General features: G+C 46.6%; 58 protein-coding genes and 1 other annotated feature (1 of these 59 cut by a window edge). Of the genes, 52 read left to right on the forward strand and 6 right to left on the reverse strand.

Features of this window, described 5'->3' with window-relative positions:
- Window positions 1-122 precede the first annotated feature (122 nt).
- Window positions 123-575: a spore coat protein gene (locus tag SPSYN_RS03500; RefSeq protein WP_161821408.1), complete on the forward strand. Its 453-nt coding sequence runs from the start codon at window positions 123-125 to the stop codon at window positions 573-575.
- Between the two features lie 148 nt (window positions 576-723).
- The gene (locus tag SPSYN_RS03505) at window positions 724-1,929 is read left to right on the forward strand and encodes an NADP-dependent isocitrate dehydrogenase (RefSeq protein WP_161821119.1); all 1,206 of its coding nucleotides are present in this window, start codon (window positions 724-726) and stop codon (window positions 1,927-1,929) included.
- A gap of 238 nt (window positions 1,930-2,167) precedes the next feature.
- Here SPSYN_RS03505 and SPSYN_RS03510 read toward each other — a convergent pair whose 3' ends face one another.
- Window positions 2,168-2,392: a M3 family metallopeptidase gene (locus SPSYN_RS03510; protein WP_161821120.1), complete on the reverse strand. Its 225-nt coding sequence runs from the start codon at window positions 2,390-2,392 to the stop codon at window positions 2,168-2,170.
- A gap of 340 nt (window positions 2,393-2,732) precedes the next feature.
- Between SPSYN_RS03510 and SPSYN_RS03515 the strand changes: the two genes are divergently transcribed.
- The gene (locus tag SPSYN_RS03515; RefSeq protein WP_161821121.1) at window positions 2,733-4,424 is read left to right on the forward strand and encodes a glutamine--tRNA ligase/YqeY domain fusion protein; all 1,692 of its coding nucleotides are present in this window, start codon (window positions 2,733-2,735) and stop codon (window positions 4,422-4,424) included.
- Between the two features lie 139 nt (window positions 4,425-4,563).
- Here SPSYN_RS03515 and hflX read toward each other — a convergent pair whose 3' ends face one another.
- On the reverse strand, window positions 4,564-6,375 hold the full coding sequence (gene hflX / locus SPSYN_RS03520) for a GTPase HflX (protein ID WP_161821122.1): 1,812 nt from the start codon (window positions 6,373-6,375) through the stop codon (window positions 4,564-4,566).
- Window positions 6,376-6,639: 264 nt separating this feature from the next.
- Here hflX and dsrA point away from each other — a divergent pair, with 264 nt between their 5' ends.
- The 4 genes from dsrA to SPSYN_RS03540 are packed head-to-tail and all read left to right on the forward strand — an operon-like array spanning window position 6,640 to window position 10,133.
- On the forward strand, window positions 6,640-8,058 hold the full coding sequence (gene dsrA, locus SPSYN_RS03525) for a dissimilatory-type sulfite reductase subunit alpha (RefSeq protein ID WP_161821123.1): 1,419 nt from the start codon (window positions 6,640-6,642) through the stop codon (window positions 8,056-8,058).
- Between the two features lie 11 nt (window positions 8,059-8,069).
- The gene (gene dsrB / locus SPSYN_RS03530; protein ID WP_161821124.1) at window positions 8,070-9,257 is read left to right on the forward strand and encodes a dissimilatory-type sulfite reductase subunit beta; all 1,188 of its coding nucleotides are present in this window, start codon (window positions 8,070-8,072) and stop codon (window positions 9,255-9,257) included.
- A 16-nt stretch (window positions 9,258-9,273) separates the two neighbouring features.
- Complete coding sequence (locus SPSYN_RS03535; RefSeq protein WP_161821125.1) at window positions 9,274-9,510, forward strand: dissimilatory sulfite reductase D family protein; 237 nt, start codon at window positions 9,274-9,276, stop codon at window positions 9,508-9,510.
- Window positions 9,507-10,133 carry a tetratricopeptide repeat protein gene (locus SPSYN_RS03540; protein ID WP_161821126.1) on the forward strand — a complete coding sequence of 209 codons (627 nt, stop codon included), beginning with the start codon at window positions 9,507-9,509 and terminating at the stop codon, window positions 10,131-10,133. Before SPSYN_RS03535 ends, SPSYN_RS03540 begins: the two co-directional genes overlap by 4 nt.
- A 328-nt stretch (window positions 10,134-10,461) precedes the next feature.
- On the opposite strand, the gene SPSYN_RS03545 is transcribed toward SPSYN_RS03540, so the two are convergent.
- Together SPSYN_RS03545 and SPSYN_RS03550 are read right to left on the reverse strand one after the other, a co-directional pair.
- Window positions 10,462-11,625: a DVU0298 family protein gene (locus SPSYN_RS03545; protein ID WP_243152892.1), complete on the reverse strand. Its 1,164-nt coding sequence runs from the start codon at window positions 11,623-11,625 to the stop codon at window positions 10,462-10,464.
- Window positions 11,626-11,638: 13 nt separating this feature from the next.
- Window positions 11,639-11,881 (reverse strand): FmdB family zinc ribbon protein, encoded by a 243-nt coding sequence (locus SPSYN_RS03550; RefSeq protein WP_161821127.1) that lies wholly within the window; start codon window positions 11,879-11,881, stop codon window positions 11,639-11,641.
- 227 nt (window positions 11,882-12,108) lie between these two features.
- Between SPSYN_RS03550 and SPSYN_RS03555 the strand changes: the two genes are divergently transcribed.
- The 4 genes from SPSYN_RS03555 to SPSYN_RS03570 all read left to right on the forward strand — a co-directional run bounded on the left by SPSYN_RS03555 (window position 12,109) and on the right by SPSYN_RS03570 (window position 17,097).
- Window positions 12,109-12,951, forward strand: a complete 843-nt coding sequence (locus SPSYN_RS03555) for an Mrp/NBP35 family ATP-binding protein (RefSeq protein WP_161821128.1) — start codon at window positions 12,109-12,111, stop codon at window positions 12,949-12,951.
- A 368-nt stretch (window positions 12,952-13,319) separates the two neighbouring features.
- Window positions 13,320-14,150 carry a respiratory nitrate reductase subunit gamma gene (locus SPSYN_RS03560; RefSeq protein ID WP_243152893.1) on the forward strand — a complete coding sequence of 277 codons (831 nt, stop codon included), beginning with the start codon at window positions 13,320-13,322 and terminating at the stop codon, window positions 14,148-14,150.
- Between the two features lie 2 nt (window positions 14,151-14,152).
- Window positions 14,153-15,535 (forward strand): (Fe-S)-binding protein, encoded by a 1,383-nt coding sequence (locus tag SPSYN_RS03565; protein ID WP_202623716.1) that lies wholly within the window; start codon window positions 14,153-14,155, stop codon window positions 15,533-15,535.
- Between the two features lie 131 nt (window positions 15,536-15,666).
- Window positions 15,667-17,097: a cobyrinic acid a,c-diamide synthase CobB gene (locus SPSYN_RS03570; protein WP_161821130.1), complete on the forward strand. Its 1,431-nt coding sequence runs from the start codon at window positions 15,667-15,669 to the stop codon at window positions 17,095-17,097.
- A gap of 52 nt (window positions 17,098-17,149) precedes the next feature.
- On the opposite strand, the gene SPSYN_RS03575 is transcribed toward SPSYN_RS03570, so the two are convergent.
- On the reverse strand, window positions 17,150-17,407 hold the full coding sequence (locus tag SPSYN_RS03575) for a hypothetical protein (RefSeq protein ID WP_341478847.1): 258 nt from the start codon (window positions 17,405-17,407) through the stop codon (window positions 17,150-17,152).
- 261 nt (window positions 17,408-17,668) lie between these two features.
- On the opposite strand from SPSYN_RS03575, the gene sleB reads away from it, so the two are divergent.
- From sleB to SPSYN_RS03745, 34 genes are all read left to right on the forward strand, one after another.
- The gene (gene sleB, locus SPSYN_RS03580; RefSeq protein WP_243152895.1) at window positions 17,669-18,400 is read left to right on the forward strand and encodes a spore cortex-lytic enzyme; all 732 of its coding nucleotides are present in this window, start codon (window positions 17,669-17,671) and stop codon (window positions 18,398-18,400) included.
- Between the two features lie 207 nt (window positions 18,401-18,607).
- Window positions 18,608-19,975: a germination protein YpeB gene (gene ypeB, locus SPSYN_RS03585; RefSeq protein ID WP_161821131.1), complete on the forward strand. Its 1,368-nt coding sequence runs from the start codon at window positions 18,608-18,610 to the stop codon at window positions 19,973-19,975.
- Between the two features lie 106 nt (window positions 19,976-20,081).
- Window positions 20,082-20,304 (forward strand) — a binding site (T-box leader).
- Window positions 20,305-20,390: 86 nt separating this feature from the next.
- Window positions 20,391-20,882: an Lrp/AsnC family transcriptional regulator gene (locus SPSYN_RS03590; protein ID WP_161821132.1), complete on the forward strand. Its 492-nt coding sequence runs from the start codon at window positions 20,391-20,393 to the stop codon at window positions 20,880-20,882.
- Window positions 20,879-22,108, forward strand: coding sequence for an aminotransferase class I/II-fold pyridoxal phosphate-dependent enzyme (locus tag SPSYN_RS03595; RefSeq protein WP_161821133.1), 1,230 nt, complete (start codon window positions 20,879-20,881; stop codon window positions 22,106-22,108). Before SPSYN_RS03590 ends, SPSYN_RS03595 begins: the two co-directional genes overlap by 4 nt.
- Window positions 22,109-22,221: 113 nt before the next feature.
- Window positions 22,222-23,979: an indolepyruvate ferredoxin oxidoreductase subunit alpha gene (gene iorA / locus SPSYN_RS03600; RefSeq protein WP_161821134.1), complete on the forward strand. Its 1,758-nt coding sequence runs from the start codon at window positions 22,222-22,224 to the stop codon at window positions 23,977-23,979.
- Window positions 23,972-24,562 carry an indolepyruvate oxidoreductase subunit beta gene (locus tag SPSYN_RS03605; RefSeq protein ID WP_161821135.1) on the forward strand — a complete coding sequence of 197 codons (591 nt, stop codon included), beginning with the start codon at window positions 23,972-23,974 and terminating at the stop codon, window positions 24,560-24,562. The genes iorA and SPSYN_RS03605 overlap by 8 nt, the downstream gene beginning before the upstream one ends.
- A 415-nt stretch (window positions 24,563-24,977) precedes the next feature.
- A complete protein-coding gene (argS, locus tag SPSYN_RS03610; RefSeq protein WP_161821413.1) occupies window positions 24,978-26,642 on the forward strand; it encodes an arginine--tRNA ligase in 1,665 nt (554 codons plus the stop codon).
- Window positions 26,643-26,735: 93 nt separating this feature from the next.
- A complete protein-coding gene (locus tag SPSYN_RS03615) occupies window positions 26,736-28,343 on the forward strand; it encodes a CTP synthase (RefSeq protein ID WP_161821136.1) in 1,608 nt (535 codons plus the stop codon).
- Window positions 28,344-28,649: 306 nt separating this feature from the next.
- Complete coding sequence (sppA, locus tag SPSYN_RS03620) at window positions 28,650-29,567, forward strand: signal peptide peptidase SppA (protein ID WP_161821137.1); 918 nt, start codon at window positions 28,650-28,652, stop codon at window positions 29,565-29,567.
- 67 nt (window positions 29,568-29,634) lie between these two features.
- Complete coding sequence (locus tag SPSYN_RS03625) at window positions 29,635-30,414, forward strand: Yip1 family protein (protein WP_161821138.1); 780 nt, start codon at window positions 29,635-29,637, stop codon at window positions 30,412-30,414.
- A gap of 49 nt (window positions 30,415-30,463) precedes the next feature.
- A complete protein-coding gene (locus SPSYN_RS03630) occupies window positions 30,464-30,853 on the forward strand; it encodes a response regulator (protein ID WP_161821139.1) in 390 nt (129 codons plus the stop codon).
- A 92-nt stretch (window positions 30,854-30,945) separates the two neighbouring features.
- A complete protein-coding gene (locus tag SPSYN_RS03635) occupies window positions 30,946-31,626 on the forward strand; it encodes a hypothetical protein (RefSeq protein ID WP_161821140.1) in 681 nt (226 codons plus the stop codon).
- A 162-nt stretch (window positions 31,627-31,788) separates the two neighbouring features.
- Window positions 31,789-32,643 carry a class II fructose-1,6-bisphosphate aldolase gene (locus SPSYN_RS03640; RefSeq protein ID WP_161821141.1) on the forward strand — a complete coding sequence of 285 codons (855 nt, stop codon included), beginning with the start codon at window positions 31,789-31,791 and terminating at the stop codon, window positions 32,641-32,643.
- Window positions 32,644-32,739: 96 nt separating this feature from the next.
- Window positions 32,740-33,387, forward strand: coding sequence for a fructose-6-phosphate aldolase (gene fsa, locus SPSYN_RS03645; protein WP_161821414.1), 648 nt, complete (start codon window positions 32,740-32,742; stop codon window positions 33,385-33,387).
- 13 nt (window positions 33,388-33,400) lie between these two features.
- On the forward strand, window positions 33,401-33,874 hold the full coding sequence (locus SPSYN_RS03650) for a DUF2062 domain-containing protein (RefSeq protein ID WP_161821142.1): 474 nt from the start codon (window positions 33,401-33,403) through the stop codon (window positions 33,872-33,874).
- Window positions 33,875-33,899: 25 nt separating this feature from the next.
- Entirely contained in the window at window positions 33,900-35,192 is a 1,293-nt protein-coding gene (gene rho, locus SPSYN_RS03655; protein ID WP_161821143.1) for a transcription termination factor Rho, read from the forward strand.
- Window positions 35,193-35,291: 99 nt separating this feature from the next.
- Window positions 35,292-36,194: a M23 family metallopeptidase gene (locus SPSYN_RS03660; RefSeq protein ID WP_161821144.1), complete on the forward strand. Its 903-nt coding sequence runs from the start codon at window positions 35,292-35,294 to the stop codon at window positions 36,192-36,194.
- Window positions 36,195-36,453: 259 nt separating this feature from the next.
- On the forward strand, window positions 36,454-37,695 hold the full coding sequence (locus tag SPSYN_RS03665) for a radical SAM family protein (RefSeq protein WP_161821145.1): 1,242 nt from the start codon (window positions 36,454-36,456) through the stop codon (window positions 37,693-37,695).
- Window positions 37,696-37,832: 137 nt separating this feature from the next.
- Window positions 37,833-38,033, forward strand: coding sequence for a 50S ribosomal protein L31 (rpmE, locus tag SPSYN_RS03670; protein ID WP_161821146.1), 201 nt, complete (start codon window positions 37,833-37,835; stop codon window positions 38,031-38,033).
- Window positions 38,034-38,090: 57 nt separating this feature from the next.
- Entirely contained in the window at window positions 38,091-38,252 is a 162-nt protein-coding gene (locus SPSYN_RS03675) for a hypothetical protein (RefSeq protein WP_161821147.1), read from the forward strand.
- On the forward strand, window positions 38,230-38,403 hold the full coding sequence (locus SPSYN_RS03680) for a DUF1385 domain-containing protein (protein WP_161821148.1): 174 nt from the start codon (window positions 38,230-38,232) through the stop codon (window positions 38,401-38,403). The genes SPSYN_RS03675 and SPSYN_RS03680 overlap by 23 nt, the downstream gene beginning before the upstream one ends.
- Window positions 38,393-39,460 (forward strand): peptide chain release factor 1, encoded by a 1,068-nt coding sequence (prfA, locus tag SPSYN_RS03685; RefSeq protein ID WP_161821149.1) that lies wholly within the window; start codon window positions 38,393-38,395, stop codon window positions 39,458-39,460. Before SPSYN_RS03680 ends, prfA begins: the two co-directional genes overlap by 11 nt.
- Window position 39,461: 1 nt before the next feature.
- Window positions 39,462-40,340: a peptide chain release factor N(5)-glutamine methyltransferase gene (prmC, locus tag SPSYN_RS03690; RefSeq protein WP_161821150.1), complete on the forward strand. Its 879-nt coding sequence runs from the start codon at window positions 39,462-39,464 to the stop codon at window positions 40,338-40,340.
- Between the two features lie 180 nt (window positions 40,341-40,520).
- On the forward strand, window positions 40,521-41,597 hold the full coding sequence (locus tag SPSYN_RS03695; RefSeq protein ID WP_161821151.1) for an L-threonylcarbamoyladenylate synthase: 1,077 nt from the start codon (window positions 40,521-40,523) through the stop codon (window positions 41,595-41,597).
- 83 nt (window positions 41,598-41,680) lie between these two features.
- Complete coding sequence (locus SPSYN_RS03700; RefSeq protein WP_161821152.1) at window positions 41,681-42,226, forward strand: manganese efflux pump MntP; 546 nt, start codon at window positions 41,681-41,683, stop codon at window positions 42,224-42,226.
- A 19-nt stretch (window positions 42,227-42,245) separates the two neighbouring features.
- The gene (locus tag SPSYN_RS03705) at window positions 42,246-42,722 is read left to right on the forward strand and encodes a low molecular weight protein arginine phosphatase (RefSeq protein WP_161821153.1); all 477 of its coding nucleotides are present in this window, start codon (window positions 42,246-42,248) and stop codon (window positions 42,720-42,722) included.
- Window positions 42,723-42,871: 149 nt separating this feature from the next.
- Window positions 42,872-43,324 (forward strand): ribose 5-phosphate isomerase B, encoded by a 453-nt coding sequence (rpiB, locus tag SPSYN_RS03710; RefSeq protein WP_161821154.1) that lies wholly within the window; start codon window positions 42,872-42,874, stop codon window positions 43,322-43,324.
- A 45-nt stretch (window positions 43,325-43,369) separates the two neighbouring features.
- Window positions 43,370-44,647, forward strand: coding sequence for a serine hydroxymethyltransferase (locus SPSYN_RS03715; protein ID WP_161821155.1), 1,278 nt, complete (start codon window positions 43,370-43,372; stop codon window positions 44,645-44,647).
- Window positions 44,625-45,071 (forward strand): deoxycytidylate deaminase, encoded by a 447-nt coding sequence (locus tag SPSYN_RS03720; RefSeq protein ID WP_161821156.1) that lies wholly within the window; start codon window positions 44,625-44,627, stop codon window positions 45,069-45,071. The genes SPSYN_RS03715 and SPSYN_RS03720 overlap by 23 nt, the downstream gene beginning before the upstream one ends.
- 1 nt (window position 45,072) lies before the next feature.
- Entirely contained in the window at window positions 45,073-45,387 is a 315-nt protein-coding gene (locus tag SPSYN_RS03725; RefSeq protein WP_161821157.1) for a MazG-like family protein, read from the forward strand.
- Between the two features lie 79 nt (window positions 45,388-45,466).
- Window positions 45,467-46,639: a non-hydrolyzing UDP-N-acetylglucosamine 2-epimerase gene (wecB, locus tag SPSYN_RS03730; RefSeq protein ID WP_161821158.1), complete on the forward strand. Its 1,173-nt coding sequence runs from the start codon at window positions 45,467-45,469 to the stop codon at window positions 46,637-46,639.
- A 324-nt stretch (window positions 46,640-46,963) separates the two neighbouring features.
- Window positions 46,964-48,121, forward strand: a complete 1,158-nt coding sequence (locus SPSYN_RS03735; protein ID WP_161821159.1) for an acyl-CoA dehydrogenase family protein — start codon at window positions 46,964-46,966, stop codon at window positions 48,119-48,121.
- Between the two features lie 623 nt (window positions 48,122-48,744).
- Window positions 48,745-50,298 carry an acyl-CoA carboxylase subunit beta gene (locus SPSYN_RS03740; protein WP_161821160.1) on the forward strand — a complete coding sequence of 518 codons (1,554 nt, stop codon included), beginning with the start codon at window positions 48,745-48,747 and terminating at the stop codon, window positions 50,296-50,298.
- Window positions 50,299-50,658: 360 nt separating this feature from the next.
- Entirely contained in the window at window positions 50,659-50,871 is a 213-nt protein-coding gene (locus SPSYN_RS03745) for a biotin/lipoyl-containing protein (RefSeq protein WP_161821161.1), read from the forward strand.
- A gap of 280 nt (window positions 50,872-51,151) precedes the next feature.
- Here the strand turns inward: SPSYN_RS03745 and SPSYN_RS03750 are convergent, their stop codons facing one another.
- Window positions 51,152-53,263 (reverse strand): sigma 54-interacting transcriptional regulator, encoded by a 2,112-nt coding sequence (locus tag SPSYN_RS03750; RefSeq protein ID WP_161821162.1) that lies wholly within the window; start codon window positions 53,261-53,263, stop codon window positions 51,152-51,154.
- Window positions 53,264-53,696: 433 nt separating this feature from the next.
- On the opposite strand from SPSYN_RS03750, the gene SPSYN_RS03755 reads away from it, so the two are divergent.
- From SPSYN_RS03755 to atpA, 7 genes are all read left to right on the forward strand, one after another.
- Window positions 53,697-53,921 (forward strand): AtpZ/AtpI family protein, encoded by a 225-nt coding sequence (locus tag SPSYN_RS03755; RefSeq protein ID WP_161821163.1) that lies wholly within the window; start codon window positions 53,697-53,699, stop codon window positions 53,919-53,921.
- Window positions 53,922-53,933: 12 nt separating this feature from the next.
- Window positions 53,934-54,371 (forward strand): ATP synthase subunit I, encoded by a 438-nt coding sequence (locus SPSYN_RS03760; protein WP_161821164.1) that lies wholly within the window; start codon window positions 53,934-53,936, stop codon window positions 54,369-54,371.
- Between the two features lie 34 nt (window positions 54,372-54,405).
- Window positions 54,406-55,158: a F0F1 ATP synthase subunit A gene (gene atpB / locus SPSYN_RS03765; protein WP_161821165.1), complete on the forward strand. Its 753-nt coding sequence runs from the start codon at window positions 54,406-54,408 to the stop codon at window positions 55,156-55,158.
- A 98-nt stretch (window positions 55,159-55,256) separates the two neighbouring features.
- Window positions 55,257-55,487, forward strand: coding sequence for a F0F1 ATP synthase subunit C (atpE, locus tag SPSYN_RS03770; protein WP_161821166.1), 231 nt, complete (start codon window positions 55,257-55,259; stop codon window positions 55,485-55,487).
- 122 nt (window positions 55,488-55,609) lie between these two features.
- The gene (atpF, locus tag SPSYN_RS03775; RefSeq protein ID WP_161821167.1) at window positions 55,610-56,116 is read left to right on the forward strand and encodes a F0F1 ATP synthase subunit B; all 507 of its coding nucleotides are present in this window, start codon (window positions 55,610-55,612) and stop codon (window positions 56,114-56,116) included.
- Window positions 56,110-56,652, forward strand: coding sequence for an ATP synthase F1 subunit delta (gene atpH, locus SPSYN_RS03780; RefSeq protein ID WP_161821168.1), 543 nt, complete (start codon window positions 56,110-56,112; stop codon window positions 56,650-56,652). Before atpF ends, atpH begins: the two co-directional genes overlap by 7 nt.
- A gap of 24 nt (window positions 56,653-56,676) precedes the next feature.
- Window positions 56,677-57,671 carry the 5' portion of a F0F1 ATP synthase subunit alpha gene (gene atpA, locus SPSYN_RS03785; RefSeq protein WP_161821169.1) on the forward strand. The gene runs 514 nt beyond the window's last position, so 995 of the gene's 1,509 nt are visible here — the first part of the coding sequence; its start codon is at window positions 56,677-56,679; its stop codon lies off the right edge, out of view.

Below are 57,671 nucleotides of genomic sequence, written 5' to 3' on the forward strand. Positions count from 1 at the left end.
AGCCAAAACCGCCACTTTTTTTAATTAATGTATAAAAATAATGAGGTAGGTTAAATAATAAAAAGACAAAAACTAATGGAGGTGAATAACAGTTGGCATTTAACCTATCGCAAAAAGAGAGTATGCTGCTGCAAGACCAGCAGAAACACGAAGAGCTGTGCATACAAAAGTATCAAAGCTACGCCCGGCAGGCTCAGGATCCTCAACTCAAACAGCTGTTCAATTCGTTAGCCCAACATGAGCAACAACATCTAAATTCTGTTAATCAGCTGCTAAGCGGTCAGGTTCCTAACCTGCAACAAGGTCAACAAAATCAAAACCAGGGTCAAAGCCAATTTACACAGGCTATGAATCAGAACAATAACCCTGGCCAAGTTAACCAAAATGATGTTGTAATGTGTAACGATATGTTGGCTACCGAAAAATATATTTCCGGTACATACGATACAACAATTTTCGAATGTACCAATACCGATGCCCGTCAGGTATTAAACCACATCCAAAAAGAAGAACAGCAGCATGGTGAAGCTATCTTTAATTATCTACAAAGCCAAGGCATGTATAATGTGCAGTAAGCAATCATTATAACTAAGTCCAGGAATTTTCCTGGACTTAGCTGTTTTTGAGGTTCTGCTCCCCTCCCGCTTGCTCTTTTCTGGAAAACGGAGATGTTGTATAATATATTGATACGAAAAATGGCTACAGAAAGAGGAGTTGATTGTCATGGGAGAAAAAATTCAAATGATCGTTCCATTAGTAGAAATAGACGGCGACGAAATGACCAGGGTTATCTGGCAGGATATCAAAGAGGTTTTATTAACTCCTTACATAGACTTAAAGACAGACTATTATGATCTGCAACTGAAGAAGAGGGATGAAACCGGAGATCGGATTACGGTGGAGGCTGCTGAGGCTACTAAAAAATATGGTGTAGCAGTCAAGTGTGCTACCATTACTCCTAATGCCCAGCGGGTTGAGGAATATAATTTAAAACAAATGTGGCCAAGCCCTAATGGTACTATTCGTGCGATTTTGGACGGCACGGTCTTCCGCACTCCGATAATTGCCAAGAATATCAAACCCTTTATCAAAACCTGGGAAAAGCCCATCACAATTGCTAGGCATGCTTATGGCGATGTTTACAAAGGTGTGGAAATGAAAGTTAAAGGTCAAGGGCAGGCTGAGCTTGTTTTTACAGGGCAAGATGGACAAGTAGAGAGCAAGGTTATTCACAATTATTCCGGTTCCGGTGTTGTTATGGCGATGCATAACCTTGATGAATCCATTGAGAGTTTTGCCAGATCCTGCTTCAACTATGCGCTAGACCAAAAGCAGGACTTGTGGTTTTCTACAAAGGACACCATTTCCAAAATATACGACCATAACTTTAAGGATATATTTCAAGACATCTATGACAGGGAGTATCAGGATAAATTTACCACTGCGGGAATTGAATATTTTTACACTCTGATTGATGACGCCGTAGCCAGGGTGGTCCGCAGCTCAGGCGGTTTCATCTGGGCATGTAAAAACTATGATGGCGATGTGATGTCGGACATGGTTGCCGCTGCTTTCGGCAGCCTGGCTATGATGACCTCGGTTTTAGTATCGCCTGACGGTTGTTTTGAATATGAGGCGGCCCATGGGACGGTAACCAGGCACTATTACCAATATCTCCAAGGGGAAAAAACCTCAACCAATCCAATGGCCACTTTATTTGCCTGGACCGGCGCGTTGAGAAAACGAGGCGAGATGGATAACATACCTGGTTTAGTTCAATTTGCCACCGATCTGGAACAAGCAGCCCTAGACACAATTGAAGATGGAATCATGACCAAGGATTTGGCTTTGCTGGCGGAAGGAGAAAAGAAGACAGTCAATACCCGGGAATTTTTGCATGAAGTTAAAGCCCGCCTGGGACGCGGTTAATTCATGTGAAATCAAAGGCTCAACAGCCACTTATTGTTCAGCAGTTGAGCCTTTTTTCGTAGAGCTTCTTTGTTAAAGAATAATTTTTCTTGGCTGCCTCCAGTCTCAAGTTGGCTATTTCCAGCACTATGGCATTGTTATCATTTTCACCGCGGCTGCCCACGCTGCCGTAAGTTTATACATCTGCTCCCTTAACCCGCGGTTGTCGGCATATCTTATCACAGAAATATAAGTGGGTTCATTCAGAGTAAATACCCAACCTTTCAGGTTCAGTGCCCGGGCTGCCTCCGCAGCTGCATCCACGGTGGCTTAGGGCAGTCCGGTTAATTCGCCGGAGTCTTTCCTTTTCCTCATCCCCCAGCTCGGCGCCGTTTCTGGCGAATTTCCTGTAGGTGTTCTCCAGCAGTGTTTTTTGTTCGGCGGTAAGCTGGTTGCGGTCACAATTTTCGTATACATACTTCACTTTAGCAAAAAGCTTTTCGTTGAGGATGATGTCGTTGAAAAATCGGCCAGGATGGGGGGAACCTTCGCGGCTACCTCCTTATAAATTCTTTTTGGCTGTAGTGGTTTATTACCTTGATGGTTAAATTTATGGTATTTAGTTAAATTATCCTGCTGCAAGGCGATAAATATTCAATAAGTTCTTAGACAGGCCAAAGTATTATATTTAAAGGATTATGGACATAAATGTAGAACACGGAAATGGATATGCACATAATTGGTAATCTTTTTGGGCAATATATGGAAATATGAACCGGTATTGTTTCCGTACAATGCCCTGTTTAAGGAGGAAATTTCAAGATATGACGGCTCTGAACAACGAATTACCCGGCACGAATTTCATCCACAATATTATTAAAGAAGATTTGAAAAATAATAAAAATGATAGTCGGGTACATACCCGGTTTCCACCTGAGCCTAATGGATATCTCCACATTGGACATGCCAAATCCATTTGTTTGAATTTTGGTCTGGCTGAAATTTTCGACGGGTTATGTAACCTGCGCTTTGACGATACCAACCCTACTAAAGAGGAAGTCGAATATGTCGATTCCATTATGACAGATGTTAAGTGGCTTGGTTTTGACTGGGACGATAGGCTTTATTATGCTTCGGGCTATTTTGAGCAACTCTATGAGTACGCCCTTGACTTAATTAAGGCGGGCAAAGCCTATGTTTGTGATTTGAATGCCGAGCAAATCAGGGAATATCGCGGTACGCTGACAGAACCGGGGAAGAACAGTCCCTACCGCGACCGTTCGGTAAAGGAAAACTTGGATTTATTTCAGCGGATGAGAGCGGGTGAATTTTCGGATGGCTCACGGGTGCTGCGGGCAAAAATAGATATGTCGTCCCCTAATATAAATATGCGTGACCCGGTGCTATACCGCATTCAGCGGGCCAGCCATCATCGTACCGGTGATAAATGGTGTATCTATCCCATGTATGACTATGCTCACCCTATATCTGACGCCATTGAGGGAATAACGCATTCCATATGTACCTTGGAGTTTGAAGATCACCGGCCGCTCTATGATTGGGTGCTGGACAATGTTGCTGTTCCCTGCCATCCCCAGCAAATTGAGTTCGCTCGGCTCAACCTCGGCTATACCGTGATGAGCAAACGAAAACTACGGGCACTGGTGGAGCAAGGGATTGTGAATGGCTGGGATGACCCGCGGATGCCTACCATTTCCGGTTTGCGCAGGCGTGGCTATACACCGGAAGCGATCCGGGACTTTTGTGAACGAATCGGGGTAGCAAAAAGTAATAGTTTTGTTGATATAGCTATGCTTGAACACAGCATCCGGGAGGACTTAAATGCCCGGGCACCTCGAGTGATGGCTGTGTTGCGGCCTCTTAAAGTAATCATTGACAACTATCCGGAAGGCCAGGTGGAAATGCTGGAGGCCGAGAATAATGCCGAGCATCCTGAAATGGGTTATCGGCAAGTGCCATTTGGGCGAGAGCTATATATTGAGCAGGATGATTTCATGGAAGACCCGCCAAAGAAATTCTTCCGCCTGGCACCGGGCCGTGAAGTGCGGCTCAAACACGCTTATATAATTAAGTGTGAGCGAGTGGTAAAGGACGAGCAAACCGGTCAAATATTGAAACTGCACTGCACTTATGATCCCGATACACGCAGCGGTATGAGTAGTGAAAAGCGTAAGGTAAAGGGTACACTACATTGGGTTTCGGCCGCGCATGCCGTTAAAGCTGAAGTGCGTATTTATGACCACCTTTTCCTAAAGGAAAACCCGGAGGAGGACGAAGACTTTATAGCCAATTTGAATCCCCGTTCAGAGGAGATATTGACTAATTGTCTGGTGGAACCCAGCCTGGCGGATGTTCAGCCGGGAAACCGGTACCAATTTTTGAGACAGGGCTATTTCTGCGTCGATCAGGATACAACTGCAGGTCAACCGGTGTTTAACCGGATAGTCTCCTTAAAGGATACTTGGGCTAAAATACAAAAGGCAAGCAATAATTAGATTAAAGTGAGTTAATAAGGAGCTTCTCCAGGCAGATTGCCATGAATAGGCTCCTTATTGATTTTTTAATAGTAGGGCTGTTGACAAGTAATTCCTGGCATAGAGACACAGGTACACTAGTATTTGTTCCTTGGTGCATTTATTTGCTTAGTGGAGCGTTTTGATCGATATGCTCAGCTACATTCATCCAATGGCTTGCATCTATTTCAGCCTCTACAAAAATACCCTCCGGGTTGTACTCTTCACGGTAAACTTCCCCATGCCGGTGCAGCAGTGCGATCAGGTCTGTTCTGTCATAAGGCAGCCAGCCTTTGACCAGGTGTCGCTGGTGCAGTGTATTTTGGGAGATTAGTTCTTTTAGCTGTTCAATTCCTATGCCGGTTAGGGCGGATATTTCTACTGCTGGATAGGGGCAGGATAATTTAACTTGCTCCAGCAGTTGGTGGTTGATTGGCCGGTCTACCTTGTTGAATACCATTATGGTTGTCTTCTCTTGCACGCCTAAATTTGTTAAAACGCTTTCCACTGCCGTAATTTGTTCGGTAAGCTCGGTATGGCTGGCATCTACCACATGAAGCAGTATATCTGCTTCAACGACCTCCTCCAATGTGGCGCGAAAGGCTTTGATCAGATGGTGAGGTAAATTACGAATAAACCCCACTGTATCGGTTAACAGCACTTCCCTGTTGCCAGTCAGTTGCAGACGGCGGGTGGTTGGGTCCAGCGTGGCAAACAGCTGGTTGGCAGTAAAGGCCTGTGCCTGGGTTAGAGTGTTTAATAAAGTACTTTTCCCAGCGTTAGTATATCCTATCAGTGCCACTACCGGTATGGCTGACTCCCGGCGGTTTTGCCTTTGCTGGCGTCGGTGCTGACGTACCTGTTCAAGGGCCTTGGTAAGCTCATCAATGCGTCGTCTGATATGACGGCGATCTGTTTCCAATTTGGTTTCACCCGGGCCGCGTGTGCCAATGCCGCCGCCCAGGCGGGACAAAGCTGTGCCCAGCCCGGTGAGACGGGGTAGCGTGTAGCGCAGCTGGGCTAGTTCAACCTGCAGTTGACCCTCTTTAGTACGGGCTCGCTGAGCAAAAATATCTAGTATTAAAGTAGTGCGATCTATTATACGACAGCCAATGGCGTTCTCAAGATTGCGAGTCTGGGTAGGGGTTAATTCACTGTCAAATATAATTAGCTCTGCTCCCAAACGCTGTCGAAGTTGCGCTAACTCCTCCACCTTGCCCCGGCCGATAAAATATGCTGTGTTAGGCACGTTTCTGCGTTGGGCTACTCTAGCCATGGGAGTTGCTCCCGCAGTTTCAGCCAGCAAGGCCAGTTCATCTAGGGTATCCTCACTGGCGATGGTAACCAGAATGGCCTTTTCATCTTTCTGGATATCGGTTGGGCAAACGGATGCTGGAGGTTTTATGCGACCTTCGATGCTTTGAATTAACGATGAAAGATTAAATTTGGTCAATTGGACTGCAGACATCGGCCCGAAGTCTTTAAAGTATTTGGTTAACTGCTCCTCCTGGGGTTCCAGACAAGCAAAGCAGACCTCCTTTATTTTGCCTCCCAGCACTCCCATTGCCGCCATTACATCCAGGCGCAGTTCGTGAAGAGCTGCATAGTCCACCCGGCTTAATTTCCCGTTGCCCGAAGGATGGGTATGAATGCAGCGCAGACCTGCCAAGCGATAAGTACCGCGCCGCCTGCTCCGGGCTTGCAGCTGTACTGTGAGCGCGTCACCTACACCAACAGATACCACTCGCCCCTGCCGGTCAATAAATACGGCTAATTCGCGCTGGCAGCTGCTGGATATGGCGGCCATAATTCGTGCTATATCCAGCGAGATAATTGTGTTTTTATCTGCTACCAGGTCATAAATACTATGCAATAAATCCAAGTCAGACTTTTTAAGGCCCTGAGTATTTCCGTAAATGGGTTTTTTAAACAAAAAATTATCACACCCCAATGGTAAATCTTATTGAAAGTAATTATAACATAGCTTGATTGAAGCTAATAGTATACTTGACCGGCTATTGCCGCTTGCATGGATTGACCTGATGAAACCATGAACTGTATAAAATGGCGGTTTAAGGTATGGAATATTATTAAAAATCACGAATAGCATTACCTATAAGCAGGTTTTTGTTAGTCGAGTCAGATAAAAAGCACAAATTTGTAAATCGTGTAGCTTATTGCCAAAGGAGGTTTGGCTGTGCCGTTTGAGCCTAAGGAGCCGCAGAAGGAGATTAAATACGAGGAAACCAGGATTTACACCGATGCAGAGCTCAACAGCTATACTGACGAAGAACTAAATAATTTTAAAATAAAACATGCCATTCCTGATCTAGAGGAATTGGAAAATGGCCCGTGGCCCAGTTTCGTAGCCGATGCCAAACAGGAGGCTCTGCACAGAAGGAAACTAGCTGGTAACAGAATGCTTATTGAGCGGGACGTTGTTGAGGATATGCTTGGTCAGCTCCAGGATTCCTTTGACGATGGTGAAACTCACTGGAAACATGGTGGTATAGTGGGTGTATTTGGCTATGGTGGCGGGATTATCGGCAGGTATTCCGACCAGCCGGAGAAATATCCGTCCATAGCCCATTTTCATACGATTCGGGTTAATCAGCCGGCCAGCAAGTTTTATAATACCGATTTCCTGAGGACGATTTGTGACCTATGGGAATACCGGGGCAGCGGTTTGATGAATTTGCACGGTTCTACTGGTGATCTGGTGCTTCTTGGCACTACCACGGAGCAATTGGAGCCTATTTTCTTTGAATTGACCCATGTACTTGGCCAGGATATTGGTGGCTCGGGCTCCAACCTGCGTACACCTTCTTGCTGCATAGGTAAAGCCCGCTGCGAGTTTGCTTGTTATGATACACAGGATTTATGTTATGAGTTAACCAAGTATTATCAGGATGAACTGCACCGCCCGGCCTTCCCATACAAATTTAAGATTAAATTTGACGGTTGCCCAAATGGCTGTGTGGCGTCTATTGCCCGTTCCGATATGTCTTTCATCGGTACATGGAGAGACAATATCCGCATCGACCAGAAGGCAGTGAAAGCCTACCTGTCCGGTGAAGTAGAACCTAACGGCAGTGCCCACCAGGGCAGAGATTGGGGTAAATTTGATATTCAAAAAGAAGTGCTCGGGCTGTGTCCCACCAAGTGTATGTACTTGGAGGGTAATGAATTGAAGATTGACAACCAAGAATGTACCCGCTGTATGCATTGCATTAACGTAATGCCAATGGCCCTTAAGCCAGGCATAGACAACGGAGTAAGCATTCTTCTTGGAGCGAAAGCACCAATTTTGGCAGGTGCTCAAATGGCTACCCTGATTGTTCCCTTTATGAAAGCTGAACCGCCCTATGATAGCATAAAAGATTTTATTGAAAAGGTATGGGAGTTTTGGATAGAAGAGGGTAAAAACCGTGAGCGGCTAGGCGAACTGATGCAGCGTATAGGTCTACCTAAATTTTTAGCAACTATAGGCCTTCGTCCTGTACCGCAGATGGTTAAAAACCCGCGTGAAAACCCATACATCCTTTGGCAGGAAAAAGACGTGCCTGGCGGTTGGAGCAGAGATATTGATGCATACCGGTCCAGGCATAAGAGTTAGGGGTGTAATTGATGGCTTTATCTTTGGATAGGCTCGGATTATATGATCCTAAGGATCCGCTCAAAGACAGGTTAACAGACCTGGGACCCAGACATTTTTGGCAGTATTTTCCTCCGATTATTCAAAACAACTATGGCAGGTGGATTTATCATGATGTGTTGGAACCGGGTATTTTAGTGCACGTATCAGAAACAGGTGACAAGGTTTATACTGTCAGATGCGGTGCGGCCCGGTTTATGACGGTACAGCATGTTAGGGAAATCTGCGACATAGCCGATCAATACTGCGAGGGCTATGTTCGCTTTACTACGCGCAACAACATCGAGTTTCTGGTGGATAGCCTGGATAAGCTGGAAGCTTTAAAAAAGGACTTAGCAAATCGTAAGTTTGTGTCCGGCAGTTACAAGTTCCCTATTGGCGGCACAGGTGCCGGCATTAGCAACATTGTGCATACCCAGGGCTATATACACTGCCATACTCCTGCCACCGACGCTTCCTCGATGGTAAAAGCCGTTTCCGACGAGTTGTTTAAATACTTTCAGAGTATGACCTTACCGGCCAAAGTGCGCGTGTCTATGGCATGCTGCCTGAATATGTGTGGTGCAGTGCACTGCTCGGACATTGCTTTGCTGGGCAACCACCGTAAGCCTCCTATTGTTGACCACAAGGTTATTGATAAAGTTTGTGAAATCCCTCTGGCTATTGCAGCATGCCCGGTAGGTGCCATCTCTCCGGACAAGACTTCGGAAGGATATAAAACTGTTAAGATTAAGAAAGAACGATGTATGTTTTGCGGTAATTGCTACACCATGTGCCAGGCACTGCCTCTTTCCGATAAAGAAGGCGACGGTGTTACTATTCTGGCCGGTGGAAAAATATCTAACCGGGTAAGCATGCCCAAGTTTTCCAAGGTTGTCGTGCCCTGGCTGCCAAACAACTTCCCCAGGTTCCCGGAAGTAGTGGAAGCAGTGGTAAAAATATTGGAAGCCTATACTGCCGGTGCTAATAAGTATGAGCGGCTGGGTGATTGGGCGGAGCGGATTGGTTGGGAAAAATTCTTCGAGAAGACCGGCTTGGAATTCACTGATCATTTAATTGACGATTATCGTCTGGCCTATGATACCTGGCGAACCAGCACACAGTTTAAGTATACTACTGCTGCTTGGGGCACTTCAGGGATTGCTGGTGGGATTGAATAAGGAGAGGTGTTCTGCAATGGATGAATTGAAAAAAATTATTGTGGAGTTTGCCGAGACCAACATGAAAACCAAGTTTTATTTTAAAGATATTGAAAAAGCCGTGCGCAAAGTAAATTCCGACGTTAAAATGAGAGATGTTAAAAAGGCCTGTACGGCATTGATTAATGAAGGTACGTTGATTTATTTTTCCACTGGCAGCAGTACAATGTATGGTCTTAAAGGCAGAGGCATGACAGAGGATCCTGAACCATGAACATCCCACAAGATTCAAGAGAGTTTATGGAAGAGCAAATAAATATGCTCAAACAAAACCCAGAATGCGCTAATGCTCAATATAATCTGGGCGTTTGGCTTATGCAGCGGGGAAAATTAAACGAGGCCATTGATTTGTTTGAATCGGCAATTGCTAATAGCGGCCGGATGTTTGAAGCCTGCGTCAATCTGGGATACATTTATTTTCAGCTGGGTGAGCTGGATATGGTTGTCCAGGCTAATCAAAAAGCGGTAGAAATAGAGCCCCGGTATGCCAGGGGGTATGCTAATCTGGGTTTTGCTTATTTGCAACTGTCCCAACCGGATGAAGCTATTGCTGCGCTGTGCAAAGCTATAGAAATAAACCCTGATATTGCTCAGGCCTGGAGTAATTTAATAAACGCTTATATTCAAAAGGAGGACATTGACCAGGCCATTACAGTTGGTGAAAAACTGGTGGCTTTCGCTCCTGATTTTGCTCTGGGGCTTAATAATCTGGCTGTTGCCTATTATCTAAAAGGGAATTATGCCATGGCTTTAGCTTATGTTAATAAGGCCCAAAATCTTGGTTTTAAGGTGCATCCTGATTTTCTCAGAGCATTGGAGTTGCATGACCAACCATGACTCCACTTTAACGCAGTATAGCTTATTTTGCTATGTTCGCTATAGTGGTATGGGGACATCGGGTGGGGCAGAGCCCCACCCCAACGTATGCACGCAAAGCTTTGGGGGACGCTCGAAACGGCCCCGTGACGCAGCTTACCTTAAATTAAGTTCTTGTATTAGAAACATGTAATGAAAGCACTCTCTGCGTTACGGGAGTGCTTTTTAAACTTTAGGAAACTATGCTTGCCATATTTATGGCAAGCGCTAACGATTAAAGTACAGAAAAGCGCGCGCAGAGGGAACCGAATGAGCGCGCTTTTCTTGTGGCGCTGTTTCGTTAAGATGTTTATTCTAGCCTTGCCAGTGCTTGGGTTGCTAATTGGCCGATGCTAGATTGCTCAAAAACACCTTTTTCATATATATTTATTAGCCGCTGATCACCTCTAATTGCCTTTAGTGCTGCCCTGGTCTCTGTTGAACCCGGCCTTGAATTGGGTGTAGCCAGGTGTTTGATTAGCCACACCGCATTGCCCCGGGTTTGGGGATCGTCCAGGCAGGCAAACTTAACAAAGTAGGAGATTGTTTTAGTAATTAAGTCTGGCCTCACCCTGGCGATGACACCGAGCGCTCTTAACGCTGTTGGTCTGAAATTACTGTCATCTATCTCTAATATTTTGAATAAAAAGGGTAAGTAACCGCTAAATTCATCGGGTGAATTGGCTATTACTTCTCCGATTGCATCAATGGCTCCCCAGTTTGAAGTGCCGTAACCGGCATCGGTTATGGATGTAAACAGCCTTTGGAGAAGTCTGGATACCAAAGCCGGGTTATACTTGGCGATAGCTGCGCATACCCGGCCAAGTGCATCCGCGGTTTTTAAGCGCAGCAGTTCGTCACCTGTATACAGCATACGCTGCAGGCAGCTAATTATGGTGTTGTCATGAGTCGCTGTTTCAAGCAGCGGTTCCAGCTGATAGTTTTCGACCAGAGCTGCTATTTCTTGTTTATTTAACCTTAATCCTTTATTTTGTCTCACTGCAGCTGGCTGTGAAACAGTTTTCGACCTGGCCTTTGCTAATTTTTCTTGCACCCCTGGCCAAACAACCTCTTGAATGTCATTGTGCATCCTAATAAAATAAAGGGCGCCAGAAATACGCCTGCCCTCGTATGACCCTGCTGGAATGATATAGTGGCTTTGGATATCGTATTTTTCTAACAAATCTTCGCAGTAATCTTCACCGGGTAATAAATTCCACGCTAAGTCCCAATCCATGTTACAGGCAAATACTAGTGCTTCAGAAAATGCGCTACCTAAATTATGCCCGGTAGCATCGTAAGCATATACAGCGCCGCAGTTACAGGAACCCACCGGCATTTCGAGCGGTCTGCGCAGGCTTTGTTCAGTTGGCCTTGCAATGGGTAAACCACAGAAGGGACAAGCCGGTTTTACCCAACGATCGCTACTCGTTAATTCATTAATCAGATTGTCTTTACGCTCATTTATGAGCACAGTAAGCTCCCCTCTATTCAGGACCGGGTATCTCAAATGATATGCAGCTATTGCCGGTGCTGCATGATTTGCTGGTCAGTTTGGTTTTATCTCCGCCTTGACTTGATCCCATAATATAATTGGTACGGCTGATAACACGCTCGAGGTATTCCGCATTACACTCCGGGCATAGTGCTACAAATTCTTCCTGCCTTGTATTAAAGAGTTTTTCAAAAACATTACCACATATCAAACAACGGAATTCAAAGATGGGCATAATATTACCCTCTCCTTAAATTATTTTAGCTGTAGAAGGTTATATTTCTAATATATTAATCGTACGTCATTTTTAGTTCTGCAGTTTAGCGTCTAGAAACAAATAGTATAAATGCCAAGCTGTATAGTTATTAGGATATTGTTTGAACAGTGCATTGCGTGCAGTGCAAATTGGGTGTATAGTATTATTTTGAAAGAATGTAATATTAACAAAAAGGGGAAATGAAAATGTCTCAAGACGAAAAATGCAATAGCTGCAGTCAGAACACCGGGAGCTGTTCTCCGGATAAATGTGGTATTGATAAACTGCCCCAGAACGAATATAACAACATTAAGCATGTGGTTGCTGTGATGAGCGGCAAAGGCGGGGTAGGAAAATCTTCAGTCTCCGCCCTGTTGGCGGTTAGTTTGGCCAATCAAGGCTACAAGGTGGGGATACTAGATGCTGATATCACCGGTCCTAGCATACCCAAAATGTTTGGTGTCAGCGGTTTGCCCGAGCAGGGTGATAATATTATGTATGCTAAAGAGACGGACAAAGGTATAAAAATTATGTCCTTAAATTTACTGTTGGAAAATGAAGATATGCCGGTAATCTGGCGTGGTCCCGTTATTGCCGGAGCTGTTAAACAATTTTGGACTGACGTTGCCTGGGGCGATATAGATTACTTGGTGGTAGACCTGCCTCCTGGAACAGGTGACGTGCCCCTTACCGTGCTGCAATCACTGCCGCTTGATGGCGTGATTATCGTTACCTCGCCTCAGGACCTAGCCAATATGGTGGTGCGCAAGGCTGTAAACATGGTTAAATACATGAATATACCCGTGCTGGGGTTTGTGGAAAATATGAGCTACCTGAACTGTCCGGATTGCGGTAAGGAAATCCAGGTGTTTGGTAAAAGTCATGCTGACTCTCTAGCTAACACCATGGGGCTGCGCCTACTGGAGAAATTGCCAATTGACCCCGCATTATCTGAACTGAGTGATAACGGTCAGATCGAAAAGTATGGCCGGGAGTTGTTTAAAGGTTTGGATGATATTATTAATACTCAGGTGACCAGTATTTCCTAATTGTGGTGGAATATTAGCAATAATATAGTTGTTTTATAAACCGCCTGGAGCAAGGCGGTTTATATTTTTTATAGCTATATGAAGTCCACTATAGACCAGCTATTCTATCCTGGTATACAATTAATTACGGATGCATAAGAATTAACTAATTAAATCCGCCAGTTTAGTAATGGACCAGCAATGGTTCGTTATTTTTTATAGTGTAAACACAGTAATGATATGGAGGATGTTAAGGAGGTGAACGTATACGACTTTGACCAAGACTTCAACAAGTGCGAGGCTGAGTCTGTACCTGAGCTGTAAACAGATAGTATTAATATAAGCCGGATTATAAATTCGTAAACCAAAAGCTATGCTCCGTGGGAGGTATGTGTTTGAAGCTGCTTATTGGACAAATACTTCCGTATTTTACTGTAACAATATTCATCCTGGGTATGCTTTACCGTTTAGGGCGCTGGGCTGGTGCGCGTATTGTGCATAATATTACGCTTTCACCCTGGTTGCAGACCAAAGGTCAGGTTGTCCTTAGGGTTGGCACTGAAGCATTTTTATTTCGCAATTTGTTTATATATGATAAAGCATTATGGGCCGGTGCGTTGCTGATGCACTTTGCTTTGTTTAATATTCTTGTTGGGCATCTGGTCGGTTTTGGTTTCTTAGGTACCCAATTTACATTAATTCCCGTTTTGGGCATAACACCGGAACTTAGCCTGGAAATGTCGAATTTATTTGGTGCTATTTTTGGTATAGTATTATTTGTAGCTTTATTATATTTGCTTTACCGTCGTCTAGCCAAGGAGGCTGTGAAGCTGGTCAATAAGCCCAGCGATAATTTATGGCTGCTTTACCTGCTTGTACTGGTAGGTATTGGCAATATAATGCGTTTTGTTCCAGACTATCATATTGAGTATATATTAGTACGCGATTATATTACGGCGCTAATATTGTTCCGGCCCGTAGTGCATATGGAACTTCTTAACAATGGATTTTTCTTGGTTCACTTGCTGCTGGTGCAGATTTTATTGATTGTCTTTCCATTTAGTAAATTGATGCACGTATTCGGCATGTTTGCTGAACGGTATATTGTTAACCGAGTCTATCATGATCCAGCTCCCGATTTGCCAAATGTTGATGTAGTGGCAGCCCGTCAGGCCGGTCTGGGTGTACCTGACGGAAATACTGCAGGGGAGGGGGTTTAAGTGTGCCGGAATATAAAGGCATGGTACAGCCGGCCCGGGCCTCATTAACCGAGCTGCGTAAAATTCATATTGAGCCCGTACCCGATGAGTTAAAGCCGGAAAAAGCCGTTGAGTACCTGGACCAGCTGCGAAAAAAATTTCGCTCGTTTGTCCTGGCCATGGAATCCTGTACCAAGTGCGGCCAGTGTGCGGAAAACTGCCATACCTACCTTGGCACCAGGGACCCAAATAATATTCCCACCAATCGGGCGGAGTTAATCCGCAAGATATATAAGCGCTACTTTACCCCGGAGGGACGATGGTTTGGCAAACTGGTGGGGGCTGAAGATATTAGTTTGGATGTTCTTGAACAATGGTACTCCTACTTTTACCAGTGCAGCCAGTGCCGCCGTTGTGCCCATGTTTGTCCTTTTGGTATTGATACCTGCGAAGTAACTTTCATAGGCCGCCAGGTATTGCACTGGCTGGGTATTACACCTAAACTTCATGCTACTACAGGTGCTGCTATGGAGAAGTCGGGTAACCATTCAGCTCTGCCCAAACCCGGTATTGTGGATACCCTGGAGTTCATGTCCCAGGAAATTATGGATGAATTTGCCGTAGAAGTTGAGTTTCCTGTTGACAAACCAGGCGCTGATATCATGTATATACCTTCTTCAGCGGATTTCTTGTTAAACCCCTATACATTGATGGGGGCGGGCATGTTTTTTACTTATATTGGTGCCAACTGGACCATTCCCAGTACAGTCACCGAGGCGGGTAACTTTGGTTTCTTATTTGATCAGTATTCGACACAGCGAGGTAATGTTATGCGCCTTTTAAACGCTGCTCAGGAGCTGGGTGTTAAAAAAATTGTTTGGGGCGAGTGTGGGCACGGCTGGCGTGCAGCGAAAATGTATATCCCGACCTTGGCTGACAGGCCGGTACGCTGGCCGATTACCCATATCCATGATGAAGTAGCTAATTTGATTCGTAATAAAGAGTTGAAGCTTGATCCCTTAAAAAACAGCAAACCCGTAACGCTGCATGATCCTTGTAACTATGTGCGAGCTTGCGGGCTAAACGAAAATATGCGCGTAATAATAAAAGCCTGTGTAACCGATTTTCGGGAAATGAACCCCCATGGTGCGGATAACTTTTGCTGTGGCGGTGGTGCCGCTATTCTGTTTGACGACCCGGAAATGTATCAGCGTCGGATTATGTTCAGCAAACAAAAGGCCGAACAGGTGAAGGCTACCGGGGTTGGTGAAAATGGTGATGGTATCCTTTGCGCACCTTGTTCGATATGTAAAGCTCAGCTGTATCCTATGGTGGAAGAGCATAATTTGGGTGTAGAGGTAAAAGGGCTTATTGACCTGGTTGGTAGGGCACTGGTCTGGAAATAATGTTTTAGTGTCAGCGTGCTGTGGGCTACCCAAAGCAAGGGGTCGATGTGGTTAGTGGGACAATTCAGGCACAAGTCACCGCCGCGTTCTGTGATGATAATGCCGTGCAAGATGAAAGACGGTGATACAAAATGAGGTTATATAATATTCCTCGGGTGGTGGTGGCTGCGCCCCACGGGCGGTCCGGCAAAACAACGGTCACCATTGGGTTATTGTCAGCCTTAATTACTACTGGTTATCGTGTGCAACCGTATAAGAAAGGGCCTGATTTTATTGACCCCAGTTGGATGAGCAGGATAACCGGGCGTCCCTGCCGCAATTTAGACAGCTTTTTAATGGATTGTCAGGTGATTCGTACCTCTTTTGTCCGTAGCGCCCTTGATGTTGACATAGCGGTGGTAGAGGGAGCCATGGGCCTTTTTGATGGTGTGGATTTGGATGGCTCCGGCAGTACAGCCGAAATCGCCAAAGCCATCGAAACTCCGGTACTGTTGGTAGTGGATACCACCCGGATGACTCGCAGTGTAGCGGCCATGGTTTCTGGTTACCAGCATTTTGATCCCGGTGTGCAGGTGGCCGGGGTGATTTTAAATAAAGTGGCCCGCCCGCGCCATGAAAAAATTCTCAGGGCATCTTTAGAACAATATTGTGGTATTCCTGTACTGGGGGCTATTCCCAGGGATGAAATTTTTTGTGTTCCCGAACGGCACCTGGGACTTGTTCCCGCTACAGAGAATGATGAACTAGCAGAAGCCGTAATTAAACTCGGCAATGCGGTCGGTGGATTACTTGACTTGAACGGTATTCTTGAGGTGGCTCACCAGGCACCGCCGCTATCGGTGGAGATATCACCGTGTGATGCCCCGGTTATGCGCAGGCTGCGTTTGCAGGGGCTAAGCTCTGCTGCACCACGTGCCAGAGTTGCAGTTTTTTTCGACCGTGCGTTTACTTTTTATTACCCCGAAAACTTAGAGGCCTTAGTCGCTGCCGGTGCTGAACTGGTAGCAGTGAATACCCTGCGTGATACAAAAATGCCTGAGGTGGATGCGGCTTACATTGGGGGTGGTTTCCCTGAGATTAATGCGGCTGAAATCAGCGCCAATGTGTCTTTGCTTAGTAATTTACAGGAACACATTGAAGACGGCTTGCCTGTTTATGCCGAATGCGGTGGGCTGATGTTTTTAGGCCGCAGTATTTCCTGGCGGGGCGTTAAATATACTATGACCGGTGCATTACCCTATGATGTTACTATGCTGGATAAGCCACAGGGACATGGATACACTAGCCTGCAGGTGGAAAATAGCAGCCCTTATTTTTCACCCGGGGAAAGCGTAAGAGGTCATGAGTTTCACTATTCCCGGGTGGAGAACCTGGCGGAGGAAATTAAATTTGCCTTTCGGGTAACCAAAGGCTACGGCATTGATGGCCAGCATGACGGTGTGCTGTATAAAAATGTACTGGCCTGTTATACACACCTGCATGCACTGGCCACGTCCGGTTGGGCACCAAGGCTGGTAGCTGCTGGTGAAAGGTATGGGACAAAAAGATACAACCGCTCTTAATCGAGCCGGTTGTATCTTTTTGCGGTCATTTTGCCATAACGCTGGTTTCGTGTTAGTGGTCCATGCCGCCGTTATTCTTATCATAATCCGAGTTAATCATTTCCGCCACGAGACGCAGCGTGGCTACTGTATTGGTAATAAGAACTTCGTACAACAGTACTGGTAACACATCTTGCATGGTAGCTTTTATTTCACCATTGGCGACTTTTTGCTGGATAATTTCACCCGCCCGGTTTAAGGCTATGTTAACCATCTGGGTTATATCATTTTGCCTTATCTTAACAAATTCATCTACATTGATACTCCTCACCAAAAATAATTACCTGGTTATTAGTAATAGCCGTTCGACTATACGGCTGGCAGCAGATGTTGACACAATTTTTCAACAGACTGCCGAATAAACCAGGTTATCCACCTCCCCCTATACGGTTCCTTCTATGATAAAGTGTTACTGCGATATTATTCTGCCCGAATACTGCCAATCCTTGCTAGTTTAATAAAAAATTTTTTTACACATAGGATGTAGTTTTTTTAGGTAAACTATTGGCAAATAAATCAGGGGGTGCTGTTTTTGTCATCTTGTTGGATAGCAAGAAAATTAATGGCTGTAATGTTAAGTTTGATTATGATATCTTATACCGCCCTGATCTTACCGCCAGGTAGTGCCGTCCAGGCCCAGGAAAGAACGCTTTATTGGGGTAGCAGAGGTAGTGAGGTAACTACATTGCAGCAGAAACTTAAACAGTGGGGCTATTTTCATGGCTTCGCGGACGGTGTATACGGTTCCGCTACATATAAGGCCGTGCGTGATTTCCAACGCAAAAACGGTCTACGTGTTGATGGCGTAGTGGGCCCCAATACGCGGGCAGCTCTGGGTATGGTGGGCGGTCGGACTCAGTCCGTAAGCCAGGTCCAAAACGAACCTAGTGTTTCCAGGGGGTTTCTGCAAACGTCCAGGGATCTGCAACTGCTGGCCCGGGTTATTGAAGGTGAAGCTGCTAATGAATCGTATTTTGGTAAGCTGGCGGTAGGCGCCGTGATCATGAATAGGGTAAAAAGTTCTGCTTTCCCCAATACCCTGGCAGGGGTTATTTATCAGCCCCACGCGTTTGAATCTGTAACCAACGGTCAATATAACCGGCCACTTACAAAAGAATCTTTACAGGCGGCCAGTCAGGCTATGGCCGGGATGGATCCTACGGGTGGTGCTACGTTCTTTTGGAATCCGTCCAAGAAAGTGAGTCCCTGGATCTGGAGCAGGGATATTATCACCCGCATTGGTCGCCATGTTTTTGCCCGTTAATTGGAGTTAAGGTGCAATGATGTTAAAAACAGGAAAACAGAGGGAGGGTAAAACCTGTTTCTATCAGTTTCACGATTTCAAAAGAGCGAGACAATTGTTGACAAAATAGATCCTGGCTCATGATGTGTGAAACTGCCCCTCGTTAGTCGGCGAGGGGGGAACCTGAATAAAATATGTGTCTAGGTTTCGGAAACGAGGAATTGGCCTATGAAAAGATGGTTTGCTATCGTAGGAGTTTTAATTATTGCTGCACTGGGTCTTGGTTACTGGGGTTACCAGGAGCACAACTCCAAATTGATGTTGCAAACAGCTATAAACAATAATTACCAGCGAGCATTTTATAATTTAGCCGACCATGTGCAAACTATGGAAGTGCTGCTGGGCAAGAGTTTGGTATTATCAGGGCCGGAAAAAAATGCCCAGTTTTTTGAACAAATTTCGCAGCAATCCAACCAGGCGTTGGATAACCTGACCCAGTTGCCGGTGGGTGATGCTTTACTGGGTCGAACGGCCAAATTCATTACCCAGTTAGGGGATTACTCAAATACACTTGCCAGGCAGGTGTCCGAGGGTAAAACACTTACTCAGGAACAGTGGGCTACGGTGAACCAGCTCTATAACCAGTCTTCAGAATTAAACAAGGAGCTAGACAAAATCCATAATAGTATAGCGGATGGATCATTTAATCTATATGAGCTTGCTGTTACAAGCTCAAACCGGTTGGCCAAGGAAGGTCAAAAATTAGCTACTGGTAATTTTCAAACAATGGATCGGCAGATGCAAGCTTATCCCACCCTTATTTACGATGGTCCCTTTTCAGATAACATGGAGCAAGGGCGAGCCCGTGGTGTAACAGGTGCAAAGGTTAGCGAGGCTAAAGCCAAGTCGATAGCCATGCAGTTTTATGACAATCCCGGGGAAAAATATGTGCTTGCCCAGGTAACCGGCGAAGTGGAAGGCAGTATCAAGGCCTACCGGGTAGAGATAGCCAGGCGTCAGGGGAAGAGGGTGGTTGGTGAACCAACTGTGGCAGACGTATCCATCCAAGGTGGGCATCTAATCTGGCTGGTTACCCCTAAAAACGTAACCAGTGCCAACTTGAGTCTGGATAAAGCTCAGTCCCGAGCGGAAGCTTATTTGCGTGAGCATGGCTATCAAAATATGCATAGCAGCTACTACCAGCGCAACGACAATACTGTTACATTTAACTACGCCCTTATCCAGGACGGAGTCATTATATACCCGGATTTAATAAAGGTAACTGTCGCCTTGGATGATGGGCAAGTGGTAGCTTTTGATGCCAGGAATTATTTAATGTCGCATCATAAGCGCAGCCTGGACAAGCCAAAGGTAACTGAGCGTGATGCCAGCCTGCTGGTTAGTAACAGGCTAAAATTAGAGGGGAAGGGCAGGCTAGCTGTTATCCCGGTGGGCGTAGAGAAAGAAATTCTAACCTGGGAGTTCAAGGGAACTCAAGGTGGCGAAACTTATCTGGTGTATATCAATGCCATAACCGGTGAGGAAGAAAATGTGCTCAGACTGGTAAGTACGTCAGAGGGTAAACTTACCCTGTAGTGGGTACCGGTACATCATTTTCTGTAGGTTTTTAAACCACATTTTTCAAACTACGTGTTATTGACACGCTAAGTAGTGCATGCTAAAATACTCCTAACGTTTATACAACAAAGCATTGAAGGGGAATAAGGGTGTTAAATACTTCCCCAGCGAGCCGGGAACTGGTGTGAGCCCGGTGGTTGTAGATACCCGCGCCACCCTGGAGCTGCAAGCTGAAATTAAAGGTATAGTAAGCCGAGCCGTTTTGCCCCCGTTAAAGGGCCCCGAGAGGATTGCACTACTAATTGCGATCAATCAGGGTGGTACCGCGAGAAATCCTCGTCCCTTGTCTTGTCATGGGACGGGGTTTTTTAATTTTTTATGCATAAGCTATCATAAGCTATAATGAAGATTCCCACCGGAAAGGGGTGATTATATGGATAATATTACCAGACAAATCTTGGACCTCCTTAGGGAAAATGCCAAATTGACACCGGAAGAAATTGCGGTCATGCTTAAAATCGACATGGTCGAGGTGCGGGGCATTATTAAAGATTTAGAGGATAACAAGATAATACTCAACTACCAAACGATGATTAACTGGGAAAAAATAGGTGAGGAAAAAGTCATTGCCTTAATTGAGGTGCGCATCACTCCTCAGCGTGATGTTGGCTTTGATGCCATAGCCGAGCGTATCTACAGGTTTCCGGAAGTGCGCAGTATGCACTTAATGAGTGGTACATATGATTTGGCGATATTTGTGGAAGGTAGCAGCATGAAGGAAATAGCCCATTTTGTATCTACCAAACTGGCCACGATCGAAGGAGTGATAAGCACTGCCTCGTATTTTGTTCTAAAGACATATAAACAAAACGGGGTAATAATAGAGGATAATGAGGAAGACAGGAGGCTGATGGTTTCCCCATGACGCAAATAAACTGGTCGGAGAAAGTAAACCCTGTGGTGCGCAATCTCCCGCCCTCAGGTATTAGAAGATTTTTTGATTTGGTTGCTGAAATGAAGGGTGTTATTTCCCTGGGAGTAGGTGAGCCTGATTTTGTAACTCCCTGGCATATCCGCGAAGCTTGTATATACTCGCTGGAAAAAGGCTACACCATGTACACTTCCAATTGGGGTCTTCTTGAATTAAGAGAGGCTGTCGCTGCTGATGTGGAAGGTACCTATAATATCAAATATAATCCACGTGATGAAATACTAATTACCGTGGGAGTCAGCGAAGCGATGGATCTGGCCATGCGGGTGCTGCTGGAACCAGGGGATGAAGTGTTAATACCTGAGCCTTCTTATGTTTCCTACGCTCCCTGTACTACCCTGGCGGGCGGGGTGCCGGTGTTCATACCCACGGGTATGGAAAATGGTTTTCGTATTTCAGCGGAACAGGTGCAGTCATTGATTACGCCCCGAACCAAGGTTTTGCTGTTATGTTATCCCAACAATCCTACCGGCGCTATAATGGACCGAGAGGAATTGCTAAAAATTGCAGAAGTGGCAAAGCAAAATGACCTGATGGTTGTTTCCGATGAAATATACGATCGGCTAACCTATGTTGGCCAGCATACATGTATGGCTTCACTGCCTGGTATGCAGGACCGCACGGTGCTGCTCAATGGTTTCAGCAAAGCTTACGCTATGACAGGCTGGCGAGTGGGTTATGCTGCAGGACACCCGGACATTATTGGGGCTATGACCAAAATACATCAGTATACCATGCTATGTACCTCCATTACCGCCCAGATGGCCGCAATGGAGGCCTTAAAAAACGGTCAGCCGGCCATGCGGCACATGGTGGAAAACTATAACCGCCGCCGCAACTTAGTGGTGCAGGCCTTCCGGGATATGGGGTTGCCTTGTTATGAGCCTGGTGGCGCGTTTTACGCGTTTCCCCAGATATCCGGTACCGGTCTTAATTGTGAAGAGTTTGCCGAGGAATTGCTTAAGCAGGAGCAGGTCGCTTTAGTACCCGGCAATGCTTTTGGTCCATCCGGTGAAGGTTTTGTTAGAGTCTCTTATGCTGCTTCCCTGGATGACCTCAGTGAGGCTTTCCGACGCATGTCCCGTTTTGTGCGCCGCTACGGCGTACGCCCAAAAATAATTTCAACGCCCAAACAAATGGCGAACGGACAAAGTGCTTAATTAACTTCTTATTAAAGAAGGAATTTTGTCAAAGTTCATAGAAACTAACCTCAATAACTAACAATACATTTAAATTGAAATTGTCAAACTAGGTAATATAGGAGGCTGAAGCTTTGAAGGAATTGCTTTCCGGCAACGTTGCGATTGCCAGGGGAGCCTTTGAAAGTGGTGTCGTTCTTGCAGCGGGTTATCCGGGGACACCCAGTACGGAAATCCTGGAGACTCTTGCCGGATATGAAGGCATATACAGCGAGTGGGCACCAAACGAAAAGGTTGCTCTGGAAGTAGGTATCGGCGCCGCTATGGCTGGAGCCCGGGCGATAGTGACAATGAAGCACGTCGGTGTTAATGTGGCTGCAGATCCACTGTTAACTGTGGCCTATACTGGAGTTAATGGCGGATTGCTGCTGATTTCTGCTGATGACCCGGGCATGCATAGTTCCCAGAATGAACAGGATAACCGTAATTACGCTAAATTTGCCAAAGTGGCTATGCTGGAGCCGTCAGATAGCCAAGAAGCTAAGGACATGGTTGGTTTAGGTCTGGCCATTAGCGAACAATTTGATATCCCTGTAATCTTGCGTACCACTACCCGGGTAGCACATTCCCAGAGTATGGTTGAACTGGGTGAACCAGTAGCCCGGGAAATTAAACCTTATAATAAAGATGTTAAGAAAAATCTAATGGTCCCTGCTTTTGGTAAATTACGCCGGACCAGCCTGGCGGAAAGATTGAAGAAGCTGACAGAGTACAGTGAAAATACTCCTGTAAACTATATTGTCCCAGGCAGTGATAAAGTGGGTGTAATTACCAGCGGGATCAGCTATCAGCTGGTCAGGGAAGTGTTACCCGATGCTGCGGTGCTTAAACTTGGCATGACAAATCCGCTGCCTGTTGAGCTGATTAAAAAGTTCGCTGCCCAGGTGGAAACTCTATTTGTGGTAGAAGAGCTGGAGCCTTTCCTGGAAGATCAAATCCGCATGTTGGGTATTAAAGTAACCGGCAAAGAATTGTTCCCGGAAACCGGTGAATATGATCAAGGTCTACTCCGGCGCTGTTTTGTTAAAGCCGGTGTCCTGCCCGCTTCGCCGCACACGGAAGATCCAGCTGCCGGGTTGCCCCAGGCTCCGCCCCGCCCGCCGGTACTTTGTGCGGGCTGCCCGCACCGCGGTGTGTTTTACACTCTGCGTCAGCTTAAACTAACTGTGACCGGTGATATTGGCTGTTATACACTGGGTGGTCTTCCTCCCTTGGAAGGGATCGATAGCTGTGTATGCATGGGGGCCAGCATTGGTATGGCCCATGGCATTGATAAGGCGGTGCCAAGCCTCAAGGGACGCACAGTGGCGGTAATTGGTGACTCCACTTTTTTGCATTCAGGTATTACCGGGCTGCTCAATGCGGTTTATAACAACAGCGACAGTACCATCATTATTTTAGATAACCGTACTACCGCTATGACTGGTCACCAGGATAACCCAGCAACCGGCCGTAACCTGATGGGCCAGGAAGCGCCTGAGGTGGATCTAACCATGCTGTGCCGGTCACTGGGTTTAAAACGGGTGGAAGTGGTAGACCCCTTGGATATGTCCCGTCTGCAGGAATTAATTAAGGCCGAAGTTGCTATGCCCGGTCCGTCTGTAATTATTGCCCGGCGTCCTTGTGCTCTGCTTAAGCGGGAGGTTAAGCCAGCTGTAACGGTAGATGAAGAAAAATGTATTGGTTGTAAGACTTGCTTGAAACTTAGCTGCCCGGCTATTGCGGTAATTAATAAAAAAGCGTTGGTGACTGCAGAAGCCTGTGTTGGTTGTAATTTATGCGTGCAGGTATGTAAAACCGGAGCAATGCAAAGGGGGCAGGCTGATGCTTAAACCTGTGAACATTCTTATGGTGGGTGTGGGCGGTCAGGGTACTATTCTGGCAAGCAAAGTGCTGGCTGCGGCTGCCCAGGCGGTTGGTTATGATATAAAAGTTTCCGAAATTCACGGTATGGCTCAGCGGGGCGGTAGTGTTGTCACACAGGTTCGTTTGGGTGAAAAGGTATATTCACCGCTCATTTCTGAAGGTGAAGCTGATGTTATTTTGGCTTTTGAAGAGCTGGAAGCATTGCGCTGGCTGTCCTATCTCAAGCCGGGTGGCAAATTAATTATAAATAACCAGCAAATTTCCCCGGTGCCCGTACTGGCAGGAGCTGCCGAGTACCCGCAAAATATCATTGCTCAAATACAAGCGCGGGGAATAAATGTGCAGGTGCTGCAAGCTCTGGATATGGCTATTGCCTGCGGCAACGCCAAATCAGCCAATGTTGTGCTGTTGGGAGCCCTTGCTAAAAACTCCCCCATTGAAGAAAAAATTTGGAAAGATGCCCTTGCTGCCACCATACCTCCGAACTTGCTTGAAGTAAATAACGCAGCCTTTACAGCCGGCTTCACTGCTGGTACTGCTGGTCGTTAAAAAGTTGGCTAAATTTGAATAGTGCCGCCTGCTATGGTGACGGGTATTAAAATTATAGTTTTGTAAAGATGGCATAGCTTGCCATCTTTTTTCTTTGGCCATATTTCGTCCGATAGCATTTCTTAGCGTAGTAACAGTGAGCTTTTATAACGATTTGGTTACAATATATTAAAAGCAACATTTATACTATAAACGAAAATAATCCCTTAAATCATATAAAGTGGATTTGATGTTATTCCGCCGGTACATTACATGATATACTATTTATGTTGTCAAAACGTAATACAAAAAGACAAAAATAAATAATTACTGAAACAGGACAGATCTAGCAACCGTATTAACAGGTCCTGTTAGTAGAGACTGTCCCGGCACCAAAGGAGGCTGCTATAAATTGGTTATTAGTGTAGTAGAAGAAATGCGCCTGGCCCTTGAAAAGGCCTTGGTGGAGGCTGTGCGTAAGGCGGTCGAGGTGAAGGAATTACCGCCGGTGGAATTGCCCGGCTTTGTGGTAGAGGTTCCCCGGGAGCGGGAGCACGGTGATTTTGCCACCAACCTAGCCATGCTATTGCCCAGGCAAGCCCGTATGGCACCAAGAAAAATTGCTGAAGTACTAATCCAAAACCTGCCCCACTCCACCCGCTGGCTGGAAAAAGTCGAGGTGGCAGGTCCTGGTTTTATTAATTTTATTTTAGACCCTCGATGGGTGCTGGAGGCAGTACCGCTGGCGGTAAATCGCCAGGCTGATTATGGCCGGGTGCAGCTGGGGGAGAACAAAAAGGTACAGGTGGAGTTTGTCAGCGCTAACCCCACCGGTCTATTGCATATGGGCAATGCCAGGGGAGCCGCCTTGGGGGACAGTATTGCCTCAATACTAGCTTTTGCGGGCTGGCAGGTTACTCGCGAGTATTACATAAATGACGCCGGCAACCAGATAGAAAATTTTGCGCTTTCCGTGGAGGCCCGTTATTTTGAACTACTGGGTCTGGAAGGCGAGGTGCCCGAAGGCGGTTACCACGGCCAGGACATCATTGATACAGCACGCCGTTACATAGAGGAACATGGCGACAAGCTTCTTAAAGTTGACCGCCGTGTTCGTTTGGAAACACTTGCGCAGTATGCTCTGGCTGAAAAAATTGAGGGGATAAAGAAAGCCCTGGCTGACTTTGGTGTAGTATACGATGTGTGGTTTTCCGAACAGTCACTGCATGATGCCGGCAAAGTTGACGAGGCTATACAGCGCTTGCGGGAACGAGACTTCCTTTATGAGCATGAGGGTGCACTGTGGTTTAGAGCCACCAGCTTGGGCTTAGAAAAAGACGAAGTACTGGTGCGTAACAACGGGTTACCTACTTATTTTGCTGCGGATATCGCCTATCACATGGACAAATTTAATCGCGGTTTTGACCGGGTAATTAACATTTGGGGTGCTGATCATCATGGACATGTGGCTCGGCTGAAGAGCGCTTTACAGGCTTTGGGCTATGATCCGGACACGCTGCAGGTGCTTTTGATGCAGCTGGTCAGGCTGTTTTCAGGTGGAGAAATTGTTCGCATGTCCAAGCGCACCGGGCAATTTATTACACTTGAGGAACTGGTGGACGAAGTAGGCTTAGACGCTGCCCGCTACTTCTTTATTATGCGCAGCGCGGATAGTCACCTGGACTTTGATTTGGATTTAGCCCGTACCCAGTCTAACGATAACCCGGTTTATTACGTACAATATGCCCATGCTCGCATTTGCAGTATTTTCCGCCAGCTGAAAGAGCAAGGCCGGCAAGCGCCCAACCCGAAAGATGTGGATATAGAACTGCTGCGGGAAGAAGCGGAACTTGCCCTGGCCCGTCGCTTAGCAGATTTCCCTGAAGAGGTCGCCCTGGCTGCCCGCCAGCTGGCACCGCATCGCCTCACACGATATGTGCACGAGGTGGCCGGATTGTTACACAGTTTTTATAACATCCACCGGGTTATCACTGATGATGTTACCTTAACCGATGCCCGTCTGCTGCTGATGGAGGCTACCAAAGTGGTTTTGCGCAACGCGCTGGCCCTGCTGGGGGTAAAGGCACCGGAAAAAATGTAAGTCCAGTGTCCAAAATTGAGTGTTGACAGTTTGGACGGGTCATGTTTAAAATATATAGGATTTGTGTCAAAAAAAAGACTACAGGAGGCTCCTATGGCCAAGTTCATATTTATTACCGGGGGAGTGGTATCGTCCTTGGGCAAAGGGATTACTGCCGCCTCCCTGGGAAGACTGCTGAAGAGCCGCGGGCTGAAAGTGGCCGTTCAGAAATTAGATCCATACATTAATATCGATCCGGGTACCATGAGTCCTTACCAGCATGGAGAAGTGTTTGTAACTGAAGATGGAGCGGAAACTGACCTTGATTTAGGTCATTATGAGCGGTTTATCGATGTGGATTTAACTAGGAGCAGTAACGTAACTACCGGTGGTATTTACTGGTCGGTCATTACCAAGGAACGCCGGGGTGATTATCTTGGTGCTACAATACAGGTAATCCCGCATATAACTAATGAAATAAAGGAGCGGGTACTCCGGGTTGCACAGGAGCTTAATCCCGATGTAGTGCTGGTGGAAATTGGGGGCACCGTGGGTGATATTGAATCATTACCATTTTTGGAAGCCATTCGCCAGCTGAAGAGTGACCTGGGTCGGGAAAATGTGATGTACATCCATGTCACCCTGGTACCCTACCTCAAGGCAGCCGATGAGCTGAAAACCAAGCCAACCCAGCATAGTGTCAAGGAATTGCGTAGTATTGGTATTCAGCCCGATGTGTTAGTCTGTCGTACAGAAAAGCCTCTTTCCCGAGAAACAGTGGAAAAAATGGCTTTGTTCTGCGATACCGACCTGGATGCAGTGGTGCAGGCAGTGGATGCCGAATATATATACGAATTGCCCTTGATGATGGAAGCCGAGGGTCTGGGTGATTTGGTTGTGCGCCGTTTGAGCCTTAACTGCGCTAACCTGCCTGATTTAACAGAGTGGCAGGCTATGGTGGATAAAATGAAAAATTTGCACCGGCATACTACCATTGGCTTGGTGGGCAAATATGTGTCTCTGCATGACGCCTATTTAAGCGTTGCTGAGGCACTGCGCCATGGAGGCCTTTTTCACGGGGCCGCGGTGGACATTCGCTGGATAAACGCTGAGGATCTGGAAGAGCAATCCGTAGATAAATTCCTGGCTGATGTTGACGGTATTTTGGTGCCGGGTGGTTTTGGTGACCGGGGTATTGAAGGCAAGATTAAAGCTATCCAATATGCCAGGGAGAAAAATATCCCTTATTTGGGTATTTGTCTTGGTATGCAGCTGGCGGTAGTGGAATATTCCAGAAATGTACTGGGCTGGTCCACAGCCAACAGTTCTGAATTTAACGCTACAACTCAATACCCGGTAATTGATTTATTGCCCGAGCAAAAGGAATTAGACCGAATGGGCGGTACTATGCGTCTGGGGCGTTACCCCTGCCGACTGTTGCCGGGCACCCTGGCTTACCAGGCTTATGCGGAGGAAATCATTTACGAAAGACACCGGCACCGTTATGAATTAAACAACCAATACCGCGAAGCCTTAGCCGAGGCGGGTATGGTAATTAGCGGCACTTTGCCTGATCGCTACCTGGTGGAAATAGTAGAACTAAACAAACATACATGGTTTGTGGCCACCCAGTTCCACCCGGAATTTAAATCGCGTCCCAACAAACCTCACCCGTTGTTCAGGGATTTTATCGGTGCAACGCTGGCATTAAAAAATACATAACTTGCAATCACCTGAGAAAAGGCATATGTCTCAGATTTCGTGCTAACATGATATGGACAATATGGCCAGATGCAGTATAATAAACAATAAACATATATTTTATTTGCAGTTAAGCTTTGGTGAAATATCCAAAGCTTTTTGTTTTAATGTCGTAATATTGTAAAGCGTTATTTTTTGACAAGTATATTTGGTCTTGCGCATAAGGCATACTTGACATATTTCGGCAGTTACTAAACTGTACTGACCCGCATTAACCTTGTATTGCTGGTATAAACCTAAAGTATCTTGGAGGAAGGATTGTGAACTATGCTCAAACGTAAAATAATAGCCGGTCTGATTATTGGCTTTGTACTACTCTCAATAATAATCGCTGCGTTATATGGAAAAGGCAGGGGGACCGATTATTATGGGAGAAGTGGTTCTGGGAGTGTGGTGGGTGTTATTCAAATCAATGGAACGATTGTCAGCGGTGTTGATTCCAGTAGTTTATTTTCTACAGTAGCCGGTTCTGAAGGCATCATGAAACAATTGCGACGAGCTGCCCAAGACCCTTCGGTTAAAGCTGTGGTGCTGCGGCTTAATACACCCGGCGGCTCTGTCGCGGGAGCCCAGGAAATAGCTCTGGAAGTGGACCGGTTGCGCCAGGAAGGTAAAAAAGTGGTGGCTTCCATGGGTGATGTGGCCGCATCAGGCGGATATTGGATTGCCTGTCGCTGTGATAAAATAGTAGCCAATCCCGGCACTATGACCGGTAGTATTGGTGTGATTATGGAAACGCAAAATTTGCAGGGGCTTTACGATAAGTTAGGGATAGATCCCGTGGTTTTCAAAAGTGGCCCGCATAAGGATATGGGGTCAACTTCCCGGGTGGTTTCCGAGCAAGAACAGCAGATTTTTCAGAGAATGGTGGATGATATATATCTGCAATTTGTCGATACAGTAGCTGAAGGCCGGGGCATGACTGAGGCCAGGGTGCGAGAAGTGGCCGACGGCCGTATTTTCACCGGTAGCCAGGCTTTGGAGAATGGCCTGGTGGATGACCTGGGTAATTATTATGATGCGATTGAGCTAGCTGCCGGACTGGCAGGTATCAAAGGAGAACCGGAGGTGATTCATTTATCGCCTGAATATCCCTGGTGGGGCATGCTTAGCGGTATGCCGACAGGGGAACTGTCTATTAATCAGTGGGACGGGTTGCTTTTACATAAAATACCGTTTGAGTGAACGCAATAGCGTGTACTTGCCCCAAAGGCTAAAGTATTTGTGGTTAGTGTATTAAGGGAGGAAATAAATGGATAGTAAACAAACAGATAAAACTGACGCCCAAATACCGGTGGATGGGTTGCCAAAAGCGTTAGTCACTTCCGATGCTTTGGATGAAGAAGGTGCAAATGTATACCTGACCGAACAAAAGGATAATATTAATCATGATGGCCAGGATAAAAGCGGCATTTTAGATATTATTTATGGTATTCTTTTTGAACCGGGACGGACTTTTACCCGCTTCGCCCAAAAACCACCCATTGTCTCTATTGTTATTATTTTCTTGGCGCTTAACCTGGCTGAGACATTAACAAGCCTCTACACCACCCCTGTTTATATAGACAGAATAAACAGTTGGCCAGGAATAGCCGGCACTAGCGTTAACCAGGCCATGATATCCTTTATGGTCGTAGTTGGTTTCTTGTTCAGTGTAATAAAATGGTTTTTTATGGCCGGCTTATTGCATTTGCTGGCCGAACTTTATGGTGGTAATGGTACGGCGAAAAGTGTTTGGGTGGTATATGGTGCAGCAGGCTTTCCTGCAGTATTTATGATACCGCTGCAAATAGGCACCAGCCTGTTAAATGCCGGCGGGTTGTACAATTTTATCGCGGGGTTGCTAACTTTGGGTTTATATGTCTGGTGTGTAATATTATTGATTATTGGGTTGCGGGAAGTACATCAAATCACTACTGGCCGTGCTGCGCTGATTGTTATAATGCCCTGGTTGATACTTTTATTATTGTTGTTGATAACTTTAATTTTTATCGGTACCACATTATCCTCCTTCGTTATGCAGGGTTTTTAGCGTTATCGGCGAAATATGTCTAAAGCAAGCAATGATTGGGGGAAGAATAATGCCTGGTCAAAATTATGATTTACTTATTGTTGATGATCAAGCCGGTTTACGCAGGCTAATTTTCGAAGCTTTAATTGATGATGGATATTTAATTGATCAGGCTGCTAACGGCCTAGATGCTCTGGAAAAACTGAGCAGAAATAAATATCGTCTTATCTTGTTAGATGTGAAAATGCCTGGGATGAACGGTCTGGAAACTTTAAGGGAAATCAGAAAACTGGATAGTGATGTGCCGGTGGTAATGATGACGGCTTATAGTGAATTGGAAATGTTGCAAGAGACAGATGCCGGGGCTAAGCCTGTTCAGCATATTAACAAGCCATTTGATTTAGATGATTTACGTTGTTTAGTACAGGGCTATTTGTCGACAAATTGTGTTATCGGCTAGTATACCATGGTGTACCGGTAAGAAAAAGGGTTTATATATTACTGTGTCGAATAGCCAATAAATGAGTAAACGCGTAGGGCAGGAGGATAGCCATGATTATTGTTACCGATACACAAATAGCCATGAGGTGCCCTGAATGTGGAAAGCTGGATTATTATAATTTATCTCGTTTCGAATTTAGTGGTAAAAAAAGAATCGAGGTTAAGTGTTCATGCGGTTTTGTTAAACTCATTCTAACCACTAAGGACCGCCAAAATTATTGGCTTCAGGTGCCCTGTGTGGTTTGCGAGAGTAAGCATGTGAGGTCCTTAAGTGCCAAAATGCTTTGGTCTGACGAAGTAAATTATCTTTTTTGCCATGAGACCGGCCTTGAGCTAGGCTATATAGGCCCTCATGATGAAGTTAAAGTGCTGGCAGCTGCTCAGCAAGAAACGATGGAAGCGCTTGGGGATTTTGATACGGACGATGATTATTTCAATAACTCGGAGATAATGTATGAAGTGCTTAACTGCTTGCATGACATTGCCGAGCAGGGGTTACTATATTGTCAGTGCGGCAATCAGGATGTGGAGGTGGATATATTCCCCGACCGCTTGGAGTTGCATTGCAAAGATTGTGACAGTGTAAATATTATTTACGCTGAAACAGATGATGACTTGCTGGTGATCAAAGAAGTGGGTTCCATTGAACTGACTCAAAACGGATTTGAATGCTTGGATAGCTTATCAAACACGACGAAAACTAGGAAAAAACCAAATCGCAAAAATAAATAAAATAATAAACACCCCTTTTGGGGTGTATAATATTTTTATGGAGAGTAGTTGTCCGTGCTGAATTAATGTTTTATAATTAGACTCTAGTTGTTATATATTTTAAAAATATCAAAAATCAGCAAGAGAGAATAAAGTATCTTTATCTTATAAGGAGGTTCTTGTATGAGTTTGGTTCCGGTAAGTGCATTACTGCGCCAGGCACAGGCAGAAGGTTATGCTGTGGGCGCTTTTAACTGCAATAATATGGAGATTGTGCAGGCTATTGCTGCTGCCGCTGAGGCAGAAAAAGCGCCGGTTATTATGCAAGCCAGCCAGGGGGCAATCCAATATGCCGGTATTGAATATATTACTGCAATGGCTAATGTTGCCGCATCGATGATCAGTGTACCTGTAGCGCTGCACCTGGATCATGGCACCAGTTTTGAGCAAGTAATGCGCTGTATCAGATCTGGTTTTTCATCAGTGATGATTGACGGTTCCAAACATGCACTACAAGAAAACATCGCTTTAACCAGGCAAGTTATTGCTGCTGCCAGGCCGGTGGGAGTATCAGTCGAGGGCGAGTTAGGTAAGATCGGCGGCACCGAGGATGATATCCATGTCAGCGATGCCGATGCATTTTTTACCGACCCCGAAGAAGCCCGGATTTTTGTGCAGGAAACCGGGGTAGACGCGCTGGCTATAGCCATTGGCACGGCCCATGGCCGCTACAAAGGTGAGCCCAAGTTGGACTTTGACCGGTTGGAAAAAATACGTTCCCTGGTGAACGTCCCCATTGTGCTGCATGGTTCTTCAGGAGTGCCTGATGAAGCCATTCGGGAAGCTATCCGCCTGGGGGTATGCAAAGTGAACATCGATACCAATATCCGGGAAGCTTTTGTGGATAGCTGTCGGAAAGTAATGACTGATTTACCCGATGAAATAGATCCGCGTAAAATACTGGGCCCTGCCCGCGAAGCGACAGTGGAATTAATTAGAGAAAAAATTAGAATATTTGGCAGCTCAGGTAAAGCTTAATGACACCGCATTGGCACATCAATAAAAGCCAGTGCTATGGGTTATAATGACATCAGGCGCTTAAATCGTCAGATAACCATTGTGGAGGTGTCAAAGATAAGACTTTTCATAGATACTGCTAACGTAGATGAGATTAAGTCAGCAAATGAATTGGGCGTAATCAGTGGTGTAACCACCAATCCGTCATTAATTGCTCGTGAAGGCCGGGACTTTGTTGAAGTAGTCCGGGAAATTACTGCCATTGTTGATGGGCCCGTAAGTGCTGAAGCAGTCAGTACCGAGGCAGGACCAATGATTGCCGAGGCAGAGGAGTTAGCAGCCATTCATCCCAATATAGTGGTAAAGATTCCTATGAATGCGGAAGGTTTGAAAGCTGTAAATGTGCTGGCCCAAAAAGGCATCAAAACGAATGTAACTCTGATTTTTTCAGCCAACCAAGCTCTACTGGCCGCTTTAGCCGGGGCGACTTACGCTAGCCCTTTTGTCGGCCGGTTGGACGATATAGGACATGATGGGCTGGAGTTAATCAAAGAAATTGCCAAGATTTATGAACTGCACGGTTTAAAAACTCAAATTATTTCCGCCAGCATCAGACATCCCCTGCATGTAACGCAGTCAGCGTTGGCTGGTGCCCATATTGCCACTGTACCATATAAAGTTTTACAACAAATGCTTAAACATCCCCTGACCGATTTGGGAATCGAACAGTTTTTAGCTGATTGGGCAAGAGTGCCAAAAAAATAAGGAGGAGTTTCAATTGAAAATTATAGGGCGCCTCGTAGATTATTACAACCGGGTAATGGACCTGCCCGATGCGCCCTCAAAGGTAGCCCTTGGTGCAGCTCTTGGCTTGGCCTTTGATTTTTTGCCGATTCCCATCATCAGTATTCCCATAGCCTTTCTGGTGGCGCGGTTACTCGGCGGGAATGGTTTGGCCGGTGCCTTATCGGCTGCTTTCTTTAAGTGGGCAGTACCTTTTTTCTATGTTTTAAACGTGGCTACCGGCAACCTGCTGCTTAACTTTGCATTGCCCGATGATTCGGTAACCGTTGCGGTGATGGATACACATGGACCATGGATGGAGCAGTTGGTGCAACTAGGTGTACCATTTTTAGTTGGTGCTGCGGTGAATGCATTATTGGCTTGGCTGGCTTTATATTTTATCGTGCGACGTTTATTGCTGCTAAGGCATTCCCGTAAAAGTGTTAAGCGCAATGAGATGAACTGTTAGACTATTTTAATTAGGTGGGATGCCCTTGAACAATAGTGAATTGGAGAATAAAACACTAGCGGAATTATATGCTCTGGCCAAAGATCTTGAACTGACCGGGTATTCCCGGCTGCGCAAGAAGGAATTGGTTGAAGAAATTGTCAGGGCGCAGATGGAAAAAAACGGGCTGCAGTATTCCAGTGGCGTGCTGGAAATACTTCCTGATGGCTATGGTTTTTTGAGGCCCGGTCACTTTTTGCGTAGCTACGACGATATATATGTATCCTCTTCTCAGATCAGGCGCTTTGACTTACGCACCGGTGATATGGTAGCCGGGCAAGTGCGCGGCCCCAAGGACACTGAACGCTATTCAGCGCTATTGCGTGTTGAACAGGTTAACAATGCCGACCCCGAGGAAGCTGCCAAAAGACTGTATTTTGCCGGACTCACTCCTCTATTTCCCCAAGAGCGCATTACCCTGGAAACCGATAAAGATAAAATATCCACCCGCATTATTGATTTAATTGCTCCCATAGGCAAAGGCCAGCGCGGGCTATTAGTGTCGCCGCCCAAGGCGGGTAAAACCGTGCTGCTTAAGTCGATAGCCAACAGTGTTACTGCTAACCACCCAGAGATATACTTGATTGTACTGCTTATTGATGAACGTCCTGAAGAAGTCACAGATATGGAACGTTCGGTGCGCGGTGATGTAATCAGCTCTACTTTTGATGAGCCGCCGGAAAATCATGTGCGGGTAGCTGATTTAGTGCTGGAACGGGCCAAGCGGTTGGTGGAACATGGACGTGATGTGCTGATCTTGTTGGATAGCATTACCCGCCTGGCCAGGGCGCATAATTTAGTGGTTCCCCCCAGCGGGCGTACGTTGAGCGGCGGTGTGGACCCGGCTTCATTACACAGGCCGAAGCGATTTTTCGGTGCTGCCCGTAATTTGGAAGAGGGCGGCTCACTGACCATTTTGGCCACTGCACTGGTGGAAACGGGCAGCCGCATGGATGATGTGATATTTGAAGAATTTAAAGGTACTGGTAATATGGAACTGATTTTGGATCGGCGCCTGGCCGAGCGGCGGATCTTCCCCGCTATTGATGTGCAGCGCTCCGGCACCCGTCGGGAAGATTTACTTTTTAGTAAAGATGAACTGGAGCTGAACTGGTATTTCCGTAAAGCCACCGCAGGTCTCTCTCCCATGGAAGCCCTTGAATACATCAGCGAGCGTATTAAAAAAACCAAATCAAACAGTGAATTGCTCCGTGCTTATTGCAATGTGCGCGGGCAAAAGCCAGCCAAGTCAGGGTCCGGCACCTCCTCCGTATTTTAAGTAGCAGTGTCTTCGGTGATGTATATGTATTAGCTTCTCCGGCAATAATTTTAAATGAAGCAAATATTTACTAATATTGTAGGAGAGGTTAATTACAAAATGCTTATAACAAGAAAGAAAACTTTAATTACCGCTGTTTTGGCTACCTTACTGGTAACCGGTTGCCTTGCTGCTTCCAACCAGCCTGCCCAGGCCAGGCTGGATGAGCTGCTAAGCCCCGATAATCCTTATCAGACACCGCTGGTGGCCGAACAAGCTGTGCAGCAAAACATCCAGGCGTCGGCTGTGCCTCGTACTTATGTTGTACAAAAGGGCGATACATTAAGCGAGATTGCTCTGCAATATGACATTGATGTTAACCAGCTGGCTGAAATTAATAACCTGCGCGATGATAATCATATTATTAAAGGCCAGGTAATTATACTTCCTGGCACAGCGATACCTTATCGGGTAGAGCGTGGTGAAACACTCAGCAGAATTGCATTGCGTTTCGGGTGTTCGGAAACAAGGCTGGTGGAAATGAATGAATTGCGTGACCCTGACCATATATTGGCCGGCCAGCAGATATTAATCCCGGCCGGTCAGGGTGGCGGAGACAGACAGGTTTCCAGCGGGCTGCCCTTGAACCAATTTGAATGGCCAGTGTTGGGCTGGATTAGTTCCCCATATGGGATGCGCGATAATGCTATGCACGAAGGTCTTGATATTGCGGCTGACCAGGGTCAGCCGGTACAGGTTGTCAAAGACGGGCGGGTAGTATTTGCCGGACCGCGAGGCACATATGGCAATACCGTCATCGTTGACCACGGCAACGGGCTGCGCACTTTGTACGCACACAACTCTCGTTTACTGGTGAGTGAAGGTGAACAGGTATCCGCCGGCCAGCGTATTGCCCTGGTGGGCAGTACCGGTCGCTCCACCGGCCCGCACCTGCATTTTGAAGTGCTGCTCAACGGCACCCCTGTTGACCCGGCCCTTTGTCTTGAACGCTCCTATGCATAGATTGGTTGCTATTAACGTGTTCATAAAAGTTAAATAGAAAAAGAGGGGTTGTCCTTAGTGGCAATCCCCTTTTGTTTATAAGGCAATAATTTTCTTGGTGAGTAAGTTGAAAACCACCAAGTGTTTTTTAATGATATTTTGATAACGGCTATCGCAAGGTCAGGCATAATTTCAACTTCATTTAAACCACAAACTGCTTTATACTTAATCATGACAAATAAAGACAGAAAATGTTGAAAAAGTGGGTGTGCCAGATACCATGCAATTATTGTATGCTGATAAACAAGGTCGCATGTATGATCACGGGCTGAAAGCTGTCGGGCGTATCGGTGATCGGCTGGTGGAAGTAATGGATGAAGATATGCTGGAGCTGCCTCCCGGGGCCTCATTGACGCTGTTGCCCGGCAGTGCTCCGGTGGGTATGGATGAACAGGGAACCTTCAAACTGCTGAAACAAGTGCCCGGCTGTGGTGATGCAGCCCTGGCCGTGGGAGCCTTGTTACCTCAAGGATATACCCGCACCTTACTGCCCGGTTACCAGCGCCGGACGGGCCAAATACTGCCCTTGTTGGGCTATGCGGCCGTAGCCTGGCGTGAAGGACGGGTTTATGTAGCTGCTGTTCGCACCGACGACCCGGACCGCTGGGACCCCGCACAATATAATTCAACAGCTTTGCCAGAGTTGGTGCGGAACAGGCTGGCCCAAGCACCTCGGAACCGCGTATTGGCTCAGCTGGCACACTGTGCCCTGGAGTACAGTTGTTATACTGCGCAAAATGTTTTTTACGGCCGCTGGGAGGGTGGACTGCCCGTGTCCCCGATCTGTAACGCCCGTTGTCTGGGTTGTATATCACTGCAGCCTGCCGAATGCTGCCCATCTCCCCAGAGCCGGCTGACCTTCCGTCCGACCTGCTCCGAGGCAATGGAAGTAGCTGTGCACCACCTGCGCTATGCTCCGGAGGGTATTATCAGTTTTGGCCAGGGCTGTGAAGGTGAACCGGCGCTGGCGGCGGACGTTATATCTGAAGTAATCGACGGGGTGCGCCAAAAAACCGGCCGTGGTACCATTAACATGAACAGCAACGCGGGTTACACCCGGGGGGTGGAGAAGATTTGCCGGGCCGGGCTTGATTCGCTGCGGGTTAGCCTGATTAGTGCTCGGGAAACAGTTTACCATGCATATTACCGGCCGCGGGATTACCGCCTGGCCGATGTGGCCGAATCTATACGGCTCGCCCGTTCCCTTGGGGTGTATGTGTCGCTGAACCTGCTGGTATTGCCTGGATTAAACGACCGTGAGGTTGAAATTGAAGCCCTGATTAAATTTATTGGTGACAACGGTGTGAATAAGGTACAGCTGCGCAATTTGAACATTGACCCCGACTATTTTTTCAGCCAGGTACCTGCCGATGGAGAGATTTGCGGAGTTGACCGGCTCATTACAACGTTGCGCAATATGCCTGGCCTGGAGTTGGGCAACTTTTCCAGGCCGGTTATTTAATGCTGGGTATGTAGCAATGTAATATTTTCTTGCTTGACAAAAATCGTTATGCTATAATAATCTAGTGTCTCAAAAGGAAACTTTCGTTAACTGCAATATCTGCCCATATATATTCTACCAGAAAGAGGTGAGCCATCATGAAGGAACAAATTCATCCCCAATATGGAGAAGCAAAAGTAACCTGCGTTTGCGGAGAGACTTTTATCACCGGTTCCACCAAAAAGGAAATTAAGGTGGAAATTTGCTCCAAGTGTCACCCGTTTTATACCGGTTCTCAGCGGACTGTGGAAACAGGCGGGCGAGCGGAAAAATTCCGCAAAAAGTACGGCTTGAAATAAGTCATATCAGCAGGGCGGGTGCTCTGCTTTTATTTTATCTATATGAGAATCGCTTAAATGGCCAATGGTGCGAGGTGTGGTGATTCTGTTGGAGTCACTAGTATTGGCCTGCAAGCGCTTTCTTTTTCAGCCAACCAGGCTAGGCGGAAGAGGAGGAGGCTTTTGCCGGTGGTAGCGGGCATCTCCCACGAGCTGTTTGAAAGCTGCAGCCAGGTATGAAGATAACTTTTTTTTACGCCTGATGGCCATGCCCGGTAGATGGGTGCAAGGGTTGACCACTGCGGAACCGGATGATGATATGGTGGAAGTGGCTATGACTGCCTTTAAGGCAGTGCTTAGTGAAAATAGAGGTGAGGTCAGTGTTAGATAAGCTGGAAAGCCTGGAAAACAAATATGAAGAATTAAGCCAATTAATCGCGGATCCAAAGGTAATGGAAGACCAGGGCCGTTGGCAGCAGTATGTAAAATCCCATTCCGATCTCAGTGATGTGGTTGCGGTATACCGCGATTATAAAAAAGTTCTGTCCGAACTTGAGGATGTTGGACAGATGCTCAGTGAAAAGCTGGATAATGATATGCGGCAGATGGTCGAGCTGGAACAGGAAGAACTTGCCGATAAAAAACAAGAAATCGAAAGACGTCTCAAGATACTGCTGCTGCCCAAGGATCCTAATGATGACAAAAACGTGATTATGGAGATTCGGGCTGGTACCGGCGGAGAAGAGGCAGCCTTGTTTGGCTCTGATCTGTTTCGTATGTATACCCGTTTTGCCGAACTAAAGGGGTGGCGCACCGAGATATTGGATTCCCACTTTACCGATATTGGTGGAATTAAGGAAATAGTTTTTCTTATTGAAGGCAAGGGAGCATATAGCCAACTTAAATTTGAGAGTGGCGTACACCGGGTCCAGCGTGTGCCGACCACCGAGTCGGGCGGGCGTATCCATACCTCTGCTGCCACGGTAGCGGTACTGCCCGAGGCCGAAGAAGTCGAAGTGGATATAAACCCCAATGATTTGCGCATTGACGTTTTTTGTTCTACAGGCCCCGGCGGGCAATCGGTAAACACTACCCAATCGGCGGTTCGAATTACCCACATCCCCACCGGCTTAGTTGTTTCTTGTCAGGATGAAAAATCCCAACTGAAGAATAAAGATAAAGCCATGAAGGTATTGCGGGCCAGGCTGCTGGACCAGGCCCAGTTTGAACAACAGCAGCAAATGGCCAGTGCACGTAAATCCCAGGTGGGCTCGGGCGACCGGAGCGAACGAATCCGTACCTATAATTTCCCTCAAAACAGGGTCACTGACCACCGGATTGGGCTGACCCTGCACCGGTTACAAGAAGTGTTGACGGGCAATTTACAGGAAATAGTGGACGCGTTAATTACAACTGACCAGGCTGAGCGTCTGCAGCAGGTAGATTGATATGGGTCTTACCGTGAGGGAAAGACTGCTCCAGGCAGCTAAATACTTACGCGACAAAGGAGCCTTTTCGCCGCGTTTGGATGCCGAGGTGCTGTTGGCTCATGTGCTGGGCCGGGATCGTGTGTACCTTTACCGGGAAGCGAGCCTGGTGCTTAATGCGGATAGCGAGCGAATATACCAGGCGCTACTGGAACGCCGGGCGTGCGGTGAGCCTGTAGCTTATCTTACGGGTCATAAAGAATTCATGGGGCTTGACTTTGCAGTTGGGCCCCATGTTTTAATACCCCGACCGGAAACTGAACTACTGGTGGAAAAAGCTCTTGCCATACTGGCTACTTGGCCAGGTCAGCGGCTGGCAGTTGATGTTGGTACAGGAAGTGGTGCAATAGCCGTAAGCCTTGCTAATATGGCACCGGCGGGTACTGTGGTACATGCTATTGATATATCACCCCAAGCCTTGGAGATAGCCCGGGCCAATGCCCTGCGCCATGGTATAGAGGTTGTTTTTCACCGGGGTGATCTGCTGGCACCCTTGCAAGGGGTGCTCGCCCCCGGCTCAGTAACCGTAATTACGGCTAACCTGCCATATATACCCAGTAATGCTATGGCGGGACTACCCCGGGATGTGCGTAATTATGAGCCTGCACTGGCTTTGGATGGCGGTTCTGATGGATTGGATGTATATCGTCGACTTATACCACAGGCGGAAACCTGGCTTTCTCCCGGCGGGCAGCTACTTATGGAAATTAGCCCGGAGCAGGCTGAGCAGGCCTTGGCTTTACTATCCCCGCCCCACTGGCTGGCCGGCGCATATCAGGACCTGTCCGGTAGACCGCGGCTTATCTGTGGCTTCAAACAATCAGAGCATTTACCTGATTAGCAACAACTAGTTAATTTGGCAGCGGTTGTATTTTTGGAACTTGAGACAGAAGTTTGGTATACTCTCGCGTTCTTTTATCGCCTGATCCTTTGTGGTATACTAGTCCAGTGAATGTACACACTGATCACGTTGTGTTTATTAGCCATAGCAGTTGAGCAATATCGCAGGAAAGGATTTATTGTGGAAAGAGCAGCTAATAAAACGCGTCACCTGGTAGTGGAACCCGGGCAGCCGAATGCCGCCATTATTCAGGAGGCTGGTGCCTTGCTACGGAAGGGGGAACTGGTGGCTTTTCCCACTGAAACTGTATATGGCCTTGGCGCCAATGCACTGAATGCTCACGCCGTAGCTAGTATTTTTGCGGCCAAGGGGAGGCCCGCAGATAATCCATTAATCGTACATACTGACAGTCCAAAGTCTCTGGAACGGTATATCGACCAATTTCCGCCGGTTTTGGCGCAGTTGGCTGCACGTTTTTGGCCGGGCCCTTTGACGCTGGTTCTGCGGTGCAGCCATGCTTTTCCCCCGGTGGTTACCGGCGGGCTTGATACCGTGGCGGTACGGGTGCCCGCCCATCCTGTAGCATTGGCTTTAATACGAGCGGCGGGGGTGCCGGTGGCTGCCCCCAGCGCGAATGTTTCGGGTCGGCCAAGCCCCACTATTGCGGCCCATGTGCTGGATGATTTATCAGGTAAGATTGCGCTGGTGCTGGATGGTGGACCTGCCGGCCTGGGCGTTGAATCGACGGTGCTGGATATTTCCGGCGATAGACCGGTTATTTTGCGACCCGGCGGCATAATTCAGCGGGATTTGGAAGCCGTGCTTGGCGAAGTTAAGATTGCCCCGGAGGTTGACGACGTGGCTTTAGCCGGTGACCGTCCCCGGTCACCGGGCATGAAGTATACTCACTATGCTCCTCGGGCTCCACTGGTACTCTTTGAGGGCTATGATCCCGGCAGGGTGGCAGCCGGCGTATTAAATGAAGCGATGCGTATGGCTGCGGATGGCCGCAAGGTAGGTATTTTTACTTATTGTGAAACAGCGTCATTGTATGATGGACAGGGCTATAGCGTGGTCGTGGCCGGCAAGCGCTCCGATCCCCGTACGGTTGCTGCTTCTTTGTATGCATCGCTGCGCCGGTTTGATCACCTGGGGGTGGAAGTGATCCTTGCCGAAGGAATAACCCCTGACGGGCTGGGGATGGCGGTGGAGAACAGGCTGCGCCGGGCTGCGGGAGGGCATGTGGTTACTATATAGTGCCAAAAGCAGATAAAATTAACTTCAGGTGCATAAATATATAACAAACTGCTACGGCAAACAAAATAGTTGGAGGAAATGCTTTGGAGTTACTCACATTGCTGGCGCTGGCTGTAGCCCTGGGCACCGATGCTTTTTCCATGTGCCTTGGCCTGGGACTAGCCGGCGTAACCCGCCGCCAGGTATTGGTGATTAGCCTAACGGTACTGGTATTTCATATTGTTATGCCTCTGCTGGGCTGGTATGCCGGCGAATTAGCGGGCGCCCTGGCAGGACGGGCCGCCGGTATTGCAGGCGCCCTGCTGCTGATATATTTAGGCGCAAAAATGATTCTTTCAGAGCTAAAGAGCGGTGATGCCGCTAATCCCAAGGTTGTGCTGGTAAATAACCTGGGGTTGTTTTTACTGGCCGCCAGTGTTAGTATGGATGCCTTGAGTGTGGGTTTTTCCCTGGGCACCAGGCAGGTTAATTTACTCCTTACTGCCGGAGTTATTGGCGCCGTGGCCGGAGTTATGACAGCTGCCGGTTTACTTCTGGGCCGTTTTGTAGGTGACAGGGTAGGTAAGCGGGCTGTGCTGGTTGGCGGTATACTATTAATCGTGATTGGAATATACATGGTTTTATCCTGATGGCTGGGAGGTGATGTCGGTGGCCAAAAAAAAGATACTTTTTGTCTGTACCGGTAATACCTGCCGCAGCCCCATGGCTGAAGAACTGGCCCGGCGGGCGTTAACAGAACTTTACCCGGAGTACCGGGACATAGAGTTTGCCTCTGCAGGGCTTGCAGCCTTGTCCAATGGAGGTGCTTCATGCCAGGCGGTTTGTGTATTAAAGGAGATGGGTCTTGACCTGAGCCGGCATAAGTCAGCCCGGGTAGGTCCGGAAGACATTGAGAGTGCTGTTTTAGTACTAACTATGACCCGTGCTCACCGGGACCATTTAAAACGTCTCATGCCAGGTGATGCAAATAAAATTTTCACTCTGGCCGAGTATGCCGGCTCCGGCAAAGATATACCGGATCCCTTTGGAGCCGGCTTAGCAGTATACCGGAGCGTAGCCGAAGAGTTGGACAAGCTGTCACGGGCCATGCTGCGGCGGTTTATCCAGGGGTTAAGCCTAACCTAAACGTTTTATGCTTCGTTAGCTGAGAGCTTTTTTGATTACTGGTGAAAATAATTCATTTTGGCTGAGTAATAGAGGAAACCGGGTATAATTGTAGAATATTTCTTAGTTAAGGCGGTCTTTTGTAGAACCATCATAAGGAAGTGTAGCTATTGCAGGTGGCTATTGGTAGTGATCATGGAGGGTTCAGGTTAAAAACGGAAATTATTAACTATTTAAAAGAACAGGGCATTGACTATCATGATTTTGGTACATATTCCACTGATTCGGTGGATTATCCTGATTTTGCCCGGGCGGTGGCGGAGGCCGTTGCTGCAGGAAAATTCGAGCGGGGAATTCTCTGTTGTGGTACAGGTATTGGGGTGAGTATAGCCGCCAATAAAGTAGCCGGCATTAGAGCCGCGCTTTGTCATGATACCTTTTCCGCCCGCATGGCAGGAGAACATAATATGGCCAACATTATAACCTTGGGGGAGCGCGTTATTGGCACTGGGCTAGCCCGAGATATCGTGGCGGCATGGTTAAATGCAAAATTTGCCGGGGGAAGGCATACACAGAGATTGGAGAAAATTGCGGCTATGGAAAGAGATGCCTGCTTCCGTTAGAGTTTGCCGGTGATACATAGTTTGCTAAGTTTAGGAGGATATTTTATGAGTTTTAACAGCCCGCTTGCCGAAGTGGATCCAGAAATTTTTCAGGTCGTAACACAGGAGCTGAACAGGCAGCGTAATACCCTGGAACTGATTGCTTCAGAAAATATTGTCAGCCGAGCCGTTATGGAAGCCCAGGGTACCGTGCTTACCAACAAATATGCCGAAGGTTTGCCCGGGAAGCGTTATTACGGGGGCTGCGCCGCTGTAGATGTAGCTGAGGCGTTAGCTATTGAAAGGGCCAAAATAATTTTTAATGCTGAACACGTTAATGTGCAGCCCCATTCCGGCTCACAGGCCAATACGGCTTCTTATTATGCCCTGCTTGAACCGGGTGATACTATTTTAGGAATGAGCCTGGCCCACGGCGGGCACCTGACACATGGCAGCCCGCTAAACATTTCCGGCCATTATTTTAATGTGGCATCATATGGTGTTGAACCAGATACCGGCCGGATTAATTACGACAAGGTTATGGATATTGCATCTGAAAGCAAAGCTAAAATGATAGTTGCCGGGGCCAGCGCTTATCCCCGGGAAATAGATTTTACCCGCATGGCTGAAATTGCTGAAGCTGTGGGTGCTTATTTGCTGGTGGACATGGCCCATATCGCCGGCCTGGTGGCAGCGGGTTTGCATAACAGCCCTGTGCCCTGTGCCGATGTGGTTACCACCACCACCCATAAAACATTGCGTGGCCCCCGGGGCGGTATGATTCTTTGTAAGGAAAAATACGGCGCAAAAGTGGACAAGGCCGTTTTCCCAGGTATCCAGGGTGGCCCGTTAATGCATGTGATTGCAGCCAAGGCGGTGGCCTTTGGCGAAGCGCTGCAGCCTGGCTTTAAAGAATACCAGCAGCAGATTGTTAATAACGCCAGGGTTCTGGCCGAAGCCCTTTCCGAGCGCGGTTTTGAGCTGATTTCCGGTGGTACCGACAATCACATGATGCTGGTTGATTTGCGCAACAAACATCTCACCGGCCGGGAAGCGGAACAAACATTGGATGAAGTGGGAGTCACGGTTAACAAAAACGCCATTCCCTTTGACCCGCAGAAGCCGCTTGTAACCAGCGGGATCCGGATTGGCACCCCTGCTGTAACCACCCGTGGTTTAAAAGAAGCCGAAATGGTTGAAATAGCAGAAATAATTCATCTAGCGCTAAGCTTTGGCGATGATGCCGGACGCCGGGCCCAGGCCAGGGAGATGGCTGCCGACTTATGCCGCCGGTTTCCTATCTATGAAGAAGGTGGCATTTATGCAGCGTCCCGCCTGGGATGATTATTTCATGGAAATAACCGGAGTGGTGTCCCGGCGTTCCACTTGCTTGCGCCGCCAGGTAGGGGCGATTATCGTATTGGATAACCGCATTTTAGCCACCGGATATAACGGTGCCCCAGCTGGTATGCGCCATTGCCTGGAAACAGGATGTATGCGGGAACAGCAGGGCATACCTTCCGGCGAGCGGCATGAGTTGTGCCGGGGGTTGCATGCTGAGCAAAACGCTATATTGCAGGCAGCTGTTCATGGCATTCCCATTGCTGGAGGAATCTTTTATGTAACCCACCAGCCCTGCATACTCTGCGCCAAGATGATAGCCAACGCCCGCATTGCCAAGGTAGTATACCGCGGTGATTACCCCGACCGGCTGTCTTTGGCTGTATTTGAGGAGTCGGGTATCGAGCTGGCACGGTACGAGGTTTAAAATGAAAAAAAAAATAATTGCCCTGCCAAAACTTAATAATTTAACTCCCTCCATGGAGTCCACTGCCCTTAAATTAATGGAAGAAGCGGGGGAACTGGCCCAGGCGATCGGTAAATTCCGCGGCATGAGCGGAGAACGCTCTGAACTTGAAGAAAGCGAAGTAATGGCGTGCATTACCGATGAATTGCTGGATGTAGCTCAAACAGCTGTTTCTATGATGTTCGTGCTTGAAGAAAATTATGGTGTCAACATTGATAAAGCCCTTGATGAGCATATGGCCAAGCTAATGCGTAAAGGATACCTGGTGGATAAGTAGGCAAGTCTAAAACTCCATCCAGGTTATAAAAATATGGCGGAATAACATGCTGCCAGCCTGAGAAGTGGTAGGACTTAATATGGTTAGTTTATGGAAGTTAAAGCCTGACCCCAAAATATTAGTTGTCTTTGGTACCAGGCCCGAGGCTATTAAGATGGCGCCCCTGGTGCGGTTGCTTAAAGCAGATGACCGGCTGGTGTGCCGGGTGGCGGTAACAGCCCAGCACCGGGAAATGCTGGATCAGGTACTGCAGCTGTTTGATATTGTCCCTGACCATGACTTAAATATCATGCGAGCCGGCCAGACTTTATTTGATATTACCGGGCGGGCTTTGGCCGGGCTGCAGGGAGTATTGGAGGCCGAAAAACCGGATTTAGTGTTGGTGCACGGTGATACTACCACCACTTTTGTAGCTGCCCTGGCATCTTATTACCTGCAAGTACCGGTTGGGCATGTGGAAGCAGGATTGCGTACCGGTAACAAATATTCCCCGTACCCCGAGGAAATGAACAGGCGTCTGGCCGGGTCGTTATGTGATCTGCACTTTGCTCCCACCACCGGTGCCAGGAATAACTTGCTGAGGGAAGGGGTAGACCCGAAGCGGGTTTATGTTACCGGCAACACCGTTATTGATGCCCTGTTGGCCACAGTGCGCAATGATTACCAGTTCAATGAGCCGCTGCTCAGGGAACTGGATTTTACTAAACACCGCCTGATCCTAATGACAACTCACCGCCGGGAAAATTTAGGTGATCCGATGCGGGATATTTACCTTGCTCTGAGGGATGTTATACAGAATCATCCCGATGTACGGGTTATCTTCCCGGTGCATAAAAATCCCGCTGTGCGCCAGGTAGTACAGCAGGTACTGGGGGATTCTCAGCAGGTGAATTTAATTGAGCCCATGGACTACGAACCTTTTGTTAATTTAATGGCCCGCTGCCACCTGGTGCTCACTGACTCCGGAGGTATGCAGGAGGAAGCGCCCTCGTTGGGCAAGCCCGTACTGGTGCTGCGCAATACCACTGAGCGTCCCGAAGCTGTGGATGCCGGCACCGTGCGCCTTGTAGGTACTGACCGCGCTGTTGTGCTGGCGGAGACCGAGCGCCTGCTCAATGACGCAGCTTACTACCGGGCTATGGCTGAGGCAGTTAATCCTTACGGTGATGGTATGGCCTCCGGGCGGATCGTACAGGCTATTAAGCATGCCTTTAAGCTAACTGACAGCCGACCCCAGGAGTTTGCACTATAAATAATAATCTTTGGTTGTGGATAACTTAATCATTGTTGGTATTACAAAACAGCAGAATTATTTATTGAATTAAATTGAAGAATTGCTAAACAAGAAGGTTGTTGATCTTGTCCGCTTTTTAGCTTATAATGATTAAGGATATTAAGAAAAAGTTCACAGATACCATGTATTGTAGATTGAATAAATAATTTATTAATGAATTATAAACAATTATATAATTCATTAATAATGATGGCACAGCTTTTGCACTTATAAACTCAGATGTTTTTTGGTGGCTTTTAATATCACCATTGCAGTATATTAATAATTAGGAGGGAAAAATTAATGGATTTTGGTTTAACTGACGAACAACAAATGGTGCAGGATATGGCTCGCAATTTTGCTGAAAAAGAAATTGCTCCTTACGTTGAAGAAGACGAAAAAAACCATTATTATCGCAGAGAAATCTTAACTAAAATGGGCGAGCTGGGTCTGCTGGGATGGACTCTGCCGGAAGAATTAGGTGGAAACGGCATGGGTTGGCAGGAAGGCTGTATTGCACTGTATGAAATAGCCAAGGTTCATACTTCCTGGAGACTGGCTATCAGTGGTAACAACTGGGGTCCGGCCATGACCATTAATGAATACGGTACTCAAGAACAAAAAGAAAAATTTATCCCTGGACTGTTAGAAGGTTCATTAGTAGGCAGCTTTGCCATTACCGAGCCGAACACCGGTTCCGACGTAGCCAGCATGAAAACCAACGCCGTTGACAAGGGCGACCACTGGCTGATCAATGGTACCAAGACCTGGATCTCCGGTGGGCACACTTGCGATGTAGGATTACTTTATGCTGTTACCGATAAAGGCAAAGGCAACAAAGGTATTTCCTGCTTTATAATTGACTATAACAATACCCCTGGCGTTGAAAGAATTCCCATTCACGATAAAGTTGGTATGTGGGCTGCTCCGACTTCGGAACTGATTTTTGAAAACGCCGTTGTTCCCAAAGAAAATCTTCTGGGCGAATTAAACAAGGGCTTCTTCATCTGCATGTGGCAGTTAAACAATACCCGTATGGGATGTGCTACCGGTGCTGCCGCCCTTTCCAGAGCCTGTTTGGATGGCGCTGTTCAGTATGCCACTGAACGTATGCAGTTTGGTGTACCCATCGGCAAACACCAGATGATTCAGGCGCAGATTGCTGAAATGATTATCGAAGATGAAGCCGCAAAGCAGCTTTGCATGCGCGCCGCATGGTTAAAAGACAATGGCCTGCCCAGCCAGCAAGCGGTTTCCACTGCTAAATTAGCCGGTTGCCAGGCAGCTGTTCATGGTGCCAACCTGGCTATGAAGATTTACGGCTCCTACGGCTATTCCGATGAATATCCTTGCGGCCGGTGGCTCCGCGATTCCAAGCAGTTTGAAACCCTTGAAGGAACCTCGAACATGCACCAGCAGATTATTGCCAACATTGAACTTGGTTTCGCACCTAACCGCTAGAACTAAAGACTTTATAATGATTAATTGAAATAACAAAGATAAATTTTTTAACACTTTTGTTAAAGTAATGCCACTTATTTATGAGCGTGACTACGAGCATAAATAAGTGGCTTTTTCTCTATCCAGACTGGTGAAATGTAACGTGTTTCATGTATTGCAAGAAAAATAATGGTTATGCAAAATCGCATTGTAATAAAGTTAATAAATTAAGAGATTTAGGTTAATATTTGCAAGAATGCATTACTAATGCATTCTTGCAGTACTATGCTTCAGCAATAAAAGGAATATTTTTGAAATCTGCGGAGTTGTTTGAATAGCTTGGGCACGGTTTGACGAAAATGTACTGCAATAGATTAATTCTGGCATGCTTATTGCGTGTTGAATAAGTTATGGTATTCGAACCCTAATTTACGGTATTGTGCTTTTTAATTCATATTTTGGAAAGGAGGTCCGGCAATATTTAGAGGGTCGGCTGCCGGGGTTGCACTCGGTTGAGGGCCTGTTAAATATATTGTCAAAAGCGTTTCAACCAATTATTACTAGACTAAATTTTTAGTATGATATTAGGCTGTATTGTGCAATATAAACCAAACAGCCAAGTTAAATATGAGGAGGACCATTAAATGGCAGAATTAAGTGCAAAGTATCAGGATTTTCTACGCAGAAGAGCAGAAATTATGGAACAGGGCGGCGAGGCAGCCGTTGCTAAGCAGCACAAAGAAGGCAAGCTGACTGCCAGAGAAAGAATCGAGTATTTCTTTGATCCCGGCACATTCACTGAAATCGGCACTTTTGTAAAACACCGTACCACTGAGTTTGGTATGGACAAAAAGAAAGTTCCCGCTGAAGGCGTTGTCTGTGGTTATGGTACTGTCAATGGCCGTATGGTCATGGTTGGCGCAGAAGACTATACTGCTATGGCAGGTACTTTTGGTGAATATCACGGTAAAAAATTTGCCAACGCTATCGACATGGCTAAGGAAATGGGTATTCCTTTCTTTGGTTTGAATGACTCCGGCGGAGCCAGATTGCAGGAAGGTATGGACACTCTGGAAGCTTATGCCTGGTTGTTCAGATCCCAGAACCTGGCTTCCGGTATTATCCCGCAGATTGCACTGCTGCTGGGTCCCTGCCTTGGCGGACAGGCTTACCACCCTGTTATGCAGGACTTCGTTATCCAGAGCCGCAACCACGGTTATATGGGCATTGCCGGCCCGGCCTTTGTTAAAGCTCAGCTTGGTATTGAAATCAGCTTGGAAGATCTGTGCGGCGTGCAAGCCCATGCCGTTAAGTCTGGTTGTACGCACATTGTGGGCGGCGACGATAAGGACTGCCTTGACCTGGCCAAGAAACTGCTTGACTACCTGCCCCAGAACAACATGGAAAAACCGGCCCGGAAGGATACCGGCGATGATCCTAACCGCTTAGTACCTGAGCTGGATGGATTTATCCCCGAAGAGACCTTCATGCCTTACGATATGCACGATGTTATCAATAAAATCGTTGATAATGGCGAGTTCTTTGAAATTATGGAAGACTATGCTAAAAACGCAATTATCGGCTTTGCTCGTTTTGACGGCCGGAGCACCGGTATCGTAGCTGCTCAGCCGAACTGGATGGGTGCTGTTATTGATTGTGATACTTCTGACAAGATAGCCCGGTTTGTGCGGTTCTGCGACCTGTTTAACATCCCGCTGGTCAATCTCCATGACACACCGGCTTACATGATCGGCCCCGATCAGGAGCACAAAGGAATCCTTCGCCACGGTGCCAAGATGCTGTATGCGTACATTGATGCTACTGTTCCTAAGGTATCCATCATGATGCGCAAATCCTTTGCGGGTGCTTATCTGGGGATGTGCTGTAAAGATACCGGTGCCGACATTGTTTATGCATGGCCGGAAGCTACCCTCACCATCGTGGGCGCCAAAACCGCTGCCAGCGTGATTTTTGCCAAGGAAATCAGAAATGCTGAAGACCCGGCTGCAAAACAAGCAGAGCGGGAGAAAGAATACAGCGATACCTTCGAGAATCCATACCACGCAGCAGCCCGTGGCTATGTGGATGATGTCATTCTTCCTTCGGAAACCAGAAAGAAAATCTGCGCTTCGCTGGCTATGTTAGAAAACAAGAATCCAGCCAGACCCTGGAGAAAATACTCCAACATTAACATGTAATTCGAAAAGCATTAGCAAACCTTGTCCGACAAGGGTTGTTATTGTAGCATAAAATAAGCTGTGCCGGCTATAGTGCATTAAAATTGCCAACAAGATAGTCGGCACAGTTTATCTAATAAACAATTCCAGAATTGGTTTGATTAGCTGTCCCAGCTTGAAAATGAGCATTTCCTATGTGTAGGAATTTATAAATATAGTTGACCGGGGTAGGGGCTTATTTAGCGGCTCTGTCTGGAAAAATGTTTTTGCATTGCCTGCGGCGTCCATTCTGCTGTGTAGAGTATTGGTATTGGTGGGCACCAGGCAGGTTACAAAACAAGGGCAAAAACAAAACGGATAATTATCAGGTGGTAAGTAAAAATGGTACAAGTTAATGCTCCCATGGTCGGAAAAGTGCTTTCGGTAGATGCAAAAGTAGGAGCCCAAGTTAAAAAGAATGACGTACTGGTTACCCTGGAAGCTATGAAAATGCTATTTAAAGTATATGCACCAAGCAGTGGTGAAGTGGCCGAAGTAAACGTAGGCTCCGGTGATGTAGTAAATACTGATACTGTTCTGGTAACTCTTAAGTAGGTCATTGTTAATAATTTCTTCTTACCTATGGGTATGCGGTAAGCCATAATAATACGGGCACAGAGGTCGAACTGCATAAAACTACCTGCTCACGCAGCTGTGGAACCCGATATAGATGCCATTGACGTATAATTAGTTCCGGATAAAACAAGTATAAACACAAGATTAAGCAGGTTGGTTTAAAGCATGGGTAGTTAACTGTTAAATGTGCCAATAACAAACGGATTGCTGTATACAGCAATCCGTTGTTTTAATATCAACACTTATATTTAAACCTTCGTTAGAGTGACATACCGTTGTTTTTGAGCCGGTTTACCTTGCGCACAATCGTTGACTGGTCCACCTGCAGTGCTTTGGCTGCTTTGTAGGTGCTGCCCAGCTCTTTTAAAGCGTAGCCAATAAGCTGTCGTTCCATCTCCAGCTGAGCCGTTTTTAAAGGGAGGATGCCCTGTACGGTGACTTTATTCGTTTCCTGGCGCTGGGGCGTTGTATTATTAAGCGGGATAGCCACGGACTTGATTACCGGTTCAGTGGAAGTGACCAGCAAGCGTTCTACGACATTCTTTATTTCCCGCACATTCCCCGGCCACTGATATTCCATTAGTTCCTTAAAAACCTGGTGGGAAAATTCTTTTTTCATACCGTACACTTTTTCAAAATGTTTTTTAAAGTTGTAGACGAGAGGGATAATATCATCTTTTCTCTCTCGTAAAGGCGGTATGGTAATTGGGACAACGTTGAGCCGGAAGTACAAATCCTCCCGGAATTTACCGTCCTGAACCAATTCCTCCAGATGTTGATTAGTCGCTGTGATAATGCGCACGTTTACCGGAATAGGCTTGGTGCCGCCGATACGGGTAATTTCTCTTTCCTGCAGCGCCCGGAGCAGTTTTACTTGAAAATGCAGCGGTAAATCACCGATTTCATCCAGAAATAAGGTGCCGTTGTCCGCCAGCTCAAACATTCCGGGCTTGCCTTCCCGGTTGGCTCCCGTAAACGCGCCCCTCTCATAACCAAACATCTCCGATTCAATCAAGTTTTCAGGTATTGCACCGCAATTAACAGTGATAAATGCACCATTGCTCCGCTTACTGTGTTTATGGATGACTTTGGCCACAACTTCCTTGCCCACGCCGGACTCACCCAGCAGCAGCACCGTGGAATTAACCTGAGCAAGACGCAGAGCCACTTCCACAACTTGTTTCATTTGAATGGACTTAACGATTAAGCCCGGCTGGTCAATTAATTTGCTGCGCAGCTGAGTTAACTCCCCGTGATATCGTTCGCTTAAGGCAATGCTTTCTTCCAGCTGATTTTTTAAATTGTTTAAATCCGACATATCTCTGGTATTGATTACTACCCGCACAATTTCACCCTTTAGATTGCGTACCGGGTTGCCGGTTACTAGCAGTTGACTATGGTTAGAGGTGAGCTCGGATAAGGTAACGGTACCATTTTGTGCAATCACGGCATCAACTACCGACTGTGAATAAACACCCTTGGCGGTTAAATCTGCCATGGTCATGTTTTGTATGGATTCTGCCGGAATGCCTGTTATGCGTTCGTGAGCCTTATTGGCACGGATAATTTGACCGTTGCGGTCAGTTATAATAATCCCGTCATAAGACGACTCAATAATAGCTTCAAGTTCTTTGTTTAATTGTTTAACTGAGCTTAACTCCTCAGAAATAAATTCGAATTCCGAAATATCCTGAAAAACGCCAATGGCTCCCACTATCTGGCCATTTTCAATAATGGGACTGCGGTTAGTAAGGTAAATGTGTGTACCTGAGGAGTACTCTACAGAAAATTTATAATGAGATTGGTAGTTGCCGTTTTCTAAAATATCTAATAGGCCACGGGGGATGATAACCTCCGAGAGATGCTTTCCCAAAGCCTCACTTTTTTTACGATGGGTTATACGTTCTGCTGCTAAATTAAATGTACTGATAATGCCGTCTTTATCAATGGAAACAATACCATTATGGGCCGAATCCATGATGGTTTCAATTTGCTGAAACATCTGGCTGGCTACTTTAAAAAGTGCATGTCCCACGTCGGAACGGTCCAGAATCCCTGTAACAACCCCGCTGTTGTCCACCACTGGAAAAACATTTGCCGGCAAAGTCCAGGCATCAGAAACAGGTGCCTCCTCTTTAAGAACATAGACCTCTTGCTGCATAATATCCTGAACTTTTATACTTTCCTCAAGCACTATGGGACCGCAATTAATTATTTCATTGCGGGATACGATTCCGATGATTACTCCTTGCCGATCTGTGACAGGAAGGCCAATGAGCTGTGTCTCTTTGATAATCCTCCAGGCTTCAAGGGCGGTTTGCCCCGGCTGGACAGTTATATTACAGGGGATCATGATATCCTGCACCAACATATTAACACCGCCTCTGTCTTACCTGTTAAACTTTAGCTTAACAGTGTTATATTATTATATTTAGTGCTTATTTACAATATAAATACCTTAAGAAGGCGAAGCTAGCAGGGTAGGTAATAATATTTTTTGGAGTAAGCTTATTCTGTGTAGCGACAATTAGTGAGTGCATTAAATAAAATTTTACATTATATGCAGAGATAAATTTATTAAAAATTTTAAATTTTTACTTTGTCTTTATTTTATATAACAAAATAAATTGAGTATATTTTTATAATAAATTAAAGGGTTTAATAAATTATAAATTTATAAAAAATGCAGAACTTCTGAAGGAATACATTTATTTATGTAGAAGTCTACTCATTACATAAGCTGTAAAATGAATAGCATAAAATATAATTCAAATGAAATTTTTGTCGTGTAATAGAGGTTTAAAGTGGAAGAACAGAAGAACAAAAAAAACGTAGCAATGGTGGCCATAGCTGTGACCGCCACCATTGGCACCGAGTTAGCTGTTACAACTCTGCTGGGTTTTTATGGCGGTAAAATACTGGATGATAAGCTAGGTACAGACCCCGCATTTTTAGTGGCTGGTGTTCTGACAGGCGTGGCTATTGGCATTTTGGGTATTATTCGTACCATGCAGCGTTTTTTTAAATAGGAGGGGATGAGGTTGTATAAACCGGCACCCATACGCAATATAGATGAGCAATTGAAACGTACAACCGGTATCATGGGCGTTATTATACTTTTGACTTTGCCGGGGTTGATCATTAATCCAGGGGATCCGTTAATACTGGGTTTTATCATCGGTGGTATATTTGGCATAATTAGCTGTATATTATTGGTAAGAAGAATGAACATGCTCATTGAATTGATGACGCAGACGGATATAAGTCAACAAAAGGCCAAGGCATTTATGCGGGCCGGCTTTTATCCCCGCATGGCGCTGATTGTTGGTATTATCGCTCTGGCCAGCCGGGTGGATTTTTTAAGCATATATGGTGTGGGAGCCGGGCTTTTGGTGCCCACCGTAATTACCGTGCTTGACGCCAATCTAGCACTGTATCGTTATTATACGGCTCCACGTGATGCCGTTGATAAAATATAAGAATAAAATTTAAAGGGAAAGGGGTGAGAAAGAGTTGTCTGAAGCCGCGGGTCACGAAGCTAGTCAAGACATGCTAGCCTTAGTGCACGAAAATCTAAACGTGTGGGGCTTTCCCCATGAAGCAGTGAATTTGGGGTTCGGGGCAGTAAACCTAAAAACACTGATCATGACCTGGGTCGTTATGGCGTTAATCATTATCTTTACGGTTGCCGCCACCCGTAACATGCAGTTGAAAAGGCCGGGCAAGTTACAATTAATGGTCGAGGAAATGTTTCAGTTTTTGCGAGGTCTAGCCTATGAAAACCTGGATCCCAAAAAAGGTGCCAGTTTGATGTGTCTTTTATTCAGCATTTTTATTTTCCTCCTATTTAGTAACCTCTGGGGTCTTATCCCCACCATGATGTCGCCAACGGCGGATGTAAATACCACGCTGGGTATGGCGCTGTTTGTCTTTATCCTGGTCCAGGTGTTGGGCTTATACTATCGTAGGGGTGGTTATTTTAAGCACTTCTTTGAACCATTTGTATTTTTCCTGCCCATTACCCTTATTGAAGAGTTATCCAAACCATTAACGCTGGCTTTCCGTCTTTACGGTAATATTTACGCCGGTGAGGTGCTTATTGCAGTGTTGCTGGGGCTAATCCCTCTGACGGCCACTATTTTCGGCGGATTCCTGGCATCGGTGATATGGTTATCATTTAGTATTTTTGTTAGCTGCATTCAAGCGTTTATTTTTACCATGCTGACCATCGCCTATATCTCCCAGGTAACAGCCGAACATCATTAGCGCAGTTGTTATTTAACTAGCGGATATCTCAATAATAAATTAGAGATATGCCACCATAATTTATGTTTTTAAAATTTGGATGAAAGGAGGCGAAAAATATGGATTTAGCAGCCGCTGCAGCAATCGGTACTGCTCTGGCCGTTGGTTTGGCTTCTATCGGCGCCGGTATTGGTGACGGTCTTGTAACCGGTAAAACCGTAGAAGCTACCGCTCGTCAACCTGAACTTAAAGGTAGCCTGATGACCTTGATGTTCATCTCTGTAGGTTTGATCGAGGCACTCCCCATTATCGCTGTTGTTATCGCTTTCATTTTGATGGGTAAAATGTAATGGGTCTTATCATTCTTAAGAATTCTGTGGCGAAAGGCGAAATAGCAGGTTTTGTCTAAAAACTTGCTTAACCTGCTATCGCCTTCCTTTTGTCCACGGGCCAGAGGAAGGAGGGTAATTTTTTGGATGCCATTGTTCAGGTTTTAAACCTCAATACTACATTGGTGGCGCAAGTTTTTAACTTTATTATGTTACTCATCTTCCTTCGCGTTGTTGTATATCCGCATATCGTCAGAATACTGGAAAATAGGCAAGAATTTATTGCTAATAATGTAGCCGCCGCCGAAGAGGATAGAAAACAAGCGGAGGCACTTCGCCAGCAGTATTTGGATGAATTGCAAAAGGCTAAAAACGAAGCTCAAAGCATCATTCAGAAAGCCGGTAAGGTCGCTGAGGAACAGGCCCATGAGATTATCGAGGCGGCCAAAGCGGAATCCAACCGTATTAAAGAATCTGCTTTGCAGGATATAAACAGGGAGAAGGAAAAGGCTGTTGCAGAATTGCGTGACCAAGTAGCTACTCTGTCTATTCTGGTGGCCGGCAAGATTGTTAGCGAAAAAATGACTGCCGATATACAGCGCAGCATGATAGATGAGTTCATTAAAGAGGCAGGGGATCTGCCATGCTAAGAGGAGCTGTAGCCGGACGCTATGCCGAGGCTCTTTATGAAATTGCGGTGCGGGAAAATCTTGTTGACCAGCTGGAATCTGAATTATTGGCTGTAAACAAGGTGCTTAATGAATCTGAGCCACTCAAGAAAGTAGTTTTGCATCCCCGGATTACTGCCAACGAGAAAAAAGAAGTGCTGGCTAGTTTATTTAAAGACCATATTTCTGAAATTATGATGAGTTTTCTTGGCTTTGTGTTGGATCGCCAGCGTGAACTGTTCCTGGCAGATATTGCGGAATACTTTACGGGATTAGCCAATAAAGCCCGCAACATAAGCGATATTCAGGTAACCTCGGCGGTTGAACTAACTGAAGAGGAAAAGAAAAACATGGACGCTGCGATGGCTAAAAGCACCGGCAAAAAAGTCAAGCTTACTTTTAATGTCGATCAGGAATTGCTGGGCGGAGTAGTGGTCCGTGTTGGTGACAAAGTCATCGACGGTAGCGTGCGCACCCGCTTGCAAACCCTGCGCGAGCACCTCAGACAAATAAGTTAACAGTGGATAGGGGTGAAACACTAGATGAATTTGCGACCAGAAGAGATCAGCGCGATCATTCGGCAGCAAATTGAAAAATATAAAGCCGAAATTGAGGTCAGTGACGTTGGCACAGTCATTCAGGTGGGTGATGGTATTGCCAGGGTCTATGGCCTGGAAGAATGTATGGCCAGTGAGCTGCTGGAATTCCCCGGCGGTACAATGGGCATGGCGCTGAACCTGGAAGAGGACAATATTGGTTGCGTGCTCATGGGACCCTACACCCACATTAAAGAAGGCGACACCGTTAAACGTACCGGCCGAATTATCTCCGTGCCCGTAGGTGACGCCATGATTGGCCGTGTGGTTAACTCACTAGGTCAGCCATTAGACGGTCTGGGCCCCATTAATACCGATAAATTCCGTCCGGTAGAGCGTATCGCTCCCGGCGTTATTGAAAGAAAATCAGTGCACGAGCCAATGGCAACAGGACTTAAAGCTATTGATTCCATGGTTCCCATAGGCCGCGGCCAGCGGGAATTGATTCTTGGCGACCGCCAGACCGGTAAAACTGCTATCGCGGTAGATGCGATTATTAACCAAAAAGGCAAGGACGTTATTTGTATTTATGTAGCTATTGGTCAAAAGAATTCTACAGTGGCTAATGTGTATCAGAGACTGAAGGACACCGGGGCTATGGATTATAGTATTATTGTATCCGCCACCGCGTCCCAGCCGGCGCCGCTATTGTATATCGCTCCCTTTGCCGGCGCTGCCATAGGTGAAGAATTTATGGAGCAGGGCAGGCACGTGCTGATTGTTTACGACGACCTCACCAAACAAGCTGCGGCCTACCGTGAACTTTCCCTGCTGCTCCGTCGTCCGCCCGGACGTGAAGCATACCCCGGTGATGTTTTTAACCTGCACTCCCGCTTGCTGGAACGTGCCTGCAAGCTTAGTGATGAACGGGGTGCCGGTTCCATGACTGCTCTGCCCATTATTGAGACCCAGGCCGGCGACGTTTCGGCCTATATTCCTAC

The sequence above is a fragment of the Sporotomaculum syntrophicum genome (genome assembly GCF_009932395.1).
GTDB lineage: Bacteria > Bacillota > Desulfotomaculia > Desulfotomaculales > Desulfallaceae > Sporotomaculum > Sporotomaculum syntrophicum.

Excerpts from the sequence above, each read along its gene's own strand:
- SPSYN_RS03500 (WP_161821408.1), top strand. The coding sequence starts at position 123 with ATGCTGCTGCAAGACCAGCAGAAACACGAAGAGCTGTGCATACAAAAG.
- SPSYN_RS03505 (WP_161821119.1), top strand. The coding sequence starts at position 724 with ATGGGAGAAAAAATTCAAATGATCGTTCCATTAGTAGAAATAGACGGC.
- SPSYN_RS03515 (WP_161821121.1), top strand. The coding sequence starts at position 2,733 with ATGACGGCTCTGAACAACGAATTACCCGGCACGAATTTCATCCACAAT.
- dsrB (WP_161821124.1), top strand. The coding sequence starts at position 8,070 with ATGGCTTTATCTTTGGATAGGCTCGGATTATATGATCCTAAGGATCCG.
- SPSYN_RS03535 (WP_161821125.1), top strand. The coding sequence starts at position 9,274 with ATGGATGAATTGAAAAAAATTATTGTGGAGTTTGCCGAGACCAACATG.
- SPSYN_RS03540 (WP_161821126.1), top strand. The coding sequence starts at position 9,507 with ATGAACATCCCACAAGATTCAAGAGAGTTTATGGAAGAGCAAATAAAT.
- SPSYN_RS03550 (WP_161821127.1), bottom strand. The coding sequence starts at position 11,881 with ATGCCCATCTTTGAATTCCGTTGTTTGATATGTGGTAATGTTTTTGAA.
- SPSYN_RS03555 (WP_161821128.1), top strand. The coding sequence starts at position 12,109 with ATGTCTCAAGACGAAAAATGCAATAGCTGCAGTCAGAACACCGGGAGC.
- SPSYN_RS03560 (WP_243152893.1), top strand. The coding sequence starts at position 13,320 with ATGTGTTTGAAGCTGCTTATTGGACAAATACTTCCGTATTTTACTGTA.
- SPSYN_RS03570 (WP_161821130.1), top strand. The coding sequence starts at position 15,667 with ATGAGGTTATATAATATTCCTCGGGTGGTGGTGGCTGCGCCCCACGGG.
- ypeB (WP_161821131.1), top strand. The coding sequence starts at position 18,608 with ATGAAAAGATGGTTTGCTATCGTAGGAGTTTTAATTATTGCTGCACTG.
- SPSYN_RS03590 (WP_161821132.1), top strand. The coding sequence starts at position 20,391 with ATGGATAATATTACCAGACAAATCTTGGACCTCCTTAGGGAAAATGCC.
- SPSYN_RS03595 (WP_161821133.1), top strand. The coding sequence starts at position 20,879 with ATGACGCAAATAAACTGGTCGGAGAAAGTAAACCCTGTGGTGCGCAAT.
- SPSYN_RS03605 (WP_161821135.1), top strand. The coding sequence starts at position 23,972 with ATGCTTAAACCTGTGAACATTCTTATGGTGGGTGTGGGCGGTCAGGGT.
- argS (WP_161821413.1), top strand. The coding sequence starts at position 24,978 with ATGCGCCTGGCCCTTGAAAAGGCCTTGGTGGAGGCTGTGCGTAAGGCG.
- SPSYN_RS03615 (WP_161821136.1), top strand. The coding sequence starts at position 26,736 with ATGGCCAAGTTCATATTTATTACCGGGGGAGTGGTATCGTCCTTGGGC.
- sppA (WP_161821137.1), top strand. The coding sequence starts at position 28,650 with ATGCTCAAACGTAAAATAATAGCCGGTCTGATTATTGGCTTTGTACTA.
- SPSYN_RS03625 (WP_161821138.1), top strand. The coding sequence starts at position 29,635 with ATGGATAGTAAACAAACAGATAAAACTGACGCCCAAATACCGGTGGAT.
- SPSYN_RS03630 (WP_161821139.1), top strand. The coding sequence starts at position 30,464 with ATGCCTGGTCAAAATTATGATTTACTTATTGTTGATGATCAAGCCGGT.
- SPSYN_RS03635 (WP_161821140.1), top strand. The coding sequence starts at position 30,946 with ATGATTATTGTTACCGATACACAAATAGCCATGAGGTGCCCTGAATGT.
- SPSYN_RS03640 (WP_161821141.1), top strand. The coding sequence starts at position 31,789 with ATGAGTTTGGTTCCGGTAAGTGCATTACTGCGCCAGGCACAGGCAGAA.
- SPSYN_RS03660 (WP_161821144.1), top strand. The coding sequence starts at position 35,292 with ATGCTTATAACAAGAAAGAAAACTTTAATTACCGCTGTTTTGGCTACC.
- SPSYN_RS03665 (WP_161821145.1), top strand. The coding sequence starts at position 36,454 with ATGCAATTATTGTATGCTGATAAACAAGGTCGCATGTATGATCACGGG.
- rpmE (WP_161821146.1), top strand. The coding sequence starts at position 37,833 with ATGAAGGAACAAATTCATCCCCAATATGGAGAAGCAAAAGTAACCTGC.
- SPSYN_RS03675 (WP_161821147.1), top strand. The coding sequence starts at position 38,091 with ATGGCCAATGGTGCGAGGTGTGGTGATTCTGTTGGAGTCACTAGTATT.
- prmC (WP_161821150.1), top strand. The coding sequence starts at position 39,462 with ATGGGTCTTACCGTGAGGGAAAGACTGCTCCAGGCAGCTAAATACTTA.
- SPSYN_RS03715 (WP_161821155.1), top strand. The coding sequence starts at position 43,370 with ATGAGTTTTAACAGCCCGCTTGCCGAAGTGGATCCAGAAATTTTTCAG.
- SPSYN_RS03720 (WP_161821156.1), top strand. The coding sequence starts at position 44,625 with ATGCAGCGTCCCGCCTGGGATGATTATTTCATGGAAATAACCGGAGTG.
- SPSYN_RS03725 (WP_161821157.1), top strand. The coding sequence starts at position 45,073 with ATGAAAAAAAAAATAATTGCCCTGCCAAAACTTAATAATTTAACTCCC.
- wecB (WP_161821158.1), top strand. The coding sequence starts at position 45,467 with ATGGTTAGTTTATGGAAGTTAAAGCCTGACCCCAAAATATTAGTTGTC.
- SPSYN_RS03735 (WP_161821159.1), top strand. The coding sequence starts at position 46,964 with ATGGATTTTGGTTTAACTGACGAACAACAAATGGTGCAGGATATGGCT.
- SPSYN_RS03740 (WP_161821160.1), top strand. The coding sequence starts at position 48,745 with ATGGCAGAATTAAGTGCAAAGTATCAGGATTTTCTACGCAGAAGAGCA.
- SPSYN_RS03745 (WP_161821161.1), top strand. The coding sequence starts at position 50,659 with ATGGTACAAGTTAATGCTCCCATGGTCGGAAAAGTGCTTTCGGTAGAT.
- SPSYN_RS03750 (WP_161821162.1), bottom strand. The coding sequence starts at position 53,263 with ATGTTGGTGCAGGATATCATGATCCCCTGTAATATAACTGTCCAGCCG.
- atpE (WP_161821166.1), top strand. The coding sequence starts at position 55,257 with ATGGATTTAGCAGCCGCTGCAGCAATCGGTACTGCTCTGGCCGTTGGT.
- atpH (WP_161821168.1), top strand. The coding sequence starts at position 56,110 with ATGCTAAGAGGAGCTGTAGCCGGACGCTATGCCGAGGCTCTTTATGAA.